The following is a 41,348-nucleotide window of genomic DNA, read 5'->3' as shown; positions in this document are numbered from 1 at the left end:
AACGCCTGATCCGCCAGCCGCCGCACCTGCCGCAGGGGATGGGCCCTGGGGATCCGCTCCTCGGTGGAGACGTAGGAGAACAGGGGACCGGTCCGCTGCTGCTGGCCGCGCATCCGTTCAGTGCCGTTGGGCCATTCTCCCGCGGATCGGTTGGTTTTTCAGCAGCCTCCTAGAGCGTCGCCGTCTCCAGCTCCGCCTCTGCCAGCAGCTTCTTGAGCCGGGCGTTTTCCTTTTCCAGCTGAGTCAACCGCCTGGCCTCCTCGGCCTGCATGCCCCCGTATTGCTGCCGCCAGCGGTGGTACGTCGGCTGTGTCACCTCGATCACGCGGCAGACCTCGGCGACGGTCTTGCCCTGGGCGATCAGCTGCTCGGCAGTTTTAAGCTTGCGGATGATCTGCTCCGCCGTGTGCCTGGTGCGTTTCATGGTCGAGTCCCCGGCCCAGTCTGGCCGGCTGAGGACTCTCATTCACCCTGGACCGGTTTCCGGGGTCTACGTCAGACACCAGGGCTACGGCTGCACCACTGACCCAGCCAAGCCAGCCCCCACAGCTTGTAGCCCTTCGTAGCTGGGGCAATGCTCTGGGCGAAAAATCAGGGAATTTTTCTGGGAGTGGCTTGGAGATTGGCTGGGCGCCCCCCGTTGGCAGCACTGAAATCTCAAGCCCAGCCTGAGGTCGTTGAGAGACGGGCTCGCTTCACGCAGTGGTGGATGCCATAACTCACATAGACATAAAAGTGCCCCGGCTCCCCGAACAGCGTCTCGTTCTGGGGCGAGCGGCGGCGGTGACCGTGGCAGGCCGGCCCGCTCTGGCTGTACGCCTCCGTTTCCACGATCACGCCCCAGAGCAGCTCACCAGTGGGTTGGCGTTTCACCAGCCGACAGCCGATCAGCTCAGGCGCCACCTGCTGCGCCGGCTTGGCGAAGAAGGCGCGGGGCAGGGCCCCAAAGCTGGCGGGATGCCCGGCGATCGACGGCAACGGCGGCGGGACCACGATCCTGGCAGCGCACGGGTCCAGCGGCGGCCGATTCCGGCGCTGCAGTGCCGTTCCGCTGGCCTGGCGAGCCAGCGCGGCTGAAGCGAGCCAGAATCGGGGCGCGCCCACGGCGTCCCTCCGACCCACCCATCTGTGCCCCATCTCGAGCCCGGCCTGAACCTCGGCACGGTGCTGCTGGCCACCAGCGGCCTGTTCGTGCTCGCTTCCCTGTTCTTCGGCACCAAGGGCGGCTATTACGACAGTGACGACTACGACGGAAACGGCACCGCCCACTGAGGCCCGCCAGCGCGCCCTTCAGGGCCTGGGCAGCTGCTCGGACTCGGGACAGTCCCCGGTGACCGCCAGATCCTCGGCGTCTGCGCTGCGGCTGACGCAGGCCAGGCGCGTGCTCACGGCGCCGATCGAATCGAGCCGCACGCACTCCTCCCAGCTCTGGTGCTCGTCGTCCTCTTCGGCGTCGTAGCGGAGGGTCACCAGGTCACCCTCCAGCTCCACCACGAGCGCCTGCTCGATCCAGCGCTGCTGATCCCGCAGGAACACCCACACCGGGCGCTGCTCGCACTGGAAGCGGTAGAGCTTGCGGTGAAGCATCGGACTGGCTCCGGCGGGGCGCGGCTCCAGCGGACGGGACCGCGCCAGGTGGCATCAATGCTAGGGATGATGGTCGGATTCGAGCAGGTCCGCCGTCGTGGTTGCCACCAGCCCCTCCAGCCAGCCCAGCACCGCCGCGGGCAGCCTCCCCGGAGCGGTGGCCAGCACTGAGGCCATCCGCCTGCAGCTGCGCAGCTGGCCTGAGGTGGAGGAGTACCTCCAGACCTGCAGGGGCGTGATCGTGCCCCTGGGCTCCACCGAGCAGCACGGCCCCACCGGCGCCATCGGCACCGACGCCCTCACCGCCGAGGCGGTGGCCCTGGAGGTGGGTCGCCGCACCGGCGTGCTGGTGACACCGGTGCAGGCCTTCGGCATGGCGGAACACCACCTGGGCTTCCCCGGCACGATGAGCCTCCAGCCCGCCACCCTGCTGGCCGTGATCCACGATCTGGTGCTGTCGCTGGCCCGCCACGGCTTCGAGCGGATCTACGTGATCAACGGCCACGGCGGCAACATTGCCACCACCAGGGCTGCCTTTGCCCAGGCCTACGGCACCGCCATCGACCGGGGCCTGTCCAGCGGCGGCGCCCTGCGCTGCAAGCTGGCCAACTGGTTCATGGCCCCCGAGGCCATGGGGCTGGCCCGGGAGCTCTACGGCGAGCGGGAGGGGCACCACGCCACCCCCAGCGAGATCGCCATCACCATGCAGCTGGAGCCGAGCCTGGAGGCCAAGCAGCGCCCCCTGCCTGAAGCGGCGCCCGCCGGCCCCATCCACGGCCCCGACGACTTCCGCCGCCGCCACCCCGACGGCCGCATGGGCTCCGATCCCTCCCTGGCCACCGCCGAGCACGGCGCCCGCTTCCTGGAGGTGGCCGCCACGGCCCTGGCGGCGGATCTGGAGCGTTTCCTGCTGGATCCCCAGGCCTGAAGGGCAGTCCTCGCGGCCCGCACCCCGGCGGCCAGCGACCCGCCAGCGCCTAGGTTTCCACCAATCCAGCCCTCCACGATCCCCCGCCGACCATGAGCCACATCACCGCCGACGACGTGCGCAAGGTGGCCCAGCTGGCCCGCCTCGATCTGCCTGAGGCCAAGATCGCCACCTACACCGGCCAGCTGGAGCGGATTCTCGACTACGTGGCCCATCTGGAGGCGGTGGACACCAAGGGCGTGCCCCCCACCACCCGCGCCGTGGAGGTGGTCAACGTGACCCGTGAGGACGTGGTGGTACCCACGGCCGTGCGCGAGGAGCTGCTCAATGGAGCGCCCCAGCGGGAAGGCGATTTCTTCCGCGTGCCCCAGATCCTGGCCGACTGACTGATCGGACTGACCCGGCGAAGCCCTGGCCTCAGCGCTGGGGCGAAACCGCCGTGCGGTGCAGCAGTTCCAGCACGTGGCGGCGGGCCCGGAAGCTGGGCAGTAGCCCGGCAATCGGCCGCAGCCGGCTGCGGCGGCGCTTATGGCTGCGCACCCCCAGCAGGATGTCGTAGACGAAGTTGACGAAATCGGCGCGGCTTTCGAACAGGCCCAAACGCTGGGGTGAACCCTTGGCGTCGAGCAGTTCCTTGGTGGCGTGATACGCAGGGCGATACTCGAACCAGGGGATCGAGGGCCAGAGATGGTGCACCAGGTGATAGTTCTGGCCCATGATCAGCCAGTTCATCACCCTGCTGGGATAGACGCGGGCGTTGTGCCAGCGGTTGCGGGCCTGGAAGGGGCGGTGGGGCAGGTAGTCGAAGAAAAGGCCGAGGGTGACACCCACCATCAGGGCCGGTGCGAACCAGCAGTTGAAGATGAAATCGATGAAGCCATACTTCACACCGGCCAGCACGATGGCGAGAAAGATGCCGCGGCCGATGCCCCACTCCAGCAGTTCATGGCCGCGCCACAACTTGCGGCGAAAGAAGAACACTTCATGGTAGAAGAAGCGCGGTGCGATCAGCCATAGTGGGCCGAAGGTGCTCACGATGTGGTCGGGATCGTGCTTCGGATCGTTCACATGGGCGTGGTGCTGAAGGTGCACCCGCGTGAACACCGGAAAGCTGAAGCCCAGGAGCAGGGCGGCGCCGTGGCCCATCACCGCATTCCAGAGACGGTTGGGATGGGCGGCGTTGTGGCAGGCGTCATGGATCACGGTGCCCTCCAGGTGCAGGGCCAGAAATCCCGTCACCAGCAGGGCCGGCAGGGGCCAGTCCCAGCGGAACCAGCCGGCGATCGTCACGGCCGCCAGGGCGTAGCCACCAAAGAACAGGCCCACGGTGGGGTTCCAGGGCGCCGGAGGATCCAGAAACTCCCTGGGCACCGAGCGCAGGCTGGGCCGAATGGAGGAGGCCTCGGGCGACTGGAGCAAGGCTTGCGTCATCGCCTCCGGGGGCACCTGTTGAACAGAACCTGATGGGCCAGCTTAGGAATCAGCCAGCGCTGAAGCGATGCCCGCCGGGGGACTTGAACCCCCACGACCGAAGCCACTGGTACCTAAAACCAGCGCGTCTACCAATTCCGCCAGGCGGGCAGCGAGGCGACTGTAGGGGCAGGCACCAAGCCGGGGCCGCCCCAGAATGGGGGCCCGCGCTCCGGCCGCCATGCTCGCCACGATCAGCGGAAGCCTGGCCCTGCTGGTGGGCCTGGCGGTGCTGCTGCTGCCCCTGCTGGTCACGGAAATGAGCCGCCCCCGCGACGCCCTCTGGGGCGCCGTGGTGCTGCTGCTGGGCCTGGTGCTGGTGACCAGCGCCGAGCGGCTCAGCGGTGCGCCGATGCTGGCGGTGCTGTGCGGTGGACTGCTGATCGGCCGGCTGGGCAGCGAGGTGCTGCAGCTGCGCTGGCGCCAGCTCACGCCCGAGGAGCAGCAGCGGCTGGGTTCCAGCGAGCGCTGGCGCACGGGCGTCAGCCAGCTCGCCACCACCCTGGCCAAGCTGCCGGCGGCCGTGGGCGAGACCGGCCAGGGCCTCGGTGCAGCCCTCAACCGCCCCGCCAAGGCCACGCCGGCCAAGGGCGCCTCCGCCACGGGCAAGCGCTGGGTGCGGGCCGAACCCGGCCCTGGAGCCGAGCCGGCTGCGGCCGCAGCCGATCAGCCCCAAGCCCCCGCACCAACGTCGGAGCCCCTAGCGCCTGAGCCGTCACCCCCGCAACCGGCGCCAGCCGCCACGGCCGCCACGCCCACAGGCGATCCCCAGCCCGAGACGGTGGTGGTGAGCAGCTTCGCCGAGATCGAGGCGCTCATGGAAGCGGAGCACGGCCAGGCCCCCGCCGATTCCGCGCCCAGCCCAGAGGCCCGCAGCCAAGCGGGATAATCGGCGGTTGCTGCCCCCGGCGCCGTGACCGCCAGCTCCGCGCCCGTCTCCTACAAGGACACGCTCAACCTGCTGCAGACGCCCTTCGCCATGCGGGCGAACGCCAAGCAGCGCGAGCCTGAGATCCAGGCGTTCTGGGCCGAGCAGCGCATCTACGAGCGCCTCAGCCTGGGCAACGCCGGCCCCGTGTTCACCCTCCATGACGGGCCGCCCTACGCCAACGGGGCCCTGCACGTGGGCCACGCCCTCAACAAGATCCTCAAGGACATCATCAACAAGACAGCCCTGCTGCAGGGCAAGCGGGCGCGCTTCGTGCCGGGCTGGGACTGCCACGGCCTGCCGATCGAACTCAAGGTGCTGCAGGGCCTTAGCAGCGGCGAGCGGGCCGCCCTCACCCCGGTGAGCCTGCGCCAGAAGGCCCAGGCCTACGCCCTGGAGCAGGTGGAGGGCCAGAAGGCCGGCTTCCAGCGCTGGGGCATCTGGGCCGACTGGGATAGCCCCTACCTCACCCTGCAGAAGGACTACGAGGCCGCCCAGATCGGCGTGTTCGGGCGGATGGTGCTGGCGGGCCACATCTACCGGGGCCTCAAGCCCGTGCACTGGAGTCCCAGCTCCCGCACGGCCCTGGCCGAGGCCGAGCTCGAATACCCCGACGGCCACACCTCCCCGAGCATCTACGTGGCCTTCCCGGTGGAGCAGGTGCCCGAGGGGCTGGTGGACAAGCTGAAGGCGGTGGGCCTCGAAACCGAAGCCCTCGGCCAGCCGGTCCACGGCGGCAGGCCGATCACCCTCTCGGTGGCGATCTGGACCACCACGCCCTGGACCCTGCCCGCCAACCTGGCGGTGTCGGTGAATGGCCAACTCGACTACGCCATCTGCCGGGTGGAGGGCAACGACAGCCTCTCCAACCACCTGGTGGTGGCTTCGGAGCTGGTGGAGGGCCTGCAGGCCAGCCTGGCGCTGCGGCTGGAGCCCCTGGTCACGGTCAAGGGCGCCGAACTGGAGGGAATCGTCTACCGCCATCCGCTGCTGGAGCGCCGCAGTCCGGTGGTGCTCGGCGGCGACTACATCACCACCGAATCGGGCACGGGCCTGGTGCACACCGCGCCCGGCCACGGCGTGGACGACTTCAACACTGGCAAGAAGTACGGCCTGCCGGTGCTCTGCCCGGTGGATGAGGCCGGCACCCTCACGCCCGAGGCAGGCCCCTTCGCGGGGCTGAACGTGCTCAAGGACGCCAACGCGGCGATCATCGCCGCCCTCAAGGACGCCGGGGTGCTGCTGGCAGAGCAGGGCTACGCCCACCGCTACCCCTACGACTGGCGCACCAAGAAGCCCACGATCTTCCGCGCCACCGAGCAGTGGTTCGCCTCGGTGGAGGGTTTCCGCCAGCAGGCCCTGGGAGCCATCGCCCAGGTGGAGTGGCTGCCGGCCAGCGGCCGCAACCGCATCGGGGCGATGGTGGGCGAACGCGGCGACTGGTGCATCTCGCGCCAGCGCACCTGGGGCGTGCCGATCCCGGTGTTCTATCACCGCGAATCGGGCGAGGTGCTGCTCAATGAGGCCACCCTCCAGCACGTTCAGGGGCTGATCGCCGAGCATGGCGCCGACGTGTGGTGGCAGCGCGATGAGACCGGCCTGCTGCCGCCGGCCTACGCCGGCGAGGCGGAGCAGTGGCGCAAGGGCACCGACACCATGGACGTGTGGTTCGATTCCGGCTCCTCCTGGGCCGGCGTGCTCGGCGGCCTGGCGGGCGATCACCCCCGCGGCGCCGGCCTCAACTACCCCGCCGATCTCTATCTGGAGGGGAGCGATCAGCACCGCGGCTGGTTCCAGAGCAGCCTGCTCACCTCGGTGGCCGTCAACGGCCAGGCCCCCTACCGGCGCGTGCTCACCCACGGCTTCACCCTCGATGAGAAGGGGCGCAAGATGAGCAAGTCGCTGGGCAACGTGGTGGATCCGGCGGTACTGGTGGAGGGCGGCAGGAACGAGAAGCAGGAGCCGGCCTATGGCGCCGACGTGCTGCGGCTCTGGGTGAGCTCGGTCGACTACTCCGCCGATGTGCCCCTGGGCCCGGGGATCGTCAAGCAGCTGGCGGACGTCTACCGCAAGGTGCGCAACACCGCCCGCTACCTGCTGGGCAACCTGCACGACTTCGATCCACGGCCCAGGGCAGAAGGCGGCCACGCGATCCCCATCGCCGAGCTTCCACTGCTGGACCGCTGGATGCTGCAGCGCACCGCCGCCCTGATCGACAGCGTGACGGGCGATTTCGAGCGCTTTGAGTTCTACCGCTTCTTCCAGGCCCTGCAGAACTTCTGCGTGGTGGATCTCTCCAACGTCTACCTCGACATTGCCAAGGATCGCCTCTACGTGAGTGGAGCCGATGAGTTCCGCCGCCGCAGCTGCCAGACGGTGCTGAGCCTGGTGGTGGAGCGCCTGGCCGGCCTGATCGCGCCGGTGCTGTGCCACATGGCCGAGGACATCTGGCAGAACCTGCCCTACCCCGTGGCCGAGCGCTCGGTGTTTGAACGGGGCTGGCCCACGGCTCCAGACCCCTGGCGCGCTCCGGAGCTGGAGGCACCGCTGGAGCGGATCCTGGAGCTGCGGGCCCTGGTGAACCGCCAGCTGGAGAGCTGCCGCAAGCAGGGCGGCAAGGGCCAGGAGCAGGAGGTGGCAGCTGGCATCGGCGCCTCCCTGGAGGCCCAGGTGCAGCTGGAGCTTGAAGCCGGCGAGGACACCGCCCCCCTGCAGGAGGCCCTGGCCTTGCTGGCCGCCAGCGCCCACCCGCAGGTGGATAACCTGACGGACTGGCTGTTGGTTTCAGCGGTGCGGATCGGTGGCGCAGCTCCGGCCGGCGTGCTGGCGGAGGCCCGCGAGGGCGGCGTCACAGTGCGGATCGCCCGGGCCGAGGGCCAGAAGTGTGAGCGCTGCTGGCACTACGAAACCGACATCGGAACACACGCATCCCATCCCAGCCTCTGCGGACGCTGCGTAGCGGTGCTGGGCTGAGCTTCGATCCTGGGAGTAGGCGCCTGTTACGGAATCCAGCGCAGCAGCAACCCAACCTGGACCGTCTGCAGCGCCAGCGCCGCGGCAGAGAGGCCCAAAAGTGTGAATCGGAAGAAGAGCGTGCGTCGGGCGACCTGATCACCCAGGGACGCGAAAACCGGGAAGCAAGCGCCCGCATAACGCGGAAAACCCACCATGCCCAGCAGGAACGACGGGGCAATCCACAGCAGACCGAAGAGCCGCCACCCCCAGGGTTGGGTCGACCAGCCCAGCAGCAGCAGCGTCAGGGCCACCACTCCCGCTGCGAACTGAATCCATGGGAACCCCCCCACTGAAGACAGCAGGTTGAAGAGTGTGACTTCCCGCCAGGCCTGCTTGGCCTGCACCCAGATCAGGGGGTTACCGGTGATAGCCATCAGGTAGCCCGACCAGAGCAGCAGCACGACCAGACTCGGGGCCAGGATCCTGAGGGCCCGTCTCCTGCCTTCTCCTGAGATGAAGGCCTCGCCAGCCAGGGCGAGGGCGACGGCCAGCCCGTTCGGACGAGCCAGGGTGGCAAGGGCCGCCAAGAGGGAAGCCAGGCGCCAACGGCCCTGCCAGCGGGCCAGGAAAGCACCGCTGGAGCAGACCAGGAGCAGGCCCTCCGGATACAGCATCGAGTAGACGACTGATCCCGGAGAAAAGGCCAGGAACCAGCAAGCCCAGTCCGCCGCGGTCTTCCCTGAGAGGCGGCGCACCAGGGCGTGGGTGAGGGCCAGACCCACCAACAAGGCAAGGTGACCTACCACCAAGCCGACGGTGAACCGCGACAAACCCAGGTGTCGTCCCAGGGCCAGCAACAGCGGAAACAGTGGGAAGAAGGGGAAGGGCGTCTGCACGGGCATGTGCAGATCGGCAGGATCTGCCGGGATGGCATGGGCCCAGGTGAAGCCTTCCCGGGCGATCAGCAGGTACCAGTTGCCATCCCAGGCTGAGAAGACCTGCTTCAACGGGATGCTGCGGGCGAGACCACCAATGACCAGGATCAGGTCCACGAACAGGCGGGACGCGAGCCACGAGCCAAGGACCGCCGCAGGAAAGGCATGCTCCCGCAACCAGCCGATCGTGGAGATCCAGGGAGACCGTTCCACCACCGCCGCCAGCATCCGTGAGGGCTTCATGAAACCATGCCAGTCCCGGCATGCGGTGCTGGGCTGATGGGATGGGCTCGGGAGAGGCCGACGCGTCTAGGTTGAGGGCCATACCTGGCTCCCGTGGCTCCATGCTGGCCGGCAGACCCTGGAGCGATTGGATCCAGCGCTACGGCCAGAGCCACCAGCACCCGATCAATCAGGCCTGCCACCTGATCGGCATCCCGCTGATCGTGGTCTCCCTGGGCCTGGCAGCCCTCGGCCTGGCCTGGCCGGTTCTGTGGTGGGCGGCCCTGGGGCTGTTCGTGCTCGGCTGGGTCCTCCAGTTCGCAGGCCATGCGGTGGAGGGCAAGCCGCCGGAATTCTTCAGTGATCCCCGCTTCCTGCTGGTGGGGGTGCGCTGGTGGCTGACCAAGGTTGGGGCTCAGAACAACAGCGCCAGGCCCTCGGCGTAGCTTCCCACCCGCGGCAGGGCCGGTTTGCCGTGCCTGGCCAACTCGGCTTCGGCAATGGCCGAGGCCTCCGGCAGGCGGTCGTAGGGGATCGACGGATAGGCGTGATGCAGGGAGTGGTGGGGCAGCCCCCCCATCAGGAAGTTCACCAGGGGGCCCGCCACGATGTTGCGGGAGGTGTAGAGCTGCGTGAGCTCATAGGTGGTGCTCGGCAGCCACAAGCCGTGGTGCTCGATCATGCCTCGGGCCTGCATCACAGCCCCCACCAGACGCTCCACCACCACCAGCATCAGCACCAGCTTCAGCACCTGGCCCTGGCTGATGGCCCAGGCGAACAGGAGTGCCTGCACCAGCAGGATGCCGAGCAGATCGATCCGCAATCCAGCCCACAGCCTGGAGTGGGTGGCCCGCAGTTTCCAGCCGAACCAGAACATCGAGAGGATCAACTGCAGGCCGCCCAGCCCGAGCACACTCCCCCAGAAGGGATGGCGAAAGTGCAGCTGCCGCAGCGGGCCGGCCTTGGCCGCCTCCTCCTCCGTGGGTTCACGCCGCTCCGGATCGCGCAGGTCCATTCCGTTCATGCGGTGATGGAGCATGTGCAGATTGCGGTAGGTGAGATAGGGCCAGGCGATCGGCCAGCTCAGTGCACAGCCCAGCCCCTGCTCCAGATCGCCCTGGTCGAGCAGGGTGGCGTGGCTGATGTCGTGGGTGGCGATCATCAGGAAGGAATAGAGCAGCGTGGCGGCCACCAGCCAGAGCAGGGCCAGCCCCAGGTTCGGCTCCTGGTAGTACTGCCACAGGCAGGCCAGCGAGGGCAACAGCAACACCAGCACCCGCAGCCAGCCGAGCCCGCGGTTCACCCGAAACAGGGGCCGTACGGCCTCCTCGATGGCTTCGGTCATCAGGCGATCAGCCCGGCGCTGCGCAGGATCCAGCGCAGCGACCTGGCCGCCCTGGGCAGGAACAATCATCGTGACGGGGCGTGACGATCAGCTCCGAGGCTAGGGCTGTTCAACGAAGCGGCAACGCCGCTCGGCCGTGCCCCCATTCCATGCCACAGTCCCGCCCGCTCAGCCGATGCCCGAGCGGGCGATGTCGAGGACATCAGCCATCGCACGGATCTGATCCATGGTGGTGCCCAACTGGCTGGCGCTGGCCAGTTCCACCCGCAGGTCGATGCGAGCCGGCTTGCCGGGGTTGGTGCGCACGCGGGCATCGCTCACGTTGATGCGGCTGTCGGACAGGCGGGTGAGAATGTCCTTGAGCACCCCGACCCGATCCAGCACCGCAATGCGCAGCTGCACGGGGTAGCGGCGCCGGCCCCCATCCGCCAGGGGGTTCCAGCGCACCGGCAGCCGACGCTCCACCGGCACCTGGGTGACATTGGCGCAGTCCTGCCGGTGGATGGTGATGCCGTGGTTGCCCAGGGCCACGCTGCCCACGATCGCCTCGCCCGGCAGCGGACTGCAGCAGCCCCCCAGTCGGTATTCCAGGCCCTCCAGTCCGAGGATCGGGCTGGCGCTGCCGGCCTCGACGTGGTGGTGGGGCGCGGGCTGAGAGGCCTGGTCCGCCTGGGCGGTGACGCTGCGGGCCAGCTCCTCATTGCTGAGCACGGGGGCCGCGGCCTGACTGCTGAGCCGGATCTCTTCCCGCAGGCGATTCACCGCCTGCTGCAGCGTGACGCCGCCGAAGCCGATCGCAGCCAGCAGGTCCTCGGTGCCCACCAGGTTGCAGCGGCGCGCCACCTTGGCCATGGCCTCGCCGCGCAGCAGGGCATCGAAGCCATCGCGGCCCAGTTCCCGCTCCAGCATCTCTGTGCCGCGCAGGATGTTCTCCTCGCGGTGGCTCTTCTTGTACCACTGGCGGATGCGATTGCGGGCCGTGGGGGTGGCCACGAAGTTGAGCCAATCAAGGCTCGGGTGGGCGTTCTTCGCCGTGATGATCTGCACGAAGTCGCCGTTCTGCAGCGGCGTCGGCAGGGGACAGAGGCGATCGTTGATGCGAACTCCCTGGCAATGGTTGCCGACCTCGGAGTGGATGCGATAGGCGAAGTCAACGGCAGTGGAACCCTTGCGCAGCCCCACCACATCGCCGGTGGGAGTGAACACGAACACCTCCTCGTCGAAGAGATCTTCCTTGATCGAGGCCAGGTAGTCGCTGCTGTCTTCGGAGCCGCCGTCCTTCTGCCAGTCCACCAGCTGCCGCAGCCAGTTGAAGCGCTCGGCATCGTTGCCGAGGGCCGCCGGGGAGCCACCCTCCTTGTACTTCCAGTGGGCGGCGATGCCGTATTCCGCCACTTGGTGCATCTCAGCGGTGCGGATCTGCACCTCGATCGGCCGGTGGCGGCCGATCACCGCCGTATGCAGCGACTGGTAGCCGTTGGGCTTCGGCAGACCGATGTAGTCCTTGAAGCGGCCGGGAATGGGGCGGAAGGTGTCGTGCACCACAGCCAGGGCCCGGTAACAGCTCTCCAGATCGGGCGTGAGGATGCGCAGGGCCGCCACGTCGTAGATCTCGTGGAAGGCCTTCTGCTGGGCCTGCATCTTGCTCCAAATTCCATAGAGATGCTTCGGCCGGCCGCTCACCTCGCAGGCGCCCAGCCCGGACACCACCAGCCGCTGCCTGAGCAGCTCCACGGTGACGGCCAACCGCTCCTCACGCTCACTGCGCTTGGTGGCCACCTGTTGCTTGATCTCCCTGTAGGCCTCGGGCTCGAGGATCTTGAAGGCCAGGTCCTCCAGTTCCCACTTGAGCCGGCCGATGCCGAGACGGTTAGCCAGGGGCCCGTAGATCTCGCGAGTCTCGCGTGCGATGCGCTGCTGCTTCTCAGGCTTGAGGGCACCGAGGGTGCGCATGTTGTGCAGCCGGTCCGCCAGCTTCACCAGCACCACGCGGATGTCGCTGGCCATGGCCAGGAACATGCGGCGCAGATTTTCAGCCTGGGCTTCGGTCTTGTTGGTGAAGTGAATGCCACCCAGCTTGGTGACGCCCTCCACCAGGGCCCGCACCTCGGCGCCGAAGTGCTCCTCGATCTGCTCTGGGGTGACGTCGGTGTCCTCCACCACGTCGTGCAGGAAGCCGGCGGCGATCACGCTGGCGCTGGCGCCGATGTCGCGCAGCAGATCCGCCACCGCCACCGGGTGAATGATGTAGGGCTCGCCGCTGGCCCGCACCTGGCCGTCGTGGAGCTGGAAGGCGAAGTCGAAGGCGGCAGCCAACAGCGCCTCGGTGTCGGTGGGGCAGGTCTCGCCTTGGCCCGGCGGCACGTGCTCAATGCAGCAGCGCAGCCAGTCGGGCAGGGGAATGCCGTAGTCCTCGGGGCAACGGATCGGGCGGCGGTTCAGGCTGGAGGCCGGATCGCTGGTCGCGGGGGCCGGGACACCAGGCTCAAGCGCTGCAGAGTTCACGGCGGGCGGCCCACTGGGCGGAGAAGGCGCAACGCCCGCCAGGGACTGGCCGCCATCACGCTGAATGGCCTCTCGACGGACAGCATCGCTTTGGCCGCCGTCGCGCTGGTCAACTTCCGCCGTATCGGGCGCCGCGTGGAGCATGGGAGCCTGCGGATTGACCCATCGTATTCAGAGAGCGCAACACGCGGGCGCCCGGGCCTGCCGGCCGCCAAGCTGGGCGCCTGCCAATGCCTGGGCTGATGGCCGCCGCTTCCCCCTCCGGCCCCAGTTACCGCCACAAGGGGCCGGTGCTGGACCTGCAGCAGCTGGTGGTGCAGTACCCCGGCGCCGCTTCCCCCACCCTCGACGGCCTCGATCTGAGCCTGGCGGCCGGCGACAGCCTGGCCCTGGTGGGCCCTTCGGGCTGCGGCAAGAGCACGGTGGCGCGGGCGGTGCTGCAATTGCTGCCCACGGGCAGCCGCTGCGAGGGTGGCCTGCTGCTGGCGGGCCAGGACCCGCGGCAGCTGCGGCGGGGGCCGCTGCGGCGGCTGCGGGGCGAGGCGGTGGGCCTGGTGTTCCAGGACCCGATGACCCGGCTCAATCCGCTGCTGACCATCGGCGAGCACCTGGCCGACACCCTGGCGGCCCACCGTCCGGCCTGGACGCGCCGCCAGGTGCGCCGCCGGGCCGAGGACCTGCTGGCGCGGGTGGGCATCAGTCCGGAGCGCTACGGCAGCTACCCCCACGAGTTCAGTGGCGGCATGCGCCAGCGGCTGGCGATCGCCCTGGCCATGGCCCTGCAGCCGCCACTGGTGATCGCCGATGAACCCACCACCAGCCTGGATGTGTCGGTGGCGGGTCAGGTGATGGCCGAACTCAGCGAGCTCTGCCGCGAGACCGGCAGCGCCCTGCTGCTGATCAGCCACGACCTGGCCCTGGCCGGCCGCTGGTGCCAGCGGATCGCGGTGCTCGACCAGGGCCGGCTGGTGGAGCAGGGCCCCGCCCGGCACCTGCTCACGGCACCGACCTCCCCCCTGGCCCAGCGGCTGGTGGCGGCGGCCCGCGCCCGCGAGGGCGGGGCCACACCGGCGGCGCCAGCCCAGGCGCCGGTGCTGCTGGAACTGGAGCAGCTGCGCTGCTGGCACGGCCTGCCCTCGCCGCCCTGGCAGCCCCGCTGGCTGAAGGCCGTAGACGGGGTGAGCCTGACCCTGCGGCAGGGGGAGACGATCGGCGTGGTGGGGGCCTCGGGTTGCGGCAAGAGCACCCTCTGCCGGGCCCTGATGGGCCTGGCGCCGGTGCGGGGCGGCGCCGTGAAACTGCAGGGCCAGGACCTGCGCCAGCTGCGCGGCCGGCCGCTGCGCCGCGCCCGGCGCCGAATCCAGATGGTGTTCCAGGACCCGCTGGCCTGCCTGAACCCGGCGATGGCCGTGGGCGAGGCCATCGCCGATCCGCTGCTGATCCATGGCCTGGCCAAGAAGCCCCAGGCGCGGCAGCGGGCTCGGGAGCTGCTGGCGGCCGTGGGGCTCAACCCGCCGGAGAGCTTCGAGAACCGCCTGCCGCGGCAGCTCTCGGGCGGCCAGCAGCAGCGGGTAGCCATCGCCCGGGCCCTGGTCCTGGAGCCCCAGGTACTGCTCTGCGACGAGAGCGTGAGCATGCTCGACGCCGAGGTGCAGACCGAGGTGCTCGCCCTGCTGCGCCAGCTGCAGGAGCGCCTGGGGCTCGGCATGATCTTCGTGACCCACGACCTCTCGGTGGCCAGCGGCTTCTGCCAGCGGGTGATCGTGCTGGAGGGGGGCCGCATCGTGGAGGAGGGTCCGGGCGAAGGGCTGCTGCGGGCGCCCCAGGCCGCCATCACGCGCACCCTGGTGGAGGCCTGCCCACGCCTGCCGGAGCTGGTGTGAGATGGCGATGACCCTGACCACGAAGCTGCACCGCCTGCTGCAACTGGTGCTGCTGGTGAACCTGATCGGCATCGCCGTGGCTCTGGCGATCTGGCTCTACGGCCACGAGATCGGCCTGGTGAATGGCGTGCGGCTTCAGCTGGCCGCCCTGATGCCCCGGGCCCTGGTGCTACCGGTGCTGGGGCTGCTGGGGGGCGCCGTGGCCGGGGGACTGATCACCTTCCTGGAACCCGCTGCCAAGGGCTCGGGGATCGTGCAGGTGATGCTGTTCCTGAGGGGCTGGCCGATTCCGATGGGCTGGCGGGTGGCGATCGTGAAGCTGCTGGCCAGCGGCATCGCCATCGGCAGCGGCATCCCGGTGGGGCCGGAAGGGCCCTCGATCCAGATCGGCGCCTCGGTGGCCCGGGAGAGTGCGCGGCTCACCGGCGCCGAGCACCACCACCAGCGGGTGGCGGTGGCGATTGGCAGCGGCGCCGGCCTGGGCGCCGTGTTCCACGCGCCCCTGGGGGGCCTGGCCTACACCCTCGAGGAGCTGCTCAAGCATGCCGACGGCCGCACCAACGCCCTGGCGGTGGCGGCCACCTTCGCCACCATCGCCTGGACCCGGCTGCTGGCGAACCTGCCGACCCTGCACCCGATCCTGCACAACCTGGCACCGATCGTCGACTACCCCAGCCGCGTGAACGAGTTCCGGCTGGTGGACCTGCCGCTGCTGCTGCTGCTGGGTGCCCTGGCGGGCGTGCTGGCGATGCTCTACCAGCGCTGGATCCAGGCCCTGCGCCGCCGCTTCATCCGCTGGCGACTGCCCAGCTGGCAGCTGCTGCCGCTGGTGGGTGTTGCGGTGGGGGCGGGCTGGTCGCTGCTGCCCAGCGCCTTCGACAACCCCGATGGCCTCTACTTCGACGCCCTGCTGGGCATCGACACGGCCCCCCGGGCCCTGCTGGCGCTGGCGGTTCAGGCGGCGGCCACGGCGGTGGCGGTGGCCGCCGAGGCACCTGGCGGCTTCCTGGCGCCGGCCCTGGTGGTGGGGGCCTCCCTGGGCACGCTGCTGCAGCAGGTCTCCCTCGCCCTGGTCCACGACGCCCCAGCCAGCCTGCTGTTCGCCGGCGCCGCCGCCTTCCTCGGAGCCCTCACCCGCACACCGCTCACAGCGATCCTGCTCACCTTCGAGCTCAGCAAGAACTACGCCCTGCTGCTGCCGATCGGCTTCTGCGCCCTCACCGCCATCGCCGTGGCCGATCTGTTCGAGCGCGAGACGATCTTCGAGCTGCTGCGCGAGGAGGCGGAGCGGGAACTGCTCGAGCCCAGGCGGCCGGAGCCCTGAATCCGGAACGATCTGGGCCTGCGGCGCCAGGTCGCGCGTCAGAGCCGGCGCCGCAGCGCCACCAGCAGCTTCTCGAACACCTCGGGCAACGGCGCCTCGCACACCAGCCGCTCGCCCGTGACCGGGTGGTCCAACCCCAGCTGAACGGCATGCAGCGCCTGGCCCGGCAGCTCGATCGGCAGCCTGCGGCAGCGCGAGTACGCAGGGTCGCCCACGATCGGATGGCCGATGTGGGCGCAGTGCACCCGGATCTGGTGGGTGCGGCCGGTGTCGAGCTTGAAGCGCAGCATGGCGTAGTCGCCCAGGCGCTCCACCAGGGTCCAGTGGGTGCAGGCGTGGCGGCCCGTGCCGTCGTGCACCACCGCATATTTCTTGCGATCCACCGGGTGGCGCCCGATCGCGCCCACGATCGTGCCGCGCTCCGCCGCCGGCTGGCCGTGCACCACCGCCAGATACTCCCGCGAGGCGATGCGCCGCTGGATCTGCACCTGCAGCTTCACCAGGGCCTCCTGGCTCTTGGCCACCACGATGCAGCCGGTGGTGTCCTTGTCGAGGCGGTGCACGATGCCGGGTCGCATTTCGCCGCCGATGCCGGGCAGGTCGGGGCAGTGGTGCAGCAGCCCGTTCACCAGGGTGCCGTCCCGGTTGCCGGGGGCAGGGTGCACCGTGAGGCCGGCGGGCTTGTTGAGCACGATCAGATGCCCATCCTCGAACAGCACATCGAGCGGCATCGCCTGGGGCACCAGGTAGGGCAGGGGCTCCGGGGGCGGCATCCACAGCTGCACCTGATCACCCGGGCGCAGGGGCGTCTTGGCCCGGCCCGTGGTGCCGTTGACGCGCACGTAGCCGGCGTCGATGAGTTTCTGGATGCGGGCCCGACTCTGCTCCGGCCGCTGGGCCACCAGCCAGCGATCCAGCCGCATCGGCAGGGGTTTGGGATAGGTGAGCGTGAGCAGCTCGCCGTCCCCCTGGCCGAAGCGGTCTTCGCTGTCCGCGCTCATGGCTGGGGCTGGACCTGGCCGTTCACCGGCAACTCCAGGGCGATGGGGCCGAGCACCCCGCGGCGGAAGTCGTCCAGCAGGCGCTGGGCCATGCGGGCGGTGTCGCCGCTGGTATGGCGGGCGGCGGCGGCCTCCAGCCAGGCGGCGGCATTGGGGAGGGCCGGGCGCTGAAGAGCCTCGGGTTGAGGAGCCTCGGGTTGAGGAGCCTCGGATTGGGACCCTGGAGATTGGGGCGCCGCGGCCTGCAGCCCCCCCTCGCCACCGCCTCCAGGAACCTGTAGGGGCTGTACAGCATCAACGCAGACCTCCGGGGAGGTCTCCCCAGCCCCCAGCGGCTCCACCTCCACGCCGTAACGGCGCTGCAGCAACCCAGCCGCCACGCCGGCGGCCGCCACCGGCTCCAGGCCCGCCAGCAGCTGGACGAAGGCCATCGCCACCGCCTCGCCGTCGTAGGCGGCCTGGCCGATGTCGTCGCAGAGGGCGAGCCGCAGGGCCGCCAGCTGGTCGTCCAGGCGCGGGGGCAGCACGCCGGGGGCATCGAGCAGGTCCAGGTCCTGGCCGAGGCGCACCCAGCGCAGGCTGCGGGTGACGCCGGCGCGGCGGGCACTCTCCACCACCTTCTGGCGCACCAGCCGGTTGATCAGGGCCGACTTGCCCACATTCGGGAAGCCCAGCATCAGGGCGCGCACGGGGCGGGGCTTCATGCCGCGGCCGCTGCGGCGGGCGTTGAGGGCCTCGCCGGCGCGGATCGCCGCCTGCTGCAGCTGTTTCACGCCCGTGCCGGCCCTGGCATCGCACCACCAGGGGGTCTGGCCGCGGGCGCGGAACCAGGCGTCCCACTGGGCGCGGGCGGCGGGGCAGACCATGTCGCGGCGGTTGAGCACCAGCAGGTGCGGCTTGCCACCGATCCAGCGCTGCAGGCGCGGATGGCCGGTGGCGAGGGGGATGCGCGCATCGCGCACCTCAATCACCAGATCCACCTTGGCCAGGTTGTCGGTGAGCGACCTCTCCGCCTTGGCGATGTGGCCCGGATACCACTGGATCGACGGGGCCGCTGTGCTGAGCAGACCGGCGGCGAGATCAGCCGCCATCAGGGCACCACCAGCACCGGACAGGGCGCCAGCTGGATCACCCGCGAGGCGGTGCTGGGGGCCTCGTCGGCTTCCAGGGTGAGGCCGCGGGTGCCCATCACGATCACATCGGCGTTGATCTCATCGGCCACATCGCAGATCACGAAGGCCGGCTTGCCCTGGCGCTCCAGCACCTCACAGCTCACGCCCTGCTCGGAAAAGCGGCTGCGGGCCTGTTCCAGCAGCTCGGCCACCGCCAGGGGGTCGTCCTGGTCGGGCTCCACCACGGAGAGAACCACCAGCCGGCTGCCGTGCTGCTGGGCGAGCTTGAGGGCCGTGGAGGCGGTCTCGGCCGCCTGGCGGCTGCGGTCGATCGGGAAGAGAATCGTCTCGAACATGGCCATCGGGCCGGTCATGTCCCTGTCTAGACGGGCGCCGGGCGGGGCGGCACTGGCTGGCCAGGGCGAGGCCCGTGCCGATGGCCCACGTTCCCACCGCGGCAGTGAGAAGCGGCTGGAGCGAGAAACGGCGGGCACAGACCGCGGCGGGGGACGGAACCGCGCCCACGGACGCGAAAGGGCCGCAGGTTAATCTCGCCCAAATTTCCCTACCGTCTCCACCCCATGGCGAAGCGCTCCCTGGCCAGCCTCTCCGCTGATGACCTGCGCGGCAAGCGCGTGCTGGTCCGGGTCGACTTCAACGTTCCCCTCGATGACGCCGGTGCCATCACCGACGACACCCGCATCCGCGCCGCCCTGCCCACCATCAACGACCTGGTCGGCAAGGGCGCCAAGGTGATCCTGGCCGCCCACTTCGGCCGGCCCAAGGGCCAGGTGAACGACGCCCTGCGGCTCACCCCCGTGGCGGCCCGCCTGGGCGAGCTGCTGGGCAAGCCCGTGGTGAAGACCGACAGCGCCATCGGCCCCGACGCCGAGGCCAAGGTGGCGGCCCTGGCCGAGGGCGATGTGCTGCTTCTGGAGAACGTGCGCTTCTTCGCCGAGGAAGAGAAGAACGATCCCGAGTTCGCCAAGCAGCTGGCGGCCCTGGCCGACGTGTACGTGAACGACGCCTTCGGCGCCGCCCACCGCGCCCACGCCTCCACCGAGGGCGTGACCAAGTACCTGAATCCGAGCGTGGCCGGCTACCTGCTGGAGAAGGAACTGCAGTATCTGCAGGGCGCCATCGATGAGCCCAAGCGGCCCCTGGCCGCGATTGTGGGCGGCTCCAAGGTGAGCAGCAAAATCGGCGTGCTCGAGTCGCTGATCGACAAGTGCGACAAGGTGCTGATCGGCGGCGGCATGATCTTCACCTTCTACAAGGCCCGTGGCCTCTCGGTGGGCAACAGCCTGGTGGAGGAAGACAAGCTCGATCTGGCCCGCGAACTGGAGGCCAAGGCCAAGGAAAAGGGGGTGGAGCTGCTGCTGCCCACCGACGTGGTGCTGGCCGATTCCTTCTCGCCCGACGCCAACACCCTGACCACCCACATCAACGTCATCCCCGACGGCTGGATGGGCCTGGACATCGGTCCCGACTCGATCAAGGCCTTCCAGGCGGCCCTGGCCGACGTGAAGACCGTGATCTGGAACGGCCCGATGGGCGTGTTCGAGTTCGACAAGTTCGCCGCCGGTACCGACGCCATCGCCCACACCCTGGCGGGCCTGACTGCCACCGGCACCACCACGATCATCGGCGGTGGCGACTCGGTGGCAGCCGTGGAAAAGGTGGGCGTGGCCGATCAGATGAGCCACATCTCCACCGGTGGTGGCGCCAGCCTCGAGCTGCTGGAAGGCAAGGTGCTGCCCGGCGTGGCCGCCCTCGACGAGGCCTGAAGTTCGGAATCTGAGGATGGCCCGGCGCTGTGACATCACGGCGCCGTGATCACCCAGGAACAGGGCCCCATGCGGGCCCTGTTTTGTTCTGGACTTAGTACCAGGCCAGGGGGTGGTAGGGCTGGATGCGCGGCTGGAACGACTGGGGTGTGCCGTAGTAAGGCGTGGGCATCGGCTTCGGCCCCCAGCTGCCCTGCCCACCAGCGCCAGGTCCTTTCCAGCGGCGCTCGGGCAGGGCCGGCAGTCCGAAGCGCTGGCGCAGCTGGCTGAGGTCGTTGCGCTGCTGGCGGTGCTGCTGCATGCGTTGCTGACGCTCCTGTTGCAGGCAGGTCTGGGCTATCTCGGCACCGCGGGCCTGGTCCAGGCAGCGCTCGGTGCCGTTCAGCAGGCTGATCTGCTGGTCGGCCTGGCGGCGCTCCAGGCTGCGGCGGGCCTCGAAGAACTCGCGCCGCTGGCGCGGGCTGAAGCGGGCGATCACCTCGGCCTCCTGGCGCTTGAGCTCGGCCCAGCGCCCGTCAGGACGGCGGTCATCGGCCCAGCCACGGCCCTCGCCGGGAGCGGGGGGCGTGACCTGCTGGGCGCGCCAGCCGTCGCCGTAGGGCTGTCTGGGTCCAGGGGCGCCATAGGGCGGGTATGGCTGAGCAAGGGCGGCACCGCTGGCCCCCACGACCGCCAGCAGCAGGGCAAGGGCCGCGGCGTGACGCGGGCGGAGCGACGGGCGGGAGAGAACGTTGGCAGGGCGGGTCATGGGGTCTGGGATCGCGACAACTCCAGCCTCTGCCGGAGTGACAGCGCAGGTGTGTCCACCAGCGCCCCAACCTGTGACCAGATCGGACCGGGGACACCCAACTCCCCCGACCCGGCTGGGTCCTCGACACACCTCAGCCCTGGGCTCCACCCCTGGGGCTGATGGAGCCGGTGCCGGGGGCGATCGAGCGGCCGTGCAGGACCACCGCAAAGCCGGGCGCCCCGTCCGGCAGCGCGCCGCGCCGCCAGCTGAGACCGCCGCCATGCACCGCCGCCACCCGCGCCGCGATCGCCAGGCCCAGGCCGCAATGGCCCAGGCCGCCGCGGGCCTCATCCAGCCGCTGGAAGGGCACCAGGGCCTGCTGCCACTGCTCCGGGGCGATGCCGGCGCCCCGATCCCAGAGCTCGATCCGGAACCCCTGCCCACCGGGCTGGTCCGCCAGTGGCTCGTCGCGCAGCACCATCCGCAGCGGCGGCCGGCCGTGGCTGAGGGCGTTGTCGATCAGGTTGCCCACCGCCCGTGCCAGGGCCGTGGGCTGCACCACCCGCTCCAGGGGCTCCAGATCCAGGCTGAGGGTGGCCGGATCCAGCCCCGCGCTCGACTCCGCCAGGAGCTGGTCCAGGGGCAGCGCCACGGGCCGCTCGCCATCGGCCCCGCCGGCGAACAGCAGGAACTGGCCGGTGATGCGCTCCAGGGCGTCGAGATCGGCCTCGCTGCGCTGCCGGTCGGCGGGCTCGGGCAGCGGCACGGCGAGCCGCAGCCGCAGCCGGGTCAGGGGGCTCTTGAGGTCGTGGGCGATGCCGGCCAGCATCGTGGCCCGCTCCCGCTCATTGGCATCCAGTCGCTGCACCATCGCGTTGAAGCGGGCCGTGAGCCGGCGCACGGCGCCCGTGCCCCGGGCCGCCAGCACCTCCGGCCGCCGCTGCAGCCCCACCCGGCCCAGGGCCTGCTCCAGCTGCTGCAGCGGCCGCTGCACCTCCAGCCAGAGGAACAGCAAGGTGGACGCCGTGCCACCCGCCACCAGCGCCAGGGCCAGCAGCAGCGGATCCGGAGGCCAGCGGCTGGGGGAGGGAAGCGCGGTGAACAGCCACACCGGCTCCAGCGGTGAGAACAGCTCCACCCAGGCCCCCCGCGGCTCGCCCGCCGCCGGCAGCAGCTGGGGGCAGTGGGCCAGCTGGCGGCAGAGCTCCTGCTGCAACCGCCGGGTCTGGAGCGCCAGGCGGGGGTCGCTGCCGCTGGCGGGCCGGCCGCCCACCCTCAGCGGCAGCCCGCTCAGCCGCGACACCGCCGAGGGGGGCAGCCGCTCCAGGGCCAGTTCCGCCAGGCGCAGGTTGAAGCTCACCTCGCCACCCATCTGGGTGATCTGGGCCCGCTCCAGCCGCCGGGCCAGCAGCCCTTGCAGCAGCACCAGCGCCAGGGCCGAGCCCGCGGTGCCCAGCAGCAGGTAGCGGACCAGCCGCAGCAGGGCCGCCCTAGCGGCTGCGGGGCTGGCCATCGGGCACGAACACGTAGCCGTAGCCCCACACCGTCTGCAGGTAGCGGGGGCGGGCGGGATCGGGCTCCACCAGTCGCCGCACCCGCGACACCTGCACGTCCATGCTGCGGCTGTCGGTTTCCGAATCGGGCCCGCGGGCCAGCTCGATCAGCCGCTCCCGCGACAGGGGCCGGTGCGGATGCTGCACGAAGGCGGCCAGCAGGCTGAACTCACCGCTGGTGATCGCCACCGGCTCGCCGCCGCGCAGCAGGCTGCGGGCCGCCAGGTCGAGCTGGTTGTCGCCGAAGCACACCTGCTGACCCTCCGCCAGGGGTGTGCCGGCCGGCAAGGCCACACGGCGGCGCAGCACGGCGTCGATGCGGGCGCTGAGTTCGCGAGGCAGGAAGGGCTTGGCCAGGTAGTCGTCCGCCCCCTGCTCCAGGCCGATGATCCGATCCACCGCATCGCCCTTGGCGGTGAGCATCACCACCGGCATGTCGTCACCCTGATCCCGCAGACGCCGCAGCAGGCTGAGGCCGTCATCACCCGGCAGCATCAGATCGAGGACCACCAGGTCAGGGCGCTGGCTCTCCAGCCGCGCCATCAGCTGGGCGCCGTCGCTGAGGCAGCGCACGTCGTAGCCCAGGTCGGTGAGGTAGGTGCCCACCAGGCGCCGCAGCTCCGGGTCGTCGTCCACCACCCAGATGCGCTGTGCTGTCTTGCCCATGGCGGCGATCGGCCCCAGGCCCTGTGCTGGCCCGACTGTATGGAGCCACTCCGCCCAGCGGGGCCGCGGAAGGATCTGGTCATAACTCCGGCCTGGCGCGGTCGCAGCCAGCCGCGGCCCGCTCCATAGCCTGAACACCATGTTCAGCTCCGCGCTCCGCACCGTTCTGCCGCCCGGCCTGCGCCCCAGCCCGCTGCCCAGCAGCCGGCTGCGCTGGGGCCCAATCCTGCTGCGGGCCGCCGGCCTGGCGCTGCTGGTGGCGGCCGCCAGCCCGCCGCCGCTGGCGGCGCGGGCCCAGAGCGCCGAGGAGCTGCGGCTCTACCAGGGCCGCCTGCAGAAGCTCTACCGGCGCCTCGATCGCAACGGCGACGGGCGGCTGGATCGGAGCGAGGTGGAGGGCCACCCCTATCTGGAGCGCCACTTCGAGCGGCTGGGGGGCGAGAACCGCGGCTATCTCGATCCCGGCCAGCTGATTCCCCGCAGCACCGAGGCGATGGGCGAGCGGCTGCGGGAGTTCTTCAGCCGGGCCGACCGCAACGGCGACGGCCGCATCGACCGGGCCGAGGCCGAGGCCTTCTCCTGGATGCGGCGCCGCTTCGCCGAGGTGGATGCGAACGGCGACGGCGGCTTGAGCTGGGAGGAGCTGGGCCGCCAGCGCCGACGCTGGCTCAGCCAGCCGAACGACCGCTGAGGGGCAGGCTGGCGCACCCGGCGCTGCTGCAGGCACCTGGGCGAACCCACAGGCCCCAGGCCCCCTGAGGATTGGGATCGTCCTTGGCCGCCGCTGGCCACTCGCCGCCGATCCGATGCCGCAGCCAACCCACGGCCACCCACCCCTGGCCACCAGCCCGTCCCTGCCGAGCGTGGCCTGGATCGGCCTGGGAGCCCTCGGCAGCCCCATGGCCAGCAACCTGCTGGCGGCTGGCTTCCCGCTCACCGTGCACAACCGCCGGCGTGGGCGGGAGGAGCCCCTCACCGCCCGCGGGGCCAGGCGGGCCGCCAGCCCGGCGGAGGCGGCGGCAGGCGCCGAGCTGATCGCTGTCTGCGTCAGCGACGACGCGGCGGTGGAGGCGGTGCTGTTCGGGGGGCCAGGCGTGGTAGCCGGAGCCCGGCGCGGCAGCCTCGTGATCGACTGCTCCACGATCGCCCCCGCCACCAGTCGCCGGCTGGCCCAGCGCCTGGAGGAGCAGGGCATCGGCTACCTGGATGCCCCCGTGACCGGCGGCACCGAGGGGGCCCGTGCCGGCACGCTCTCAGTGCTGGTGGGCGGCAGTCCCGGCGACCTGGAGCGGGCCCGGCCCCTGCTGGGCTGCGTGGGCAGCCGACTCAGCCACTTCGGACCCGTGGGGGCCGGCCAGGCCGCCAAGGCCGTGAACCAGGTGCTGGTGGCGGGGAGCTACGCGGCGGTGGCCGAGGCCCTGGCCCTGGCCCGGCGGCTGGAGCTGCCGCTCGAGCCGCTGGTGGAGGCGCTCAAGGGCGGCGCGGCCGGCTCCTGGGCCCTGGAGCACCGCAGCGGCGCCATGATCGCCGGATCCTTCCCGCTGGGATTCCGGCTCGCCCTGCACCGCAAGGACCTGGCCATCGCCCTGGCAGAGGCCGCGGCGGCTGGCCTGGAGCTGCCGGTGAGCGAGCGGGTCGCGGCCCTGGAGGACTGCCTGCTGGCGGCCGGCTGGGGGGACGAGGACGTGGCGGCGCTGGCGCGCTGGTTCGAGGGTGGGGCGCGGGGCCCAGACGGCGAGGGCCCCGGGGGCCTCAGGGGGTGAGGCCCGCCCGGTCGGCCACGACCCGCACCTTCTTGGTGGCGCTGACGATGCCCTGGGGATGGACCAGCAGCACGCCCCAGGTCTGCACGCCGGGCTGGTAGGGAGCCTGAACACTCTTGAACAGGCCGCCCCCGGCCAGGGCCTCGAGCTGAAGGCCGGGGGGCTGGATCGCGGCCAGCTCGCTGGGCCCTACGGCCTGGATCGCCCCGGCGGCCACGGAGCCATCGAGGGGGTCATCGAAGATCACATCGAGGTCGTAGCGCTGGCCGGTGAGCACGGCATCGGGGATCAGCACGCTCACCTTGAGGTTGCTGTCGCCGCTGCGCAGCAGGGAGCTCTCACTGATCACCTCCTGGCCGTTGAAGCGCTCGCCGCTGCTGCTCAGGGCCAGCCGCTGCTGCGCCTCGAAGCGGAAGCGGTAGGGCCCATCGGCGCGGCTGCCGGTCACGCGCACGTCCGCCGTGGGGCGGCCGTCCCGCAGTGGGGCACCGGGGCTGACGCTCCAGCGGGCATCGGGGAAACGGCTGCGCAGGGCCTCGCGGCGACGCTGCACCTCGGCCGGCTCCAGGCCCTTGCCGGACTCCAGCAGGGCACTGAGGGCCTGGGGTGCCGGGTCGTTGAGGGCGGCCTCCAGGCCGGCCAGGCTGGGCGCCGCCTGCAACGGCGCCAGGGGGGCGAGGGGTGCCAGGGCCGCCGCCGCCAGCAGGGCGGGCAGAAAGGGGCGGAGCAGCACCATGAACCACAGCGGGACCTGGCTTTTAAGTTAGGCGCGCCACGGACAGGCGCCAGGCGCGTCAGAGCACCCCCATGAGCCGGCTCCTGATCGCCGCCAGCGGCACCGGCGGGCACCTGTTCCCAGCTTTGGCGGTGGCCCAGGCCCTGCCCGCCGACTGGACGATCCAGTGGCTGGGGGTGCCGGACCGGCTGGAGCAGGAGCTGGTGCCCGCCGCCTACCCGCTGCACACGATCCGGGCGGGGGGGCTGCAGGGCAGGGGACTGCGCAAGCTCTGGCAGCTGCTGCGGCTGCTGGGCTGCACCGGCGAGGTGCGGCGCCTGATCCGGCGCGAGCGCATCGGCGTGGTGTTCAGCACCGGCGGCTACATCGCCGCCCCGGCGATCCTGGCGGCCCGCTGGTGCGGCGTGCCGGTGGTGCTGCACGAATCCAACGGCGTGCCGGGCCGGGTGACGCGCCTGCTGGGGCGCCTCTGCAGCCGGGTGGCCGTGGGCCTGCCCCAGGCCGCCGAGCGGCTGCCCCGCTGCCGTCCGCTGCTCACCGGCACGCCGGTGCGCCAGGAGTTCCTGCGGCCGGCGGCCCTGCCGGAGTGGGTGCCACCGGGCCCGGGCCCGCTGCTGCTGGTGATGGGCGGCAGCCAGGGGGCGGTGGGCCTGAACCGCATGGTGCGGCCGCTGCTGCCGCGGCTGCTGGCGGCCGGCTGCCGGGTGGTGCACCTGAGCGGCAGCAGCGATCCCGAAGCGGGCCTGCTGCGCCATCCGGCCTACGTGGAGCGCCCCTTCAGCGACGCCATGGCGGGTCTTCTTCAGTGCGCCGATCTGGTGATCAGCCGGGCCGGCGCCGGCAGCCTCAGCGAGCTGGCGGTGAGCGGCGCCCCGGCGATCCTGGTGCCCTTCCCCCAGGCCGCCGACCGCCACCAGGACGCCAACGCCGGCGCCGCCGCGGCCGTGGGTGCCGCCGTGATCGTGTGGCAGCACCCGCCGGAGCACCCGGCCCTGGAGCGGGCCGTGTGGCGGCTGCTGGGGCCGCGGCTGCGGGGGGGCGATCCGGCCGTGGATCCGTTAGGCAGGTTGCGGGCCGGCATGGGGCGGCTGGCGGTGCGCGATGCCGACCAGCAGCTGGCCCTGTTGCTCCAACAGATCAGCCGGGGCGCCACTCCCGGCTGAGACCCCGAAGAAGGCGCCGATTGCCGCGGCGGTCCTGGAGGCCGATGCGCACCCAGCTGGCATCAAGACCCTCGAAGGAACGGCAGTCGCGCAGCAGGATGCGGTGCTGGCGCTCCAGGGCCAGCCGCAACGGCTCCAGGGCCAAGGGCCGGCCCTGCCGTTCGCCCCGCACCAGCAGGAAGTTGGCGCTGGAGGGCAGCGGCACCAGCCCCTCCAGCGCGCCGATCCCGGCGGACAGCCAGGCCCCCTCCCGCTCCGCCCAGCCCTGAACCCGCGCGCACCAGCGGGCATAGCCGCGCCGGTCGGCCAGCAGGGCCTCGCCGGCGGCGGCTGCCAGGCCGTTCACGGGCCAGGGATCGCGCCAGCCGCTCCAGCGGGCCAGCCGCTCGGGCGCCGCCACCGCGTAGCCGAGCCGCAGGCCGGCGATGGCGAACAGCTTGGTGAGGCTGCGGATCACCACCAGGTTGGGATGGCCTGCCACCAGCGGCAGCAGCGACTGGGCCTCGCCACCCGGCACCAGGGGCAGGAAGGCCTCATCGCAGATCACCAGGCGATGGCGCGCCAGCAGCGGCTCGAGGCTGGCGCGGCTCCAGAGCTGGCCGGTGGGGTTGTGGGGGTTGGTGATCCAGAGGGCAGTGGAGTCGTGCTGGTCCGCGACGGCGGCACGACCCGCAGCGGCCTCGGGAGCCGCCCCGTGGCCCCAGGGCCACGGCAGAGGCCCCGCCCCCTGCCACTCCAGAGGCAGGGCCAGGCTGCGCGCCTGCCCGCCCCAGCAGGCCAGGGCGCGCCGGTAGTCGGCGAACCCAGGGGCAGGCAGCAGGCTGACGCCCACGGCGGCGGCATCGCGGGCGGCCCAGGTGAACAGCTCGGCGGCGCCGTTGCCGGGCAGCACCCAGGCCGGATCGAGCCCGTGCAGGGAGGCGATCGCCGCCCGCAGGCCGGCGTAGCCGCGGTCGGGGTAGGGGCGCAGGGCAGCGGGGGCCAGGGCGCGGCCCAGGGCCCGGCGCAGGCGCCACGGGGGCGCAAACGGCACCAGCGAGGCGCTGGCATCCAGCAGTTGGTCAGGGCGGCAGCCCAGCCGACGGGCCGCGGCCTCCAGGTTGCCGCCGTGAATCTCGGGACTGGCGGGGCCGGGGGCGCTCACGGGGCAGGCCAAGACTCTGCCTAGCCTGACGGCCCACCGCCAGCCCCGCGCCCGCCCATGGGATCCCGCCCCCTCGCAACGGTGCTCGCGGCGATCAACGGGGTGCTGCTGGGCAAGCCCAGCCAGGTGCAGCTGGCCGTCACCTGCCTGGTGGCAGGAGGCCATCTGCTGATCGAAGACCTGCCCGGCATGGGCAAGACCACCCTGGCCGAGGCCCTGGCCCGCAGCTTCGGGCTCGACTTCCAGCGGGTGCACTTCACCAGCGACCTGCTGCCAGCCGACCTCACCGGGCTGCGGATCTTCGACCAGAGCCGCGGTGCCTTCCGCTTCGAGCCGGGCCCACTGTTCACCCAGGTGCTGCTGGCTGACGAGATCAACCGGGCCAGCCCCCGCACCCAGAGCGCCCTGCTCGAGGCGATGGCGGCCGGGCGCGTCAGCGTGGACGGCGTGACCCACCCGCTGCCGCAGCCCTTCTGCGTGATCGCCACCCAGAACGGCCTGGACCAGGGCGGCACCTCGGCCCTGCCGGAATCCCAGCTGGACCGCTTCCTGATGCGCCTCAGCCTGGGCTTCCCCAGCCGCGAGGCGGAGGCCTCCCTGCTGGCGGGCCAGGGCCTGGGCCTGGAGCAGCTGGGGGCCCTGCTGCAACCCGCCGAGCTGCTGGATCTGCAGCGGCAGGCCAACCAGCAGCACTGCGAGCCGGCCCTGATCGACTACGTGCTCGATCTGCTCACCGCCAGCCGCGGGGCCGGCGCGGCGGGCTCGCCCCTCTCGCCGCGGGCGGGGCTGGCGCTGCTGCAGGCGGCCCGGGCCTGGTCACTGATCGAGGGGCGCCGCTACGTGACTCCTGCGGATGTGATCGCGGTGTTCGCCGCTGTGGCCGAGCACCGGCTCGACGGCGGCCATCCCCTGGCCGAGGCCGGCGGCCACAGCCGCCAGCTGCTGGAGAGCGTCGATGCGATCCGCTGAGCCAGTGGCTGGGCAGGCAGCAGGGGGAACTCCTGGGCGCCCGGCTGCGCGGGCAGCCAGCGCACTCCCCCGCGATCCCTTCCCCGATCGGGTGATTCGCCCACGCCGCAGCGCCGTGCTGCTGCTGGGCCTACGCAACCTCTACATCCTGCCCACGGGCTTCGGCTGGCTCTGGCTGCTGTGCTGCGTGGTGCTCTACCTGCTGGCCATCAACGGCGGCAGCAACGGCGCCCTGCTGCTGGCCTACGGCGGCGTGGGCCTGTTCCTGCTGGCCCCCTACCTCACCCAGTTCAACCTGCAGGGGCTGGAGCTGCGCTGTGGCACGCCGGAGCCTGGCTTTGCCAGTGAGCGGCTCCCCTATCCGCTGCTCGCCAGCAGCAGCCAGGAGCGCCTGCAGCTGCGGGCCCGGTTCCGAGGGGCAGCCGCCGGGTGGAGCGGCAGCCTCCAGCCGGGCCATCAGCCCCTGGCCCTGCCCTGGCAGCCGGCCCGACGCGGCCTGCAGCGCCCCGGTCGGCTGCGGCTGGAGGCCACGGCTCCGCTGGGGCTGTTCGTCTGCTGGACGCTCTGGGAGCCCGAAACGCCGCAGCTGATCTACCCGGCGCGGCGGCCCGGGCCAGTGGCCACCCTGGCGGCGGCCCAGGGCGAGCTAGAGGGCAGCGGCGGCGGCCTGGAGGAGCAGCAGGGCAGCGAGGAGTGGCGCGAGCTGGGCCCCCACCGCCCCGAGGAGGGCCCCACCCGGCTGGCCTGGAAGCAGCTGGCCCGCAGCGGCACCCGACTCAGCAAGCGCTTCAGCGACCCGCAGCCCGGCGCCCTGCTGCTGGCCCCCGATCCGGCCGTGCCCTATGAGCAGGCCCTGGAGCACCTGTGCGAGCGGCTCTGCCGCCTGGCTGCGGCGGGTGAGGCGTTCGGCGTGGCGCTGGAACGGAGCGGCGGCGAGCCGCTGGTCATCCCGCCAGCCACCGGGGCGGCCCAGCTGCAGCGCTGCCTGGAGGCCCTGGCCCTGGCCCCAGGGGCGGGCGGCGGCACCCACCCCCTCTGATGGCCAGCCCCCTCGCCCGCAGGAGCCTGCTGCTGCACGGCCTGGCCCTGGGCCTGCTGGCCCTGCAGCTGGCCCTCACCGACCGCTCCCAGATCCTGTTCTGGGGAGCGGTGGCCCTGGTGGCTCTGGCGGGCCTGAAACTGCGCGAGAGCCGCCGTCCCCCAGACCTGCGCCGCGCGGCCCTGGCGGAACTGATCGCCGTGGGCGTGCTGGCGGTGATGAACCCGGAGCTGGGACCGAGCCTGCTGCAGGCCAGCACCGCCCTGGTGGTGCTGGGGGCCCTGCTCAGCCAGGAGGCGGGCGGGCGCACCTCCCTGCGCCAGCTGCTGGGCCGCAGCCTGCAGCTGGCGATGGCGGCTCTGCCGCTGCTGGTGCTGCTGTTCCTGCTGCTGCCGCGCCTCGGCCCGCTCTGGAGCCTGCCCGGCGCCACGGCCGGCCGCACCGGCCTCAGCGACCAGCTGGACCCCGGAGCGATCGCCAGCCTGGTGCAGGACCCCTCGCCGGCGCTGCGAGTCAGCCCGCTCAGTGGTGCGATTCCGCCACCCGCCCAGCGCTACTGGCGGGTGCTGGTACTGGATCGCTTCGACGGGCGCCGCTGGAGCAGCCTGGCGGCGCCGGACCTGCGCCAGCCCCCGCCGCCGCCACCGGCCCAGGGCACCCCCTGGCAGCTGTGGGTGGTGGAACCCTCGCCCGTGCCCCAGCTGCCCTGGAGCGGCGAAGGCATCCCGCTGACGCCAGGTCTCCGCATGGCCGAAGCGGGGGAGCTGATCGGGCCTGGCCCCGGCGGTGAGCGTCGGCGCTACACGTTGGGCCGACCCACCGGCCCCAGCGCCTGGCGCACCCGGCCACCCCTGCCCCAGGACCTGCTGCTGCCCCGCGGCAGCAACCCGCGGCTGGAGCAGCTGGCGGAGCAGTGGGGACGCACGCTCCCGCCAGCGGCCCGCGTGGAGGCCGCGGCCCGCTTCTTCCGGAGCGGATCCTTCCGCTACACCCTCCAGCCCGGGCGGCTGCCGCAGTGGGCCCCACTCGATGCCTTCCTGTTCGAGAGCCGGGCCGGCTTCTGCGAGCACTTCGCCGGCAGCTTCACGGCCCTGATGCGGGCGGCGGGCCTGCCGGCGCGGGTGGTTCTGGGGTATCAGGGCGGCGAGTGGATCGGCGATGCGGGCGGCACGAGCGGCTACCTGGACGTGCGCCAGCGGGACGCCCACGCCTGGAGCGAGGTGTGGCTGGAGGGCCAGGGCTGGGTGGCGGTGGATCCCACCGGCTGGGTGGCACCGGATCGCATCGCGGCGGGGGTTCAGGGGGGCCTGGCCGGGCAGCTGGAGGATCTGCGCCGGCTGGGCCGCACACTCCCCTGGCTGCGCCAGCTGGAGCAGGGCTGGACCCGCCTGGACCTGGCCTGGACCCGCTGGGTGCTGCAGTTCGACGGACGCTCCCAGAACGGGCTGATGGACCGCTGGCTCGGCCGCTGGCGCCAATGGCAGGGGGCCGTGCTGGTGGGGGGCCTGGCGGTGGCGCTGGTACCGGCGGCACTGCTGCTGGGGCGGCAGTATCAAGGCCGCCGCCGGGATGATCTGCGGCGGGAACTGGAGCGCTGCCTGGCGCAGCTGGCCCAGCTGGGACTGCAACCCAGGGGCGGTGAGGACCTGGAGGCGTTCTGCGCGCGCGCGGCCGAGGTCCACCCCAAGTTGCGAGAGGCGCTGCAGACGCTCAGCGCCAGCTATGGCCAGCTGCGCTACGCGCCACCAGAAACCACCGAACGACGACGGGCCCTCGCGAGCCTGCAACACTCCCGCCAAGCCCTGACACGCCGCACCAGCGGAGATTGACGACAAACAATCAACTGGGACCAAGAGGAATCGGCTTGAGATGGCCGGATTGCAAGCTCCTCTGACATCCCTCGCTAGCATCCACACCAAGGATCCTCACCATCGGCGATGGCCACCACCATTAACGGCCCCCAGAAAGGAAGCACCACCTTTCGCTTCGACAACAAGCCGAATGATGTCGACATCAATGATCCTTCAAGGGGCTACACGCTCTATCTTGAGGGCGACAATGACAAGGGCTCCGGCTCCGGTGGGAACGACAGCATCTACGGCGGCACCGGCTTTGATGAGCTGAGCGGAGGCCTTGGCGATGATCTTCTGGAAGCCGGCAACAGCAAGGGCGGGGAGCAGGATCAGAACAACCTGCTTGGGGATCAGTCGCTGATCGCCGTAGGTGACGCCGGTGGCAACGACATCTTGATTGGTGGGACCGGCTCATTGGATCGCCTGGTGGGCGATAGCGAAGAGCTCTATGGGCAGGGCGGCCGCGACGACCTGCAGGCCTTCGGCATCTACACCCAGCTCGTCGGCGACGCCACCGCCATGAAGCCCTACAGCAGAGGCGGGGACGACATCCTCACCGGCGCCCCCACGGCCGAAAGTCGCACGCTGATGCATGGCGATGCCGTGAACGTCTATGGCCCGGTGCAGGGCGGTAACGACCGCCTGATCAGCGGCCAGAGCGACGACTTCATGTATGGCGACTGGGAATACACCTTCGACGCCGATTTCGCGAACGAGCCCTATATCTTCGACATTTACGACCAGTTTGCCTTTTTCTCTCCCGCGAGTCAGGGCCCCCAGGAGTTCACCTTTAAGCCGGTGACATTTGAGCTGATCCAGCAGAACTTCCTGCAGGAGAGCACCGACGCGACGCTGCCGCAAGACACCATCGACAAGGCGATTGCCAACAATCAGACCGTCATCAGCTTTCAGGGCCTGGGCAAGCTAGCCAATGAGTTCAATACCGATTACTCACCAGACAGCCCTCTCTCAACGAAGTACCTCAATGACATCACCTACATCATTCCCGATCGCAGCGCCGATCCTCTGGCCCCGAAGGGCGGCGCCGATCTCTTCATCTTCGACACCTTCCAGGAAGGCAACGATGTGATTTTCGACTTCCACGCCAGCGAGGGCGATCGGATCTGGTTCCAGAACGGCCTCACCGCCGCCGATCAGGGCAGCCGCTTCTTCGTGTTCGAAAACGGGCGCGACAGCTTCATCAGCTACGGCGACTCCTCGATCTTGCTGCCCTACACGACGGGGCTCACGATCGACGACTTCATCTTCGGCGCCCAGGGCAGCGGCAGCGGGCTGGGTGCGCCAGCCGGTTTCACGGCGGTGACCCTCACCTGAGCTGAACCTCAGCCAGCCCGAAAAGCCCCCCACCGGCACTGGCCGCCCGAGATGGTTCCGCTAGGACGGTGCAACGCTAGGAGATCTGGCATGACACGGATGCGATCGGCCTGGGCTGGAGCTGGCCTCTCGGCGCTGATGCTGGCCGCACCGGGCCGCGCCCTTGCCGGCAACCAGGAGCACATCCTGCGGCTGATGGAGACCAAGACCTGTCCCAGCTGCCGCCTCCAGGACGCCGACCTCGTGTACGCCGACCTACGGGATGCCCAGCTCGGCAAGGCCCAGCTCCAGCGCGCCAACCTGAGCCGCGCCCAGCTGGATGGAGCCGACCTGCGGGGATCGAATCTGAGCTTCACCTCCCTGACCGGTGCCTCGCTGCGGGGAGCCGACCTACGCGGCGCCCAGCTGGAGGGAGCCGACCTGCGGGAGGCGGATCTCAGCGGCGCCAAGCTCGACAATGAGGCCCTGGCCCGCAGCCATTGGCGTGGAGCCACGGGAGTGAGCGCTGAGGTGAGCAGCTATCCCGCCATGCACAACGCCGGTGTGGAGGCTTCGCAGCAAGGTCGCTTTCCTGAAGCGGAAGAATATTTCAACAAGGCCCTGCTGAAGCAGCCCGATGCGGCCCTCACCTGGCTGGCACGGGGCATCACGCGGGCCGAACAGGCCAAACGGCAACTGGCTGCGCAGGACTTCACCTACGCAGCCACGCTGTATGAACAACAGGGCCAGAAGGAAACGGCAGAACAGCTCCGCAAGGGCGCAGCCGAACTGGCCAAGGATCCCCGGCAGAAGGGCAATGGGGCTGGCAGCGCCTTTCTCCAGGGTGCAATTAACATCTTCCAACAGGTGGCACCACTTGCCCTCAAGTTCCTGGCTCCAGTGGCGTTTTAAGCCACTGGAGCCTCCAATTCAACACCGCAAACGAACGAATAGGGCCAGCCAGACTCTGACGCGCCCCAGCGGCGCTACTGACCCGAGGAATAAATCAGACGCCGAGCATCCTGGGTTGAAGGCGTGTAGCCATACCCATAGGTACCACCTTGCTCATCGTTAATGATACGTGGCGTCACCATGATCACCAACTCACTCTTGGTTCGCGAGCCGCCAGTTCTCCTAAAGAACTGACCGATGAAGGGGAGATCGCCCAAAACAGGCCACTTGGAAACGTCCTGGCGGTCGGTGTCAGAGATAACACCAGTGAGAATCAAGGTTTGCCCATCACGCACGCGCACTTGACCCGTATCAAGCTGTCGGCTATTGAGAATGGCATAGCCACCACAATCTCCGTTGCCAGGCACAGAGCCTACCTGAGCACTGACCTCAGGAGAAAGAGAGAAAGTAACAAAACCGTTATCATCAATCTTGTCGACTCGAGCGCCAAAAGTCAGGCCAGCATTTGCAAAAACGGGCTCACAGATGGTGGGGGCATTTTCCTGTGTTATCACTTTATAGGATTTCACCAATTGAGTACCCACACTCACATAGGACTCATTTGAGCGAGAGCGACCAATCTGGCCATCAGTAGACAAGGAATTGGCATCAATGGACCTGTCATTCAAAGCAGCTCCACCCTCTTGAAGAATCAAAGTGGGACTCGCCAAGACCTTGGCGTTACTCGAGACGATTTGCGCCTGCAAGAAGTTAAAGAACTGATTATCCGGATAATTTAGGCCTGGGTTGGTCCTGCGAACGCCAGTAGCAGAAACATCTCGGGTCCTATCAGAAAATACCGTCCTTCCACGGCCGTTAGTCGACGAACCTGATGCGGTGCGGCCAAGGCTCACGTTCTGACCAGTAGAATTAGCGATAACTTCCTGGATGCGCGACACGAGATCGGAGCCGAATGCCTGAGTTGTCCTCCCAATCGGGACCACACGGAATACATCATTCTCAACCTCGACAAAGGCATCCCCCGGCCCAGTCGCGTTGGGGTTTGGAACAAATGATTTCTCTGTAAACTTCTGGATCTCAGTTCCCGTTTGGCGCGACAAGCTAGCGTTAACCTCCTCTATCTGATCCTGTGTCAACGCTCGACTGTTGGCGAAGGTAGCAGTGAGCGAGTTCTCAAAACCAGTCCTATTAGTGGCGCCAGAAGTCAGATCAGAAGAAGATCCAGAAGAGTCAGAGGTACTGATCAGCTCTCTGCTATTCGTGAATTCAGCCTGGCGGGCGGGCAGGTTTCTTCCAAAGGCCGCCAATAGCCGGCCGCTATCGTTAACAATGAAATTGGTGCCAAACCGCAGCGCAAAGCTATTGTCGATATCCGTGGAATTATTCAGGGTCACGTCCAGGATCTTCACGCTCAGCGCCACCTGACGCTGGCGCAGATCAAGCTGGCGCAAGTATTGCTCAGCAGTCGCAACCAGGCCAGGCTCGCCAACCAAGGTAATGGTCGACAAGCGGGTATCTGTGGTCGCCCGCAGACCCAGTAATGGCCCACTGTTGGCCTGATATTCCTCCACCTTGATCTTGGTGGAGGTGCGCGTAGTCTGCGGGTTGGAGGTGGAGGCACCAGCCAGGGGCACTCCGGTGGTCGCCGTAATGGTTTCCGTGAAGGTCTTTGTTACGGCAGCTCCAAGATTGGCCAGGTAATCCGCCGCACTATCTGGGGACGACTGGTTGAGCCGATACACCTTGGAGGCCTGGGGGCCCATCGGCTTCTGAAGCACATTGGGTCCAACAAGAATGGTATTCCCATCTGTTCTCGCCTTGAGACCAGAGGTCATCAGCACAAAGTTGAAGGCACGCGCAAAGGATTCGCCACGGAACGATGCTGTAACCGGGCAGGGCACAAAAGCCTTGTTTGGCCCTTGGAACTCATCCTCGTTCTCCCGCTTTGTCTTGAAGGGCTGAACCGGTACACCGCAGAGAATGTCCTTGCTGCCCTGAGGATCCGTCAGTGCTCCCTGAAGAAAGTTGTCCTCATAGGCAAAGCCATAGTTGCCCATCTGGGCCAGCACCATCAGCACGTCACGGGCGTTGGCACCGCGGGTGGTGAGGGTCACCGGTGGCCCGCTCAGATTGATGTAGCCCCGGTTGCGGATTGTCATCGAGCCCACCGCCATGTCGCCCAGCGGCGGAGCCACGGCCCTTGGCCGCAGCGGCGGCACGTAGGCCGGAGTCGGCAGCGCCGTGGGCTGGGTCAGGTTGGGCCGGAAGGTCTGGCTCACCGGCAGCGGCGCCGCCGGGAAGCGCACGGTGAGGTCCTTGCCGTCGCTGCTGATGATCGGAGGCCCGAGCGAGCGGCCCATCTGGGGCGTCACCTTCAGCTGGAACAGCCGGCCGGTGCCATCAAAGGTGATGCGTTCCATGCCGGCATCCGGCATCGCCAACGACTGGGGCCCGGCCTTCAGGCCCCGCTCCCGCTCCGTGCGCAGCTCTCCGGTCCAGATCGTGCCCGAGCGCTGCTGCTCCAGGGCACTGCCGGCACCCGCATCCTGGATCACCAGTTCGATCGCATCCGGGAGGCGCTTCACCCGCAGCTGCAGCCCGTCCTGACGGATCTGGGCCTGGGCCTGGGCCACCAGCTCCAGGGGGGGCGCCACGACCAGAGCCAAGGTGGCGGCCCCACACCACAGCGTGCCTGCAAGACCCAGCCGTTTCACCAAACCCACCCATCCATGCGCCCGGATGGTAACGACTGACCTTCACTGAAACCAGGGCCACCGGGGGCTGAGTCCAGTCTCAGCCCCCGGTGGCCCTGGAGCAGAGGGTCAGATTCAGCCGCAGCTCGGTGCTGCCCGGCACCGGCGGAGTTCCGGGCTGTGGGGCGGGAGCGGCGGGGCGCTTGAGGCTCAGGTCGCGCTGCACCACCAGCAGGCTGAGCCGTTCCAGACGGCGCAGGAAGTCGAGCAGCTGGGGCGTCGGGGCCTTGGCGCTGATCAACCGGGAGGTCGGTTTGAGCTTGAGGGACGCTCGGCAGAGCGGATCCTCAGGTGCTGCGGGCGGCTGCTGAGCCCCCTGGGCCGCACCGGCCGGTGGTGGGGTTACAGCGGGCGTTGCAGGGGGCGGGGCAGGGGCTGCTGGTGCTGCCTGTTCCACCGGCTCATAGCTGTCGAGCTGCACACCGCTGCGGATCGCCTCGGCACCGAGCTGGGCCATGAACGTGGAGATGTCGCCGCTGCCGGCGATCAGATGCAGGATGCGGGCCTGACTCAGCTCCGCCTTGGCCTGCCTCGCCTCGGTCTGCCGGATCTGAGCGCGCAGCAGGGGCAGCTGGGCGGCCTGGGCCTGCAGGGATCGCAACTGCTGTTCTGTCTGCTGCAGCTTCTGCCAGGCCGGCCAGGCGGCCACAGCCAGAACGCCCAGGGCCGCAAGGCCTCCCACCAGGATCGGGGCGCCGACCAGCAGCCGTTCCCGCGTGATCAGTCTCTGGATCGCACCCCCTGCCTCAACACCGACCTGCAGGTTCGTCATCGCAGCAATCCCTCCTTCTGCAGGGTCTCCAGGCGGCGGGCCATGCCATCGGCCCCCAGCCGCCGCAACTGCCGCAGCTGGGCCGTCGCCGGCAGGGTACTGAACTGGGACGTGAGATCAAACGCCACCGGACCGACGCTCGGCGCGGTGGCCTGGGGATCGGCCGCCGCTGCCGCTGGTTCGCGCACGGCCTTCTTCAGGACCACCCCATCGGGCTTGAACAGGGGGGAATAGGCCAGCAGCAATTGGAGGGCATTGATGCGGCGGAAGGCCTGCGGGTCGGCAGCCGTGCCCTTGAGCGTCAGCGTCTGATCCGACGACGGTGCACCCGCCACCGTGGCTTCGGTCAGCTGCACCTGCTCGGGCGTGATCTGGGAGAGCTGGGTCAGCAGGGCCGAACCGGACGACACGGCCACCAGCCCCTTGGCCAGCCCTTCGTTGCTGGTGTTGATCTTCGTGAGCTGGGCCTGGGCCGCCTGAACCCGCTGCTCCAGGTCCTTCAGCTGGACGGGCACCAAGCCGAGCTCGCGGATCTTGCCCTCCACATACACCTGGCGGGCCTGTAGCAACAGCCACACCCCCGCCGCGGAGGCCGCCACCGCGAGACCGATCACTCCCCCCACCAGCACCAGCTGACGGGCGCCCACCAGGGGAGGAGCCTCGGGGGGCAGCCCCAGCTCGAGGCGGCGCTGGCGCAGCAGGTCGAGGCGATCCAGCTTGAAGGTGCTGCTCATCGCGCCGCCTCCGCCAGGGCCAGGCCGGTGATCCGCAGCAGCTCCAGGCCGGTCGGTGCGGCGGGATCATCCGGCTCGGCGTCCGGCTTCAGGCGGATCCAGCCCTCCGCCACGGGGTCCAGCAGTTCCACCGGCCAGGGCAGCAGGCTGGCCAGCTGCTCGATCAAGGCGCCCGAGGCCTTGGTGCCATGCACCAGCAGGCGCACGCCGGTGGCGGAGGAGTCCTGCTGCAGGGTGAAGTCGATGCTGCGGCGCAGCTGCTCCGCCAGCTCCACGGCGCCGCTATCGGCCGGGTAGGCGTGCTCGTAGAGCGGGAGGCCGCGGCGCACCAGCAGCAGCCGGCCGGCCTCGGCCCGCAGGCTGAGCACCGCCAGCAGCTGACTGGCCGGCGCCTGGCGCAGCAGCGGCTCCAGGGCCCGCAGCTCGCAGACCTGGGCGGCCTCCAGCCCGTCCAGCGTCACCCCGGCGATGGCCAGGGTCTCGATCCAGGCCTGCAGCACCGACTGACGCACCGCCACCACCAGGGAGGTGGGGGCACCGCCGGTGAGGTCGGTGTCGAGCGGGATCACGCGGGTGTAGGCCGCCTGGATCGGCAAGCTGAAACCCGAATCGTCCCCCCGACGGATCAGCAGCTCATCGGGATCCTGCGGCCACTCCCCCCCCGGCCACTGCACCAGCTTCCACTGGCTGGCGGCCGCCGGCAGACAGGCCCGCACGTGGACCCCGTTGAGGTCGCGCTCGATCAGCAGATCGCCGATGAAATCCCCCACCGCCTCCTGGCGTAGCGGCTCCCCCCGATCACACAGGCCCACCGGCAGCTGCACCCGCTCCAGCACATCCGCCTGGAAGGCGCCGCCGCTGCGCTGGCCGGCCAGCACGGTGATCGAGCGGTCCTCCAGCTCCAGATAGGCCATCGATGGGAACAGCCACGACCTCAGGGGGGTCAGCCGCTCCTGCAACTGCTCCTGGACTCCGGAGAGGACCAAGGCCTCACCCCACACAAGTGTGCGCAGGGTATCGGGCCCGGCCGCTCAGCGCCAAGGCGCTCCGCTGCCCACCGCCTCGCCGATGCTGCGGAAGCCGTGCTGATCGAGCTGGCCCAGCAGGCCCTCCAGGATCGCCGGCACCAGCTCTGGGCCCCGGTAGATCCAGCCGGTGTAGAGCTGAACCAGCGAGGCGCCGGCCACGATCCGCTCCCAGGCCACCTCGGGCGAGTCGATGCCGCCCACGCCGATCAGGGGCAGGGAGGGGCCGGCCGTGGCCCGGAGGCGACGGATCACCTCCAGGGCCCTGGCCCGCAGCGGCGCCCCACTGAGGCCACCGGCCTCCTCGGCCAGCGTGCGGCCGGTCTGGACCAGGCGGCGGGATTCCAGACCCAGGCGGTTGAGGCTGGTGTTCACGGCAACCACCCCGGCCAGCCCCTCCTCGTAGGCCAGGCGGGCGATGGTGTCGATGGCGTCGTCCTCCAGATCCGGCGCGATCTTCACCAGCAGCGGCGGGCAGGCCGGCAACCGCCGCAGCCGCTCCACCAGGCGCCGCAGCTGGGTCTCGTCCTGCAGCTCCCGCAGCCCCGGCGTGTTCGGCGAACTCACGTTGATCACCGCATAGTCCGCCAGCGGCGCCAGCAGCTCCAGGGAGGAGGCGTAGTCGTCGGCGGCGAGCTCCAGCGGCGTGATCTTCGACTTGCCGAAGTTGATCCCCAGCACAGCCGGGCGCTGCCCAGCCGGGGGCAGGCCCTGGCGCTCCAGGGTGCGGCGGGCCGCCACGGCACCGCCGTTGTTGAAGCCCATGCGGTTCAGGGCCGCCCGCTCGGCCGCCAGGCGGAACAGGCGGGGCCGGGGGTTGCCGGGCTGGGCGTGCCAGGTGACCGTGCCCAGCTCGGCAAAGCCGAAGCCGAACAGGTGCCAGATGCCGGCCGCCACGGCGCTCTTATCGAAGCCCGCCGCCAGCCCCACGGGGTTGGGGAAGCGACAGCCGAACAGGGTCTGCTCCAGGCGCAGGTCGTGCCGCTGCAGCTCGGCGCCGAGGCCCGCCAGGCTGCCGGCCACCAGCGGCCAGCCGCGCCGCAGCGAGGCCTGGCCCAGCAGCGTCAACGTCAGCTGGCTGAGCTGCTCGGCGTCGGCGCCCTCGTCCTGGGCCAGCAGGGGGCCCACGAAGCGGCGGTAGAGGCTGCCGGTGCCCTCAGCCATGGGCCAGGTCCTCGCTGGTCGCGCACCCCGATCCTGCCGCCTCACGCTCCAGGCGCCAGCGGCCCTCGCCGGCGGGCAGCACCCGCCAGTCGCGCCAGGGCCAGGGGCCCTGGCGGGCCTCCAGGGTCCGCAGCGGCATCTGCACCAGCTGGGCCAGCTCCACCAGGCTGAGGCCATAGCCGCCGGCCGCCAGCCGGTCTGCCAGCTCCAGCCGCGTCAGCAGCTGCTGCAGGGCGGGCGGGGCTGGCTCCGCCGCCTCAGGCAAGGCGGGCTCGGCGGCCGGCGTGGTTGTGGAGGAACTGGTCTTGGCCAGGGTCGGCCGCCCCCCTTTGGAAAAGGCCACCGCGATGGCGTCGCAGCGGTCGTTGTCGGGGTCGCCGCTGTGGCCCCTCACGTAGCGGAAGGGCACGGCTGGAAGCCGGGCCGCATCCAGAGCTTCCCAGAGGTCGCGGTTGAGCACGGGGCCGCCGGATGCCGTGCGCCAGCCCTTGCGCTTCCAGCCCGGCATCCACTTGCTGAAGCCGTCGATCAGATATTTGCTGTCCGTACGGATCGCCAGGTCGGGGTGGAGCGGCAGCTGCTTGAGCTTCTGGAGCACCGTCAGGGCCGCGGTGAGCTCCATGCGGTTGTTGGTGGTGGCCGGGTCAGCACCGCCGAACTCCTGCACCGTGCCGTCTTCGAATCGCAGCAGGCAGCCCCAACCGCCGGGGCCGGGGTTGCCACTACAGGCGCCGTCACAGGCGGCCGCCACCACCCGCGGGGCCTGGGCCGGCTCGGCGGACTGGTCAGTGGCCACTGGGCTGACCATCCGAAATCCGGTACAAACCATTGACAATGAGACGCCTTGGAGCCTGACCCATGCAGCGAACCTACCTCCCGTGGCTCGGGCTCTCGGCCCTCGCCGCCGGGACTGCCCTCACGCTCCAGGATCGGGGCGTAGCCGCCGCCCTGTTCGACAGCCGTGCGATCGACAGCGCCCGCTTCGCCGTGCTGGCCAGGCCGGTCGGCCGCAGCGACTGGAACCTGCTGGTTCTCGAGCAGATCGCCGCCACGCCACGCTGCTGGGAACCGCGGGC

General features: G+C 70.2%; 38 protein-coding genes, 1 tRNA gene and 3 pseudogenes (1 of these 42 cut by a window edge). 19 read left to right on the top strand and 23 right to left on the bottom strand.

The genetic code is table 11. The features are described 5' to 3' along the window. From CJZ98_RS05240 to CJZ98_RS05230, 3 genes and pseudogenes are all read right to left on the bottom strand, one after another. Nucleotides 1-113, bottom strand: a pseudogene (locus CJZ98_RS05240) (IS5/IS1182 family transposase); the annotation flags it as partial. 56 nt (nucleotides 114-169) lie between these two features. Continuing rightward, a complete protein-coding gene (locus CJZ98_RS05235; protein WP_157910880.1) occupies nucleotides 170-424 on the bottom strand; it encodes a transposase in 255 nt (84 codons plus the stop codon). Nucleotides 425-696: 272 nt separating this feature from the next. Further along, nucleotides 697-969, bottom strand: a pseudogene (locus tag CJZ98_RS05230) (DNA-3-methyladenine glycosylase); the annotation flags it as partial. Between the two features lie 159 nt (nucleotides 970-1,128). On the opposite strand from CJZ98_RS05230, the gene CJZ98_RS18740 reads away from it, so the two are divergent. Next, a complete protein-coding gene (locus tag CJZ98_RS18740; RefSeq protein WP_198537506.1) occupies nucleotides 1,129-1,272 on the top strand; it encodes a hypothetical protein in 144 nt (47 codons plus the stop codon). An 18-nt stretch (nucleotides 1,273-1,290) separates the two neighbouring features. Here CJZ98_RS18740 and CJZ98_RS05225 read toward each other — a convergent pair whose 3' ends face one another. Next, nucleotides 1,291-1,587, bottom strand: coding sequence for a DUF6679 family protein (locus CJZ98_RS05225; RefSeq protein ID WP_094589049.1), 297 nt, complete (start codon nucleotides 1,585-1,587; stop codon nucleotides 1,291-1,293). A gap of 97 nt (nucleotides 1,588-1,684) precedes the next feature. On the opposite strand from CJZ98_RS05225, the gene CJZ98_RS05220 reads away from it, so the two are divergent. Together CJZ98_RS05220 and gatC are read left to right on the top strand one after the other, a co-directional pair. Then, a complete protein-coding gene (locus CJZ98_RS05220; protein ID WP_094589047.1) occupies nucleotides 1,685-2,515 on the top strand; it encodes a creatininase family protein in 831 nt (276 codons plus the stop codon). Between the two features lie 92 nt (nucleotides 2,516-2,607). Then, nucleotides 2,608-2,901: an Asp-tRNA(Asn)/Glu-tRNA(Gln) amidotransferase subunit GatC gene (gatC, locus tag CJZ98_RS05215; RefSeq protein ID WP_094589045.1), complete on the top strand. Its 294-nt coding sequence runs from the start codon at nucleotides 2,608-2,610 to the stop codon at nucleotides 2,899-2,901. A gap of 31 nt (nucleotides 2,902-2,932) precedes the next feature. Here the strand turns inward: gatC and crtR are convergent, their stop codons facing one another. Continuing rightward, nucleotides 2,933-3,946, bottom strand: coding sequence for a beta-carotene hydroxylase (crtR, locus tag CJZ98_RS05210; RefSeq protein ID WP_094589043.1), 1,014 nt, complete (start codon nucleotides 3,944-3,946; stop codon nucleotides 2,933-2,935). Between the two features lie 68 nt (nucleotides 3,947-4,014). Continuing rightward, nucleotides 4,015-4,096, bottom strand: a tRNA-Leu gene (locus CJZ98_RS05205). 70 nt (nucleotides 4,097-4,166) lie between these two features. Between CJZ98_RS05205 and CJZ98_RS19325 the strand changes: the two genes are divergently transcribed. Next, nucleotides 4,167-4,874, top strand: a complete 708-nt coding sequence (locus CJZ98_RS19325; protein WP_094589041.1) for a Ycf66 family protein — start codon at nucleotides 4,167-4,169, stop codon at nucleotides 4,872-4,874. A 90-nt stretch (nucleotides 4,875-4,964) separates the two neighbouring features. Further along, nucleotides 4,965-7,886 carry an isoleucine--tRNA ligase gene (gene ileS, locus CJZ98_RS05195; protein ID WP_232756224.1) on the top strand — a complete coding sequence of 974 codons (2,922 nt, stop codon included), beginning with the start codon at nucleotides 4,965-4,967 and terminating at the stop codon, nucleotides 7,884-7,886. Nucleotides 7,887-7,912: 26 nt separating this feature from the next. Here the strand turns inward: ileS and CJZ98_RS05190 are convergent, their stop codons facing one another. Next, nucleotides 7,913-9,046 carry a mannosyltransferase family protein gene (locus tag CJZ98_RS05190; protein WP_108723282.1) on the bottom strand — a complete coding sequence of 378 codons (1,134 nt, stop codon included), beginning with the start codon at nucleotides 9,044-9,046 and terminating at the stop codon, nucleotides 7,913-7,915. Nucleotides 9,047-9,147: 101 nt separating this feature from the next. Here CJZ98_RS05190 and CJZ98_RS05185 point away from each other — a divergent pair, with 101 nt between their 5' ends. Next, the gene (locus tag CJZ98_RS05185) at nucleotides 9,148-9,471 is read left to right on the top strand and encodes an Mpo1-like protein (protein WP_094589036.1); all 324 of its coding nucleotides are present in this window, start codon (nucleotides 9,148-9,150) and stop codon (nucleotides 9,469-9,471) included. Here CJZ98_RS05185 and CJZ98_RS05180 read toward each other — a convergent pair. After that, a complete protein-coding gene (locus CJZ98_RS05180) occupies nucleotides 9,441-10,370 on the bottom strand; it encodes a fatty acid desaturase family protein (protein WP_157910879.1) in 930 nt (309 codons plus the stop codon). The two genes, CJZ98_RS05185 and CJZ98_RS05180, sit on opposite strands and share 31 nt — an antisense overlap. Before the next feature lie 168 nt (nucleotides 10,371-10,538). Beyond that, complete coding sequence (locus CJZ98_RS05175) at nucleotides 10,539-12,812, bottom strand: RelA/SpoT family protein (protein ID WP_232756223.1); 2,274 nt, start codon at nucleotides 12,810-12,812, stop codon at nucleotides 10,539-10,541. A 305-nt stretch (nucleotides 12,813-13,117) separates the two neighbouring features. Here CJZ98_RS05175 and CJZ98_RS05170 point away from each other — a divergent pair, with 305 nt between their 5' ends. Both CJZ98_RS05170 and CJZ98_RS05165 read left to right on the top strand, forming a co-directional pair. Further along, entirely contained in the window at nucleotides 13,118-14,758 is a 1,641-nt protein-coding gene (locus tag CJZ98_RS05170) for an ABC transporter ATP-binding protein (protein ID WP_094589077.1), read from the top strand. 7 nt (nucleotides 14,759-14,765) lie between these two features. Then, nucleotides 14,766-16,082: a chloride channel protein gene (locus CJZ98_RS05165; protein WP_157910878.1), complete on the top strand. Its 1,317-nt coding sequence runs from the start codon at nucleotides 14,766-14,768 to the stop codon at nucleotides 16,080-16,082. Between the two features lie 38 nt (nucleotides 16,083-16,120). Here CJZ98_RS05165 and CJZ98_RS05160 read toward each other — a convergent pair whose 3' ends face one another. From CJZ98_RS05160 to CJZ98_RS05150, 3 genes are read right to left on the bottom strand one after another with little or no spacing between them, the layout of a single operon-like run. Continuing rightward, nucleotides 16,121-17,083: an RluA family pseudouridine synthase gene (locus CJZ98_RS05160; RefSeq protein WP_094589029.1), complete on the bottom strand. Its 963-nt coding sequence runs from the start codon at nucleotides 17,081-17,083 to the stop codon at nucleotides 16,121-16,123. Further along, nucleotides 17,080-18,174, bottom strand: coding sequence for a ribosome biogenesis GTPase YlqF (ylqF, locus tag CJZ98_RS05155; RefSeq protein ID WP_094589028.1), 1,095 nt, complete (start codon nucleotides 18,172-18,174; stop codon nucleotides 17,080-17,082). Before ylqF ends, CJZ98_RS05160 begins: the two co-directional genes overlap by 4 nt. Then, on the bottom strand, nucleotides 18,174-18,551 hold the full coding sequence (locus CJZ98_RS05150) for a universal stress protein (protein ID WP_094589026.1): 378 nt from the start codon (nucleotides 18,549-18,551) through the stop codon (nucleotides 18,174-18,176). Before CJZ98_RS05150 ends, ylqF begins: the two co-directional genes overlap by 1 nt. A gap of 38 nt (nucleotides 18,552-18,589) precedes the next feature. Here CJZ98_RS05150 and CJZ98_RS19645 point away from each other — a divergent pair. Both CJZ98_RS19645 and CJZ98_RS05145 read left to right on the top strand, forming a co-directional pair. Beyond that, nucleotides 18,590-18,811 (top strand): annotated as a pseudogene (locus CJZ98_RS19645) (hypothetical protein); the annotation flags it as partial. Next, nucleotides 18,777-19,982 carry a phosphoglycerate kinase gene (locus CJZ98_RS05145; protein WP_094589024.1) on the top strand — a complete coding sequence of 402 codons (1,206 nt, stop codon included), beginning with the start codon at nucleotides 18,777-18,779 and terminating at the stop codon, nucleotides 19,980-19,982. The pseudogene CJZ98_RS19645 and the gene CJZ98_RS05145, both read left to right, overlap by 35 nt. Before the next feature lie 94 nt (nucleotides 19,983-20,076). Here CJZ98_RS05145 and CJZ98_RS05140 read toward each other — a convergent pair whose 3' ends face one another. From CJZ98_RS05140 to CJZ98_RS05130, 3 genes are all read right to left on the bottom strand, one after another. After that, nucleotides 20,077-20,730, bottom strand: coding sequence for a hypothetical protein (locus CJZ98_RS05140; protein WP_094589022.1), 654 nt, complete (start codon nucleotides 20,728-20,730; stop codon nucleotides 20,077-20,079). Nucleotides 20,731-20,863: 133 nt separating this feature from the next. Next, a complete protein-coding gene (locus tag CJZ98_RS05135; protein ID WP_094589020.1) occupies nucleotides 20,864-22,225 on the bottom strand; it encodes a sensor histidine kinase in 1,362 nt (453 codons plus the stop codon). Continuing rightward, nucleotides 22,203-22,931, bottom strand: a complete 729-nt coding sequence (locus CJZ98_RS05130) for a response regulator (protein WP_094589018.1) — start codon at nucleotides 22,929-22,931, stop codon at nucleotides 22,203-22,205. Before CJZ98_RS05130 ends, CJZ98_RS05135 begins: the two co-directional genes overlap by 23 nt. A 139-nt stretch (nucleotides 22,932-23,070) precedes the next feature. On the opposite strand from CJZ98_RS05130, the gene CJZ98_RS05125 reads away from it, so the two are divergent. Both CJZ98_RS05125 and CJZ98_RS05120 read left to right on the top strand, forming a co-directional pair. Further along, entirely contained in the window at nucleotides 23,071-23,622 is a 552-nt protein-coding gene (locus CJZ98_RS05125) for an EF-hand domain-containing protein (RefSeq protein WP_094589016.1), read from the top strand. 115 nt (nucleotides 23,623-23,737) lie between these two features. Next, nucleotides 23,738-24,694 (top strand): NAD(P)-dependent oxidoreductase, encoded by a 957-nt coding sequence (locus tag CJZ98_RS05120; protein ID WP_094589014.1) that lies wholly within the window; start codon nucleotides 23,738-23,740, stop codon nucleotides 24,692-24,694. Here CJZ98_RS05120 and CJZ98_RS05115 read toward each other — a convergent pair. Next, entirely contained in the window at nucleotides 24,684-25,430 is a 747-nt protein-coding gene (locus CJZ98_RS05115; protein ID WP_094589012.1) for a hypothetical protein, read from the bottom strand. The two genes, CJZ98_RS05120 and CJZ98_RS05115, sit on opposite strands and share 11 nt — an antisense overlap. 71 nt (nucleotides 25,431-25,501) lie before the next feature. On the opposite strand from CJZ98_RS05115, the gene CJZ98_RS05110 reads away from it, so the two are divergent. Next, a complete protein-coding gene (locus CJZ98_RS05110; protein WP_094589010.1) occupies nucleotides 25,502-26,593 on the top strand; it encodes a UDP-N-acetylglucosamine--N-acetylmuramyl-(pentapeptide) pyrophosphoryl-undecaprenol N-acetylglucosamine transferase in 1,092 nt (363 codons plus the stop codon). Here the strand turns inward: CJZ98_RS05110 and CJZ98_RS05105 are convergent. Further along, nucleotides 26,568-27,737 carry an aminotransferase class I/II-fold pyridoxal phosphate-dependent enzyme gene (locus tag CJZ98_RS05105; RefSeq protein ID WP_094589075.1) on the bottom strand — a complete coding sequence of 390 codons (1,170 nt, stop codon included), beginning with the start codon at nucleotides 27,735-27,737 and terminating at the stop codon, nucleotides 26,568-26,570. The genes CJZ98_RS05110 and CJZ98_RS05105 overlap by 26 nt on opposite strands. A gap of 57 nt (nucleotides 27,738-27,794) precedes the next feature. Between CJZ98_RS05105 and CJZ98_RS05100 the strand changes: the two genes are divergently transcribed. The 5 genes from CJZ98_RS05100 (at nucleotide 27,795) to CJZ98_RS05080 (ending at nucleotide 33,824) form a co-directional block, all read left to right on the top strand. Then, nucleotides 27,795-28,706, top strand: a complete 912-nt coding sequence (locus CJZ98_RS05100; RefSeq protein ID WP_094589008.1) for an AAA family ATPase — start codon at nucleotides 27,795-27,797, stop codon at nucleotides 28,704-28,706. Between the two features lie 91 nt (nucleotides 28,707-28,797). Then, nucleotides 28,798-29,745, top strand: a complete 948-nt coding sequence (locus CJZ98_RS05095) for a DUF58 domain-containing protein (protein ID WP_157910877.1) — start codon at nucleotides 28,798-28,800, stop codon at nucleotides 29,743-29,745. Then, on the top strand, nucleotides 29,745-31,574 hold the full coding sequence (locus tag CJZ98_RS05090; protein ID WP_094589004.1) for a transglutaminase family protein: 1,830 nt from the start codon (nucleotides 29,745-29,747) through the stop codon (nucleotides 31,572-31,574). Before CJZ98_RS05095 ends, CJZ98_RS05090 begins: the two co-directional genes overlap by 1 nt. Before the next feature lie 108 nt (nucleotides 31,575-31,682). Continuing rightward, on the top strand, nucleotides 31,683-32,933 hold the full coding sequence (locus CJZ98_RS05085; protein WP_094589002.1) for a hypothetical protein: 1,251 nt from the start codon (nucleotides 31,683-31,685) through the stop codon (nucleotides 32,931-32,933). A 90-nt stretch (nucleotides 32,934-33,023) separates the two neighbouring features. Beyond that, nucleotides 33,024-33,824: a pentapeptide repeat-containing protein gene (locus tag CJZ98_RS05080; protein ID WP_094589000.1), complete on the top strand. Its 801-nt coding sequence runs from the start codon at nucleotides 33,024-33,026 to the stop codon at nucleotides 33,822-33,824. 74 nt (nucleotides 33,825-33,898) lie between these two features. Here CJZ98_RS05080 and CJZ98_RS05075 read toward each other — a convergent pair whose 3' ends face one another. From CJZ98_RS05075 to CJZ98_RS05050, 6 genes are all read right to left on the bottom strand, one after another. Further along, complete coding sequence (locus CJZ98_RS05075) at nucleotides 33,899-36,490, bottom strand: type II secretion system protein GspD (RefSeq protein WP_232756217.1); 2,592 nt, start codon at nucleotides 36,488-36,490, stop codon at nucleotides 33,899-33,901. A gap of 127 nt (nucleotides 36,491-36,617) precedes the next feature. Further along, nucleotides 36,618-37,349, bottom strand: coding sequence for a hypothetical protein (locus tag CJZ98_RS05070; protein WP_094588998.1), 732 nt, complete (start codon nucleotides 37,347-37,349; stop codon nucleotides 36,618-36,620). Then, nucleotides 37,346-38,083 (bottom strand): PilN domain-containing protein, encoded by a 738-nt coding sequence (locus tag CJZ98_RS05065; protein ID WP_232756216.1) that lies wholly within the window; start codon nucleotides 38,081-38,083, stop codon nucleotides 37,346-37,348. Before CJZ98_RS05065 ends, CJZ98_RS05070 begins: the two co-directional genes overlap by 4 nt. Continuing rightward, a complete protein-coding gene (locus CJZ98_RS05060) occupies nucleotides 38,080-39,069 on the bottom strand; it encodes a type IV pilus biogenesis protein PilM (RefSeq protein ID WP_157910876.1) in 990 nt (329 codons plus the stop codon). Before CJZ98_RS05060 ends, CJZ98_RS05065 begins: the two co-directional genes overlap by 4 nt. Before the next feature lie 45 nt (nucleotides 39,070-39,114). Next, nucleotides 39,115-40,272, bottom strand: a complete 1,158-nt coding sequence (locus tag CJZ98_RS05055; RefSeq protein ID WP_094588994.1) for a quinone-dependent dihydroorotate dehydrogenase — start codon at nucleotides 40,270-40,272, stop codon at nucleotides 39,115-39,117. After that, nucleotides 40,265-41,068: a ribonuclease H family protein gene (locus CJZ98_RS05050; RefSeq protein ID WP_232756215.1), complete on the bottom strand. Its 804-nt coding sequence runs from the start codon at nucleotides 41,066-41,068 to the stop codon at nucleotides 40,265-40,267. Before CJZ98_RS05050 ends, CJZ98_RS05055 begins: the two co-directional genes overlap by 8 nt. Before the next feature lie 62 nt (nucleotides 41,069-41,130). On the opposite strand from CJZ98_RS05050, the gene CJZ98_RS05045 reads away from it, so the two are divergent. Then, nucleotides 41,131-41,348, top strand: the 5' portion of a protein-coding gene (locus tag CJZ98_RS05045; protein WP_094588990.1) for a DUF3747 domain-containing protein. It continues 529 nt past the right edge of the window; the window shows 218 of its 747 coding nt (coding positions 1-218); it begins with the start codon at nucleotides 41,131-41,133; its stop codon lies beyond the right edge, outside the window.

Origin of the sequence: Vulcanococcus limneticus LL (genome assembly GCF_002252705.1) — a bacterium.
Lineage (GTDB): Bacteria > Cyanobacteriota > Cyanobacteriia > PCC-6307 > Cyanobiaceae > Vulcanococcus > Vulcanococcus limneticus.
This window is presented reverse-complemented; position numbering and strand designations above follow the sequence as displayed.

Coding starts and splice junctions, on each gene's coding strand:
- CJZ98_RS05235 (WP_157910880.1), bottom strand. CDS start 424: ATGAAACGCACCAGGCACACGGCGGAGCAGATCATCCGCAAGCTTAAA.
- CJZ98_RS05225 (WP_094589049.1), bottom strand. CDS start 1,587: ATGCTTCACCGCAAGCTCTACCGCTTCCAGTGCGAGCAGCGCCCGGTG.
- gatC (WP_094589045.1), top strand. CDS start 2,608: ATGAGCCACATCACCGCCGACGACGTGCGCAAGGTGGCCCAGCTGGCC.
- crtR (WP_094589043.1), bottom strand. CDS start 3,946: ATGACGCAAGCCTTGCTCCAGTCGCCCGAGGCCTCCTCCATTCGGCCC.
- CJZ98_RS19325 (WP_094589041.1), top strand. CDS start 4,167: ATGCTCGCCACGATCAGCGGAAGCCTGGCCCTGCTGGTGGGCCTGGCG.
- ileS (WP_232756224.1), top strand. CDS start 4,965: ATGCGGGCGAACGCCAAGCAGCGCGAGCCTGAGATCCAGGCGTTCTGG.
- CJZ98_RS05190 (WP_108723282.1), bottom strand. CDS start 9,046: ATGAAGCCCTCACGGATGCTGGCGGCGGTGGTGGAACGGTCTCCCTGG.
- CJZ98_RS05185 (WP_094589036.1), top strand. CDS start 9,148: ATGCTGGCCGGCAGACCCTGGAGCGATTGGATCCAGCGCTACGGCCAG.
- CJZ98_RS05180 (WP_157910879.1), bottom strand. CDS start 10,370: ATGACCGAAGCCATCGAGGAGGCCGTACGGCCCCTGTTTCGGGTGAAC.
- CJZ98_RS05170 (WP_094589077.1), top strand. CDS start 13,118: ATGGCCGCCGCTTCCCCCTCCGGCCCCAGTTACCGCCACAAGGGGCCG.
- CJZ98_RS05165 (WP_157910878.1), top strand. CDS start 14,766: ATGACCCTGACCACGAAGCTGCACCGCCTGCTGCAACTGGTGCTGCTG.
- CJZ98_RS05160 (WP_094589029.1), bottom strand. CDS start 17,083: ATGAGCGCGGACAGCGAAGACCGCTTCGGCCAGGGGGACGGCGAGCTG.
- ylqF (WP_094589028.1), bottom strand. CDS start 18,174: ATGGCGGCTGATCTCGCCGCCGGTCTGCTCAGCACAGCGGCCCCGTCG.
- CJZ98_RS05150 (WP_094589026.1), bottom strand. CDS start 18,551: ATGTTCGAGACGATTCTCTTCCCGATCGACCGCAGCCGCCAGGCGGCC.
- CJZ98_RS05145 (WP_094589024.1), top strand. CDS start 18,777: ATGGCGAAGCGCTCCCTGGCCAGCCTCTCCGCTGATGACCTGCGCGGC.
- CJZ98_RS05140 (WP_094589022.1), bottom strand. CDS start 20,730: ATGACCCGCCCTGCCAACGTTCTCTCCCGCCCGTCGCTCCGCCCGCGT.
- CJZ98_RS05135 (WP_094589020.1), bottom strand. CDS start 22,225: ATGGCCAGCCCCGCAGCCGCTAGGGCGGCCCTGCTGCGGCTGGTCCGC.
- CJZ98_RS05130 (WP_094589018.1), bottom strand. CDS start 22,931: ATGGGCAAGACAGCACAGCGCATCTGGGTGGTGGACGACGACCCGGAG.
- CJZ98_RS05125 (WP_094589016.1), top strand. CDS start 23,071: ATGTTCAGCTCCGCGCTCCGCACCGTTCTGCCGCCCGGCCTGCGCCCC.
- CJZ98_RS05120 (WP_094589014.1), top strand. CDS start 23,738: ATGCCGCAGCCAACCCACGGCCACCCACCCCTGGCCACCAGCCCGTCC.
- CJZ98_RS05115 (WP_094589012.1), bottom strand. CDS start 25,430: ATGGTGCTGCTCCGCCCCTTTCTGCCCGCCCTGCTGGCGGCGGCGGCC.
- CJZ98_RS05110 (WP_094589010.1), top strand. CDS start 25,502: ATGAGCCGGCTCCTGATCGCCGCCAGCGGCACCGGCGGGCACCTGTTC.
- CJZ98_RS05100 (WP_094589008.1), top strand. CDS start 27,795: ATGGGATCCCGCCCCCTCGCAACGGTGCTCGCGGCGATCAACGGGGTG.
- CJZ98_RS05090 (WP_094589004.1), top strand. CDS start 29,745: ATGGCCAGCCCCCTCGCCCGCAGGAGCCTGCTGCTGCACGGCCTGGCC.
- CJZ98_RS05085 (WP_094589002.1), top strand. CDS start 31,683: ATGGCCACCACCATTAACGGCCCCCAGAAAGGAAGCACCACCTTTCGC.
- CJZ98_RS05080 (WP_094589000.1), top strand. CDS start 33,024: ATGACACGGATGCGATCGGCCTGGGCTGGAGCTGGCCTCTCGGCGCTG.
- CJZ98_RS05070 (WP_094588998.1), bottom strand. CDS start 37,349: ATGACGAACCTGCAGGTCGGTGTTGAGGCAGGGGGTGCGATCCAGAGA.
- CJZ98_RS05065 (WP_232756216.1), bottom strand. CDS start 38,083: ATGAGCAGCACCTTCAAGCTGGATCGCCTCGACCTGCTGCGCCAGCGC.
- CJZ98_RS05055 (WP_094588994.1), bottom strand. CDS start 40,272: ATGGCTGAGGGCACCGGCAGCCTCTACCGCCGCTTCGTGGGCCCCCTG.